Below are 57248 nucleotides of genomic sequence, written 5' to 3' on the forward strand. Positions count from 1 at the left end.
CGCATCCCACCTGCGTTCCTTGCCGCGCTGGCGAGCCAGCTCGTTGCGCCAGCCGTTGATGGCGTTGAGGATGGCGGCCACCGTCTCCTGCTCCGCCTCCCAGGCCGCCTGGATGGCGTGCCAGGCCGCGGCGCGCCGAGACCGCTGCGGGTGAGCCAGCAGGTTGTCCGCCTGGGCCAGCCCCATGGGCTGCCCCTCCACCACCGGCCTGAGCCTTCCGACCAGGCTACCGTAGAGATCCCCCCACCCCTGCAGGCCATCCACGCTCAGCCCCGCGATCAACTGCTCGCTCTCGAGCGACAACCACTGATCCCGCTGGCGCCGGTCGTGGCGAATGGCGTAGGCGAGCTCGAACAGCTCGGGATCCTGCAACAGGGAACGCACCTGCTCCTCGGGGGCACGCACCCAGAACAGGGCCACCGGTTTGCAGAGCTGGGCCAGGCTTGCCTGCAACTGCTGGCCGCGGGAGAGCAGCAGCCGGGCCGCCTCGTCGCGCCCGTCCCGGCTGAGCCGGTTGTAGCCGTAGGTCTGCCAGTTCCACTCCAGCAGGCGTACCTCGCGCCAGCAGGCCCGGATGGCCCGCAGCAGATGGCGCAAGGCATTGATGTCGTTGGTCTTGGGCAGTTCATCCAGCAGGGGTTGCAGGCGCTTCATGGCCTCACGGGCACGCTGGAAGTCGGCGTCGATCGCCAGGCAGTCGGGGGCGGCATAGATGTGATCATCCTGCCAAACGGGTGGTTTCATGACGTTCCTTGTCTGTTTGCATCCATGTGGGTTGACCCCGCCTCTGTGAGCGGGTGTCAACCGGATAGTACGAAAGGAGGCAGGCCCTTGCCTAGCCCCCATCCGAGGCAACAGACGAGACAGTATCTGACGGGATGACCCGCTATCGCGGAAATGCCTACCGACAGTCAGGCCACTCGCACTATTTGGCGGGCTTGAGCTTGCTCACCAGGGTCATGGCCAGCACCAGCACCAGCCCGGCCACCACGCCGGCCACGGCGTTGAGCAGGGTCGGCGTCACCAGTGCGAGGGCGGCGCCGACCGCAGGCAGGGTGGCCACGGCAGCGGCAGCCCCTTCAATCAGGTGGTGCACGAAAGGCCAACCATGCACCAGGATGCCGCCCCCCACCATGAACATGGCGATGGTGCCGACCAGCGCCAGCAGGTGCATCAGCCGTGGCGCCGTCACCAGCAGCCCCTGCCCCACCGCCCGGCGCAGGGCGCCACCATCGGGCTTTTGCAGCAGGTGCAGGCCGATGTCGTCGAGCTTGACGATGAGCCCCACCAGGCCGTAAACCCCCACCGTCATCAATACGGCAATGCCCGCCACCACCGACAGTTGCAGTGCCAGGCTGGCTCCCTGCACGGTGCCGAGGGCGATGACGATGATCTCGGCCGAGAGGATGAAATCGGTGCGAATGGCCCCCTTCACCTTCTGCTGCTCGAAGGCAACCAAATCATCGGGAATGGGTGCGGTATTCGCCTCCCCCTCGCTCGCCTCATGGGGCAGAAACTTGTGGGCCAGCTTCTCGGCCCCCTCGAAACAGAGGTAGGCGCCCCCCAGCATCAGGAGCGGGGTGATGAGCCAGGGCACCAGGGCGCTGATGGCGATGGCAGCAGGCACCAGAATAAGCTTGTTGCGAAACGACCCCTTGGCCACCGCCCACACCACCGGCAGCTCCCGCTCGGCGCGCACCCCGGAGACCTGCTCGGCGTTGAGGGCCAGATCGTCCCCCAACACCCCGGCGGTCTTCTTCGCCGCCACCTTGGTCATCAGCGCCACGTCATCGAGTACGCTCGCAATATCGTCAATCAGGGCCAACAAACTGGTTCCGGCCATATCAGAGAATCCTTATGTCAGTAGAAGAGAGCTTCCCGCGGCACACCACGCCCTTGTTGCCCACGACCTTGGTCATCAGCGCCACGTCATCGAGTACGCTGGCAATATCGTCGAGCAGAGCCAACAAACTGGTTCCGGCCATATCAGAAAATCCTCATCAGGGTAGTCAGGGTCCCACGGTTCACCGGCGGCAACTGCCGATGTCGAGAGCGATGCCGGCCGAAGGGGGATCCCTATTGCGGGAAAAGATGGCACAGTGTAACCAGAAGCCGCCCGTTCGGCAGCAACCACATCAGGGTCATTTGGCCTTGATTCATCCGGTGCCCGCAGGCCCAAGGAGTGTTCCATGCAACCCTGGCAACCGCTGCTCACATTCTGGTTTGGCGAAGAGAGTGACGACGTCACCCGCGCCAAACGCCAAGCCCCCCTCTGGTGGGGCAAAAACAGCGCCACCGACGCCCTGCTCGCCAGCCGCTTCGGTGACCTGGCCGCGGCAGCCGCCGCCGGCGAGCTCGCCCACTGGGCCGAGGCGGCCGAGGGCCGGCTGGCCCTGATCCTGCTGCTGGACCAGCTGCCGCGCAACATCCATCGCGGCACTCCCGCCGCCTTTGCCCAGGATGCCAAGGCGCGGGATCTCTGCCTAAAGGGGCTCTCGCTGGGAGCGGATCTGGCGCTGCCACCGCTGGGGCGGGTCTTTTTCTACCTGCCGCTGGAGCACGCCGAATCCCGCGAGCAGCAGGCCAGAAGCGTGACCCTGTTCGAGGGGCTGGCGGCCGAGCAGGCAGCCGGCCCGGCGCGGGAGACCTTCGCCGGCTTTGCCGACTTTGCCCGCCGCCATCAGGTGATCGTCGAGCGTTTTGGCCGCTTCCCCCATCGCAACACCATTATGGGCCGCGCGAGCACAGAGGAAGAGGCCGCCTTCCTGCTGCAACCGGGTTCAGGTTTCTGACCCATAAAAAAATCCCCGCCATGTGGCGGGGAGCTGACACTCGCGGTGATCACCGGATGCGATAACGAGAGATCTGCTGGTGAATATTCTCGGTGGTCACATTCAATTCTTCCGCCGCAGCCGATGTCTCTTCCGCCGTGCTGCTGGTCTGCTGGACCACCTGGGCAATCTGCTCCACCTGATGGGCAATGGACTCCGCCGCCGAGCTCTGTTCGCGAATCGCAACGGTGATCTCCCCGACCTGATCCATGACGCGATGGGAAGCATGACGGATCTGGGTAATGATCTCCCCGCTTTCAGTGGCCATGGCCACCCCCTGCGCCACTTTCTCCTCCACCTGTACCATCTTGGTCACCGTGAGCTGGGAGCCCTGTTGAATCGCCTCCACCGTTTCCGAGATCTCCCTGGTCGATTGGGCCGTCCGCTCCGCCAGTTTACGCACCTCGTCAGCCACCACGGCAAAACCTCGACCCTGTTCACCGGCTCGCGCGGCTTCAATGGCCGCATTCAACGCCAGCAAGTTGGTCTGCCCCGCCACATCGCTGATCACGTTCACCACGCCACCGATCCGGGAAATGCCATCACCCAATGCCGACACTTCGCTGGAAGCCTGACGAATGGCCTCTGCGATCTCGTTGATGGCTTTCACCGTTCTGTCTATCGTGCTCCCCCCATCGCTGGCGAGCTTGCCGGATTCATTGGTGATGCGGCTGGCCTCCTGGGTTCGCTGGGAAATATCCGTGATGCTCACCGTCATCTCCTCCACCCCGGCGGCAATGAGACTGGTGGCGTCGTTGGCCTGACTCGCCGACGAGGCAAGGTGATGGGCCGCCTGGGAGAGCGACTCGGCAGTGCTCTTTATCTGCAGGCTGCCCACTGAAAACTCGGTAAAGGTTTGCTGCAAGGTGTCCAGCAGACGGTTGACGGCCGAAAGGGTCAGGCCAATCTCATCTTGCTGGGCCACCTTGGCCCGCAAGGTAAAGTTCAAATTGTGCTGAATATCGGAGAGCGTCGCCATCGCCAGCCGCAGTGGATTGGCGACCTGTCTGAACAACCAGATAAACAGCACCAGGGTCAATATTCCGGTACCGCCAGAAATAAACAGCATGGTCTGGAGGCTATTGTCGTAGTTCTTTTCACCCTGCAGTTTGACTGCAGCCCCCAAATCCATGTTGAATTTCACATGTTTATCTATGGCCTTGGAAAACTGCTCGAACAGTGGCATGACATTGCTGGCGATAAAGTCTCTGGCCTCGGTGTTTTTATTATCGCGAGACAATATCAGGACCTTTTCTATCTCCTGATAATATTGCTCAATGATGCGCTGATCATCCGTCGTCAGTTGCCGATCCTCTTCATTGGAGAGCATATCGGCTTGGTATTTTTGCAACAGAGAGCGGATTTCAGTACGAAGGTCTGCGATGCCCGTCTCAATCTGATTCATCTTGCTGTTGTCGGTATTGAGCACATGGGTCTGGATCAAGGCGTGCAATGCGTAAAAATCGGCTTGTACCTGTTTGATGAGGGAGATGCTGGGCACCGTATTGTCGGTGACATAGCCGAGATCAGTGTCGGCAGCAGAGAGTCGGTTGATGCTGAACCAGCTGAGAAAGGTCAGGGCCAGCATAACCAGCAGGGCAATGAGTTGAAGCCGGCGAGCAATGTTCATAAAGGCATACTCCGTTAATAAACTCCATTGCAGTGTAGACGATGGGCAATCTCCGGATGGCCCGTAAAATGTGCGCCTCCTTGCACATCTGTCACTGCTGCCAGCCCTCGCGCTTCACCCGCTGCCGATGGTCAGATCCAGGCCCGAAAATAACCTCGCTGGCTGAATGTGAATGCGAAAAAGACCCGGTTACGACTGCGCCGGCCAGCCAATAAAAAAGAAGGAAGACATGTCGTCTTCCTTCTCGTTATTTATCTTCGCTCGGGATGACCCAGCAGGCCCACAGTTTGGTGGCCGTCGATAAAGGTCACGCCGCCTCCGCCAGCTCCTCTTCTTTTTTCTGGTAAGCCTGCGGCGTGAGCCCCAGCAACTCCTGCACGGTGGAGGCCACCGTAATGGAGGAGATGGTGCCCACCAGAATGCCGGCGAACAGGGTGAAGGAGAAACCGTAGAGGGCGTCGCCACCGAACAGCAGCAGGGCCCCCACCGTGAACAGGGTGGTGCCCGAGGTGATCATGGTGCGGCTGAAGGTAGCCTTGATGGCCACGTCGGAGCAGTCATGGATCCCCATCTGGGTGCGCGAGCTGAGCAGGTCCCGCAAGCGGTCGGAGATGACGATGCTGTCGTTGAGGGAGTAGCCGATCACCGCCATCAGGCCGGCGATGACGTTGAGATCGAACTCGATGTTGAACAGCGCCAGCAGCCCCAGCGCCACCAGACCGTCGTGCAGCACCGACACCAGGATGCCGATGGCTTGGCGCCACTCGAAGCGCACCGCCAGGTAGGCGGAGATGGCCAAGGAGGCCACCAGCACCGCCAGCATCCCCTGCTGGAACAGCTCGGCGCCCACCTGGGGGCCGACGATGGTGGTGCGCAGCAGCTCCACCGGCAGGTTGAGCTGCTGACCCAGCATCACCGCCAGCTCCTCGGCCGGCCAGGGCAGCTCGTGGGGCGGCAGCTTGATCAGCCACTCGCCGGGCACGCCGGCGCCGTGCAGCTCGACCACGCCCGCCAGGGGGGCCGTCAACAGTGCGTTGAGCTCATGGGCCTCCTTCAGGGTCTGGATGCGAAACTCCAGCAGGATGCCGCCGGTGAAGTCGAGGCCGAGGGAGAGGCCGTTGATGGCGAGCACCGCGATGCTCACCACGGTCAGCAGCACGGAGGCCCACAGGCCGATGTAACGCCAGCGGGTCAGCCCCATGGCAATGATCATTCTCAGCATTCTTCTTCCCTCGACAGCAGATGGCTCGGGCTTCCCGCAGGGAAGCGCGTGACGCGGGCGCGGAGCAGGCTCGAACGCGCGGCGCGATGACACAGGTGGTGGTCAGTCATGGTCACACCCTCAGCAGCTTGGCGCTGCTCTTGCCCCACAGGGGGTTGATGATGGCGCGCGTGCCCCAGATGCCGGTCACCATGCTGGAGATGAGGCCCAGGATCAGGGTGATGGAGAAGCCCTGCAGCGGCCCGGAGCCGATGGCATAGAGCACCACGGCGCAGATCAGGGTGGTGATGTTGGCATCGAAGATGGTGCGAAACGCCGAGCGGTAACCGAAGTCGATGGCGTTGGCCAGCGAGCCCCCTTCCCGCAGCCGATCCTTGATCCGCTCAAAAATGAGCACATGGGTATCCACCGCCATGCCGACGGTGAGCACCAGGCCGGCGATCCCCGGCAGGGTCAGCACGGCCCCCGGCAGCACTGCCAGCATACCCACCTGCATCAAGAGGTTGGCAATGAGCGCCGTGATGGCGACCCAACCGAACTTGCGATACCAGGCCATCATGAACAACATCATGCCCGCCATGCCGAACGCCAGCGCGGTGAAGCCCGCCTCTATGTTCTGCAGACCCAGGGTCGGGCCTATGCTGCGCTCTTCCAGGATCTTGAGGGGCGCGGTGAGGGCGCCGGCCCGCAGCAGCATGGCCAGCTCCTGGGCTTCCGGTACGCTGCCAATCCCGGTGATGCGGAACTGGTTGCCAAGGGCGGTCTGGATGGTGGCGACGTTGATCACCTCGCTCTGGGCCCGCAGCTTGCCCTGGGCGTTGGTCTTGTACTCGGTGAAGACGGTGGCCATCGGCTTGCCCACGTGCTGGCGGCTGAACTGGTTCATCTTGCTGCCGCCCAGGCTGTCGAGCACGATGTTGACCTGGGGTTGCCCCATCTCACCCATGTTGGCGCGAGCATCGACGATGTGCTCACCGGTCAGCACCGGCTTGCGAGCCAACCCAATCGCCTGGCCGCTGCGATCCGCCATGAAGAAGCGGCTGTCGGCCTGGGCCTCGTAGAAGGCCAGCGAGGCGGTAGCCCCGATCACCTCTTTCGCCTGCTTGGGATTGTGCACCCCCGGCAGCTCGATGCGGATGCCGTCCTGCCCCTGGCGCTGCACCGAGGCCTCGACGATGCCAAGCTCGTTGATCCGCTTTTTCAGGATCGACAGGTTCTGGGTCACCGCGTTGTTGGCCAGCAGGGTGCGCTCGGCCTCGCTCATCACCAATCGCAGCTCGTTGCCGCTGCGCTTGAGGGTCCACTGATCCTGGCGGGTGCCGGCGGAATCCTTGATGATGGTAAGCCAGGGCGCCTGATCGGCCACCTCAGGCAGGGTCACCCTCACCTCCCCTTCGCTCACCCTGGCTACGTTGGCGCCGCGCAGGCGCGCCTCGCGAAACTGGGTGCGCAGCATGTCCACCAGGTTCTTGGTCTGGTTGTCGATAACGAAGCTCAGATCGACCCCGATCAGCAGCTGGGAGCCACCGCGCAGATCCAGCCCGAGCTTGATGGGGGCAGCGCCGAGCTGGCTGATCCAGCCCGGGGCGTTGGAGTAGAACTCCAGAGTCAGCGCCGAGCTGTCATGGCCCTGCTGCTCCAGCAGCTGCTTGGCGCGCTGCTGTTCGGCCTGGCTGGCAAACACCAGCTCGACCCGCTCGCCCTGTTGCACCTGCTTGAGTGGCTCGATGCGGTTGTCGGCCAGCAGGGTACGCTGCGCCTCGGTCAGGCTGGTCTGGCCGTGCAGACCAAGGGAAGGCTGCTCACCGAAGAAGGTGGGCAGGGAGTAAAACGCAAAGGTGAGCAGCATGAGCAGCAGCAGGGCGTACTGCCACATGTTCATGCGGTTCAAGGTGATACGACTCTTTTTTCTCATGAAATCAGCCTCTGTCAGGAGAAGGCGGCGCACTCGCCACGCCCGGGCGGCGGCACGCAAAAAAACAGGAATGAGACAGTGGCCCGCTCACGCGCGGTGAGCAGGCATCAGGAGGCGATGAGGTGGTATGAAGGACCGGACCCCATCGGGATCAGGCGAGGTAGCTCTGACAGAAACGGTATTGCAGGTGCTGGCGTTGCAACCGGTGCCGATGGATGGTGGCAAACCGATCGCGGAAACTGTGCTTGCGATAGAAGAGGGCGGCATAGAACAACAGGCCGCACAGCAGCAGCAGGATCGCCTGTTGGGACCAGCTGGTGACAAGCTCGTACACCACGCTGCCGGGCTGGTTATCGCTGCGCAGGGAGTGCTCGAGCCGCAGCAGATGATTCTGGTGGGAGCTGACGAACTTGACGATGCCGTCGTCGCTGTCGCTGGCACTGTGGATCACCTGGCCTGCGTCGGACGCCGCCGCGGCGTCATCCATCAACTGACCATGCTGGGCGTGATGCTGGGATACGGGCAGGGAAAAACCCTCCACCGAGAGGGTGGAGAACAACAGAGCGAGGGTGATGAGCAGGGTCATCAGCGCCAGTTTCACTTTGTCGGTCAGGTTCAAAAAGTTAATTCCCGCATAATAGAAAGGGCAAACTACCACAGGGGGCCCGTTGGAACAAGGATGAAGGGGGTCACCAACCCCCTTCCCCACAGGCTGGCCGCAACCATTACCCCTCAGACATCTGCCTGAAATCGCGGGCATATCCCTTGAGCAGGCTGTAGAGATGGGCCCGCTGGGAGATGTCCAGCGACTGGCTGAGATCGCTCAGCCAGTTGACGGTGCGCTGGCGCGACTGATCGGTGTAGCCGGTGAAGCGACCATCCATCAGGCCGTCCCCCTGTTGCAGCAGAGCGGTGAGCTGGGCGCCGAAGTCCTGGCTCTGGCGCTGCTTCATCAGCCGATCCAGCTCCTTGGTCCAGGCGGTCTGAAACTCAAGCCAGGGGGCCTGCAGTTCGTACTGCCACTGGGCCCACTGGGCCACCAGCGGGGCCTGGGCCGGCTTCACCTCGCCAATCCAGAACACCAGCCGCTCGTTCATCTTGTCGCGAAATTCCTTGAGCATCTCCTCCCTGGGCTTGTCGGCAAACTCTTTTTCCCGCTCGGCCTGACGGGTCAGCCTGTCCTTCATGAACATGGCCACCTGCGCCTCGGTCAGGGTACGCGCCAACCGCACCGCCCGCGGCACCGTGTCCTCCAGGGTGCGGGTCAGGCTCTGCTGGGCCGCATCCAGATGGCGGGAGACCTGGGCCGGGGTCATGGGGCTCGCCACCGCCTTGGCCAGCGCATCGAGATCCTTGGCGTAGCGCGGTACCTCATACTGGCGGTGCCAGGCCATCAACCCCTTCACTTCGTTGTCCAGCAGCCGCTTCTGGCTGTGATCCAGCGAGAAGTAGTCGTCCAGCTGCCAGACGATGGCCACGTCGAGCCAGTAATAGACGACCCGGGTGGAGCAGCCGGCCAGCAGCAGACAGAGCAGCAGCAGACTCCAGCTACTGGGCTTGCGCCAGGAAAAGGTGGTCACCATGCAGGGCTCCAATGTTGATGAAACAGGGTTGTCGATACGGATGATTCACAATGCCTGACCCTCTACTCCAGCCGCTGCCGGTTGAGATCGATCAGCGCCTGGTAGTCAGGCCCCGGCTGCTGCTCGGCCATCAGCAGCGCCCACAGCAGCCCTATATAGTCGACCCAGGGCAAAAAGGCCCGGCTCTGAAAGCCGCGCGGGCCGACCGGCTGCCCTGCCCGCTCGCAGTAGGCCTGCTCCAGTGCCTCGCGCTGGGCCTCCTGCCAGTTGTGGGTGCGCTGGATGCTGGCCACCTCGAAACCGGGATGCCCGGCGGCGCCATACTCCCAGTCGATGACCCAGGGCCGGCTCCCCAACAAATTAGCCGGATTGAGATCATGATGGCAAGGGAGCCAGCAATCGGCGGGCTCGCGGCTGGCCAGCAGCCCCCGCTCCAGCGCCGGCAACCAGGTCGGCACTCGGGCCAGCCGGCCACGATAACCGGCGCTGTGGGCCCGCACCGCCATCACCACGGTCGGCACCGGCAACCGGTGCAGTCGCGTCAGCACCCCGGCCAGCAGCGCTGGCTGCAACGCAGCCGGGGGCGGCGCCGCCAGCCAGTTCGGCTCGTCGCACCACTCCAGCAGCATCAGGCCAGTGGCGGGATCGCTGTGATGGCAGGGCAAGGCCAGTCCCTGCCCCACGGCCCCCTGATAGAGCTGCCATTCGGTGGCCCGATCGATGCCAAGACGCACCGGATCTGGGTGGCCCTGGCGCAAAAAGTGACTGCGCCCCGAGGGGAGGCGCAGTCGATAGTTGCAGTTGGTCAGACCGCTGGCCAATGGTTCCAGCCGACCCGAGCGCCAGGGTGGCGGCAGGCGGGCCAGCAGGGCGCGCTCGGCGGCCGCCAGAGAGACCTCGCTCGACTTACCAGCCAAAGGTGGACTTCTTGGCCTGCTTGCGGATCTCTTTCTGATCGGCCCACAGCAGTTCGCCGTTTTGCAGATCCATCAGGTTCATGGTCATCTGGTAGTAGACATCCTTCACCTTGCCGTTGTCCTTGACGATGCTGGCGAGGTTGCCATAGACCATGTAGCGAGCACCGGTCTGCTTGCCCAGGCGCACCATGGAGGCGGGATCCACCATGCCGCTGCTCTGCTGGTATTCAAGCTGCTGCTTGACCGCCGCCACCTTGCTCATGTCGACGAAGCGGAACTTGCCGGCCCGCAGCAGCTTGGTGCGGATGGTGTCGGTGATGGCCTCGGTGTCGATGTGCTCGGAGGTCTTGTTGCGGATGGAGTCCATGAACATCACCGGACGGCCGCCGGCGGTGATCTCGCTGGTGGCCGGCGACGCCAGCATGGAATCCGCCATCTTGTCGGCGATGGCCTGCAGATCGCTTGAACCGTAATCGACGGTCACCGTCTCGGTTTCGGTCGGATCGCCATAGCTGACGGTGGTGCTGGAGCAGCCGCCCAGCAGCAGGGCGCCGGTCAATATCAGCAGGGCATGATTCATTTTCATCAGTAGGATTCCTCAATCACTTCGCGTACGTAAATCCGGTAGCCCCGGGCGGCCGGGCTCGGCGCCAGGGCAGACAGGGTGCGGGTCTGATAGCCGTGCAGCTTGAGCGGCGTCCAGCCGCGGCCATCGCTGGCCACCTCCTGCCCCGCCTCATCATACCAATAGAACAGGTATTGCAGCTTGTTGTCACCGCGCTGGGTGCTGGCCGCCGCCACATTGACCTGCAGCAGGCCGTTCTGTTCGCGCCGGCTGAGCTCGGTCAGGGTGACATTGACGTTTTGATGCTGCTCCGCCACTGGCGCGGCACCCGCCGCCCCATAGAGCGCCACGCCGGAGGTATTGGTGGCACAGCCTGCCAGCAGCAGAACCAGGCCCAGAGCCAACCCGTGTGCTTTCATCTTGTTCTCCTCGCCGGCGGCCAAGGGCCGAACCGGTCACTCATGTGTATTGCCATCGTTCGCCGTCACAGCGGCATCACCCGGGTCGTCAGCCCGGCACCGAGGCGCTGCACCCACACCAGGGTGGTGCGTCCCTGGTGGATGGTGAGCGGCAATTGCCGCTGGGCTGCCCCGGCGCCTATACCGGTACTGAGGGTAAGGTTCACGTCGCCCACCGGCAGCATACCCTGCCAGCTCGATGCCTGCGCCGGCAGCGTCAGCCAGCTGCGGGTGTCGGCCCGCTCCGAGAGGGTATTGAAGATGCCGACCAGAATGTTGCCCACATCGCCCCCCTCCTTGGCCGCAGTGCGCCGCACCTGCTCCTTGGCCACCAGTCGCAGGGCCTGGCGGGTCAGCATGCCGGGCAGCCGCTCCTGCAGATCTTTGGCCGCCAGCGCCTCCAGCCTGACCAGCTCGCTGGTTTGCTCGACCCGCTTGCCCACCGATACCGTGAGCGGCCCGGTGTCGCTGGCCCGATTATCGTAATAGGGGATGGCGACGGTAAAGGTGCGAAAATCGCCGCCGGAGGTGGAGATAGGCAGCGGCAGGAACAGCTCGCGCCGTGCCGGGATCAGCCCATCTTCAAACAGCACCACCAGCTGGCCCTGACTCTTGGCCAGGGGCGGTGCCTTGCGGCCCACCTTTTTCTCGGTCTCACGGATCTCGTCCGCGGCACCACGAAGCACAGCCAGGCGCAGCAAGGCATCCTGCAGGCTCCGGTTGTCCGGTGCTATCTGGTAGCCACGCTGATAGTCGACCCAGGCATCGTTGAGATCGCCGGCCGCCTCATAGAGCACGCCGGAGAAATAGAAGGTGTAGGCGTTTTGAAAACCGTTCTTGACCCGCCCGATCAGCCGGTCGAGCTCGGGGGCGCCGCGCGACATCAGCTGGCGCATCTCCCCTTCAGTTGCGGTATCCGCCTCGGCCTCTTCGCTCTTTTGCTTTGCCTTGCGCACCTCGTCGGCCCGCCGTTTGAGGGCCTGCTCCTGCACCTGGTTGGCGCGGCGCACCTCCACCAGCGCGCCCTCGGCATCCCCGCGCTGCAAGTAGTTGAGAGCCAGATAGTGGTGCAGCATGGTGCGCTCGTAATCGGGCGCCCGGTAGGCCATGGTCTGGTCATTGGTAAGCAGGCTGCCCGCCTGGGCCAGCCCCTGGCTGACCCGGTACTCGGCCTGATTGTCTTCCCACGCCAGCCGGCTGTCGGCGGCGGCAAAGGCCTGCTTGCTGGCGGCATCCTGACTCGCCAGCCAGGCGATGCGCCCCTGCTCCAGCCGGTCCAGCACATAGGTATCGTCCCCCGGCGTGGAGTCACGCACCTCGGGCAACGCCTCGGCGGCATGGCCCAGCAGCAGCTGGTTGCGCAGCGGCACCATCTGATCGGAATAGGAGACGAACATGTCTTGCCAGTGGGAGGCACACCCCTCCAGCAGGGAACCGGCCAGCAGCAGGCCGGCCAGCGGCAGGCGCGGCATCACAGGCTGAGCAGGGGTCCCAGCGGCTGGCCGCCGACCAGATGCAGATGGATGTGGTAGACCTCCTGCCCGCCGTGGCGGTTGCAGTTCATGATGAGGCGATAGCCATCCTCCGCAATGCCCGCCTCGCTGGCCAGCTTGCGGGCCACGGTGAACATCCGGCCCAGCGCCAGCTCGTGATCCGGCTCCACGTCGTTGACGGTGGGGATCAGCACGTTGGGGATGATCAGGATATGGGTCTTGGCCTTGGGCTGGATGTCGCGAAAGGCGGTCACCAGGTCGTCTTGATAAAGGATGTCGGCGGGGATCTCTTTGCGGATGATTTTGCTGAAAATGGTTTCTTGCGCCATGGATAACTCCTTTATATGAAAAAGAAAATTCAATGCCTGTCTCAAGCGGTTCCAACGCCCGTCATCAAGGCCCGGCAAGTGTGACACAAGCCGACATTTGACACAGCCGTTGTCCCATTCTCTTCAGTTATTGTTAAAAATACCGATAGCCGGAAGACGTCTGCCGACGTTGCTCGCCCACAGTGGTAGCAGGGTATCAAATGGACGGGGTATTCAGGCAAGGGACTTTTGCATATACAGCGGGACAATAATGAAACAAACAATGTCAGACCTCTCCATCTTGCAGAGGGTCTATCTTGGCTTTGCCATCCTGGTGGCCGTGATGGCGGCCACCTCGGTACTCACCTTCCGCAGCCAGAGCGAGCTCAATCAGGCGCTGGATCAGGTCACCCGGCAGACCATGCCGCTGGTGATCGCCAGCAGCCAGACCCAGATCAGCCTGCTCAGCGCCAACAAGTGGCTCACCGACGTGCTGACCGAGCAGGATCTCAAGCAGATCCCGGCCGAAGTAGCCGAGCTGCAGCAGGCCAAGGCGCAGGTCGACCAGACCCTCGCCACCCTCGCCCAACAGGCGGCGGAGCACCCGGAGCTGCAGAGTGAGCTCGGCGCGCTCAACCAGCTGGTCAAGGACTACCTGCAGCTGACCGAGACCCTGCCCACCGAACACCAGGCCCTGCTCACCAGGCTCTACAAGGTGAACCAGGCCAAGGGCCAGTTCCAGGTCAGCCTGCCCCAGTTCAAGAAGAACCTCGGCGACATGATGATCACCATCGACGACAGCTTCATCAAGATGCTCTCCGAGACCCTGACCACCAAGCTCTCCGCCATTGAACTCTCCACCATGGATGCCCTCAACCAGAGCATCCCCGCCCCCATCGAGGCGGCGCTCAAGCGCAACAAGATGCAGATCGAGGGCTTCAACAGCACCATCAAGGATCTGCAGGGGGAGCTCAAGGAGTTCGACAACAACATGGGCCACTACGTGCACGGCTTCGTGCGCGACACCACCGCCAGCGACGGCGTGCTGGCCCAGTACCTGGCGCTGATGCAGCAGCAGGAGCGGATGCGCGAGCAGAGCAAGCAGGCCGGCAAGCTCATCGTCAACATCCAGAGCAAGCTCGAGCAGATCACCGCCCAGAGCCAGCAGCTGATGAACAACAGCATCCGCGCCTCCGGCAAGGTGCAGACCCAGAGCACCCTCACCCAGGGGGTGGCGCTGGTCATCGCCATCACCATCGCCATCCTGGTGGCCTACACCCTCGGCAAGGCCATTCGCCGTCCGCTCAAGGAGCTGCTGCGGGTGCTGACCGAGGTGACCCAGGGCGACATGACCCAGCGCATCGGTTTTCGCAGCAACAACGAATTTGGCCGGCTCGGCAGCCAGGTCAACCTGCTGATCGAGCAGATGGGCGAAGTGCTGAGCCAGCTCTCCCAGGCCTCCAACCAGCTCAACAACGCCGCCCATGACAACCGCCACACCACCGAATCGGTGCGGGCGGATCTGGAGAAACAGCGCCAGGAGACCGCCTCGGTCGCCGCCGCCATGACCCAGATGGAGGCCTCGGTGCGCGAGGTGGCCCAGGCCGCCAACCAGACCCTGGAGCGGGTGATGGACGTGGAGAAAGCCTCCGAGACCGGCCGCAAGGTGATGGCCGGCAACATCACCACCACCCACCAGCTGGCGGGCAAGCTGCAGCAGACCGGCAAGGTGATTGGCGACGTGAGCGCCATGAGCGGCCAGATCGGCAACATCCTCGACGTCATTCGCGGCATCGCCGAGCAGACCAACCTGCTGGCCCTCAATGCCGCCATTGAAGCGGCGCGGGCCGGCGAGCAGGGGCGTGGCTTTGCGGTAGTGGCCGACGAGGTGCGCAGCCTGGCCGGGCGCACCGCCCAGTCCACCAGCGAGATCCAGACCATGATCGAGAACCTGCAGCAGGGGGTCGCCAAGGCGGTCACCGTGATGCAGGAGTGCTCCCGCGAGATGGACAGCTGCATGGATCAGAGCTCCCACGCCAACAACGCCATGGAGGAGGTGCAGGGCATAGTGGTGCTCATCAGCGACATGTCGAGCCAGATTGCCTCCGCCGCCGAGCAGCAGCAGGCCACCAGTGCCGACATCGCCACCAACCTCAACCGCATCTCCGACATCTCGGATCTCAACTACCAGGGGATCGAGCGGGTGGCCGAAACCAGCCAGCAGCTCGACTCGCTGGCCGAGCAGCAGGAGAGCCTGGTCAAGCGCTTCCGGCTCAGCGCCTGACGCCCACGCCAACCCCAGCAACGACAAGGCCCCGCAGATGCGGGGCCTTGTTTTTTACTGGCAAGCGGGCGGGATCAGGCGTAGGCGATGGCGCCCTTGCCCACTCCTTCATAGGCCACGATCTTGATGAACTTGTCGCCCACGCTCTTCTTCACCTCGCGGGCGATGTAGTGGGCCAGCAGCTCGATGGTGGTGTCGGTGTCGATCATCTCCACCTCCGCCGCCGGCATGGCCAGCTGGAACAGCCCTTGCGGCGCCACATACTTGAAGCCGACGTAGTGTTCGCCAGCCTCTTGCAGGATGGCCTTGGCCTGCTCGCTCAACGCGAGATCGCCGAGGGCCACCCGATCCTCGTCGGTCCCCAGGTAGATGTCGGCCCAGCGCTCGGCCCAGTTGAGCTCAAGCTCCTGGTCACGCTCGCCGTCCACGTGGATCTCGATGGGAGAGCGGTGGCCGTGGGCGATGCGCTGGCAGTTGCCGTCGTGCTTCTTGAGGCCGTGGCTGTAGTGATAGAAGGCGCCGTCGATGGCCTCCTGGCGCAGGGTCAGCGACAAGTCCTTGATGTTGCCAGGCAGCCGCTTGGCCAGCACCGCCAGCAGATAGCGGGTGACGGACTCCTTGTCCACCTGGGGCGCCGGAATGAAGGCAAAGCCCTGGCTCGGGCAGCGCAGGTGGATGGAACGACCGGGCCGCAGCAGATCGACGGTGCTCTCGTCACCGTCCAGCTGGGCCACCTGCACCAAGGGGCACTCGGTCGGCACCAGCAGCTTGTGATCCACCTCGTCGTCGATGATCGACTTGATCAGTTTCTTGACCCGGCCGAAGTCCAGCAACATGCTCATCTCGTTGAGCTCGCCGCTCATTTCGATGTCCACCAGCCAGCTCTCCCCCACCATACCGCGGCGTTCGCACAGGTAGCTGGAGTCGATCACGGTCAAATCTTTTACAAATAACTTCATCAGTCAGGCCTTGCTACAGAGAAAGGGCGGTTTGCGCTATTATGACCCGCGATTATCGGCAAAGGAACTGGAACCCCCCATGAACAAATTGCTTATCAAGAATGCCACCCTGGTCAACGAAGGCCGCATCTATGCCTCCGACGTGCTGATCGAGGGGGAACGGATCGCCCGCATCGCCCCGGATATCCAGGCGCCCGATGCAGTGGTGATCGATGCCGCGGGCCGTCACCTCATCCCCGGAATGATCGATGATCAGGTCCATTTCCGGGAGCCCGGGCTGACCCACAAGGGGACCATCGCCAGTGAATCCCGGGCCGCCGTGGCCGGTGGCACCACCAGCTTCATGGAAATGCCCAACGTCAATCCCCAGACCACCACCCTCGATGCCCTCGAAGCCAAATACCAGATAGCCGCCAACTCCTCCGCCGCCAACTACAGCTTCTACCTCGGCGCCACCAACGACAACCTGGAAGAGATCAAGAAGCTCGATCCGAAACAGTCCTGCGGCATCAAGATCTTCATGGGTGCCTCTACCGGCAACATGCTGGTGGACAACCAGGAGACCCTGGCCGCCATCTTCCGCGAGAGCCCGGTGATGATCGTCACCCACTGCGAGGACACCCCCACCATCAAGGTGCTGGAAGACGAAGCCCGTGCCAAGTGGGGCGAAGATGTGCCGATGCGCGAGCACGGCCGCATCCGCAGCGCCGACGCCTGCTACAAATCCTCCAGCCTGGCGGTCTCCCTGGCTAAGCAGTACGGCGCCAAGCTGCACGTGCTGCACCTGACCACGGCGAAAGAGCTGTCGCTCTTCACCGCCACCCCGGATCTGAAGGATCTCAAGGACAAGAACATCACCGCCGAGGTGTGCGTTCACCATCTGTTCTTCAACGAGGCGGACTACGACACCCTGGGCAGCCAGATCAAGTGCAACCCGGCGGTGAAGAGCGCCGCCGACCAGCACGCCCTGCTGGATGCGGTGCGCAATGACGTGCTCGACATCATCGCCACCGACCACGCCCCCCACACCTGGGAAGAGAAGCAGAACAGCTACTTCAAAGCGCCGTCCGGCGTGCCGCTGGTGCAGCACTCCCTGCTGGCCCTGCTGGAGCTCTACCACAACGGGGTATTCTCGCTGGAGACCATCGTCAAGAAGACCTCCCACGCGGTAGCCGAGCGCTTCCAGGTGCAGGATCGCGGCTACATCCGCGAGGGTTACTTCGCCGACCTGGTGCTGCTGGATCTGGGCAAGCCCTACGTGGTCAACGACAGCAACCTGCTCTACCTGTGCGGCTGGTCGCCCTTCAACGGCTACCGTTTCCACAGCACGGTGGAGATGACCCTGGTCAACGGCCAGATCGCCTGGCAAAACGGTCAGGTCACCAACGAGGTGCTGGGCAAGCGGCTCACCTTCAACCGCTGATCCCTCCCAATCGGTGCCACCGTCACCATCGCATAACCACAGGCCGTCCACCCGGGCGGCCTGCTTGTTTTAAGCGGTTCTCAACCCCGCGATGGGCGGTTTTTGGGCAAGTGGCGGCACTTTGAGCGCCGATTGTTCGCAAAGCAGGCGAACGCACCGCCGCCGCGGTTTCCTTGTTGACAGGCCGGGTCCATCTCCATAAACTCAGCCCCCGTCAGCTCAGACTGACTTCGTCGGCGTGTAGCGCAGCCAGGTAGCGCACTGTCATGGGGTGTCAGGGGTCGGAGGTTCAAATCCTCTCACGCCGACCATCATTCCCCGAGAAAGGCCTTGTCAAACGACAAGGCCTTTTTTCTTTTGCCCGCGCGCCACCGCAGGAAGCGGCCCCCCGATTGTGCCCCCCATGGCTTTGTGCTGTAGTGAAGCCCTCTGCTGCCAACCGGTGATCGAGATGCCCTCTCCCCGTCCCTCCGTGCCCGTCCTGCTGCTGGCCTGCCTCTGCGCTGCCCTGCTGCTCGGCTGTGCCACCCCCTATCACAGCGAACCCTCGTTATGGAACGGCCAGACCGGCTTCTCCCAGACCCGGCTCGGGCCGGACAAGTGGCAGCTGGAGTTTGTCGGCAACGATCTGGTGAGCCGGGAAACCGCCCGCAAGTACGTGCTGAAACGGGCGGGCGAAATGGCACAAGCCGAAGGATATCAGTGGCTTGAGGTCAACGAGTTGACCCTGCAGCGGGATGCGGTCAGGGTGACCCCGAGCCGCCCCCTGTTCGGGTTCGATGATGACGAACCGGACCCCTTTCTGGATCAGCGCACCGTGGAGCATCGCATCTCGGCGCTGCTGGTCTTCACCCTCACCAAACGGGCAAGAAACGACCAAAGCCTGAAAGCTGATTATCTTGCCAACATCAAAATAAACAGCGATTAATATAGATAAATTGCAAGATCCATATCACATACACCTAATAGCAAGATAAAATTCTGCTACAAGGCGCTGGATTTACCCCCCCGGATTAGGCATGCTGCCAGCACACCGGCTGTCAGGAATCTACGGCTCGGATCACAAAAACGGACTGAAGTGGCGCCCTTGCCGCTTGAAATGCTCTGCACTTATCAAAACTGGGACCCACCCCATGAAAATGAACAAATTGACGGCTGCCATCCTCATCGCAATGCTGGTTGGCATCCTTACCGGTCAGGGCTATCGGATGTTTGCTCCTGACCAGGCCGCCGGCTTTGCCGACGACATTACCCTGCTGACCGACATCTTCCTGCGCCTCATCAAGATGATCATCGCCCCCCTGGTGTTCACCACCCTGGTGGTCGGTATCGCCAAGATGGGCGACACCCGCACCGTGGGCCGCATCGGCGTCAAGACCCTCGGCTGGTTCATGCTCGCCTCCCTGCTGTCACTGACCCTGGGACTGGTGATGGTTCACCTGATGCAGCCTGGGGTGGGGCTCTCCCTCTCCCTGCCCGATGACACCGCCAGCTCCGGCGTGGTCGCCACTGCCATCTCCCTCAAGGACTTCGTCACCCACGCCATCCCGAAAAGCGTGGTCGAGGCGATGGCCACTAACGAGATCCTGCAGATCGTGGTGTTCTCCCTCTTCTTCGGGCTGGCCGCCGCCGCCCTGGGGGACGCCGCCAAGCCAGTGGTGATGCTGATGGCCAGCGGCGCCGAGATCATGCTCAAGGTGACCGGCTACGTGATGAACTTCGCGCCGTTCGCGGTATTTGGCGCCATCGCCGCCATGGTCGCCAAGGAAGGGCTCGGCATCCTCGCTACCTACGGCACCTTCATGGCCCAGTTCTACCTGGCACTGGGCTGCCTCTGGCTGCTGCTGATCGCCATGGGCAGCCTGTTCATCCGCCGCCGCATGCTGACCTTGCTGGCCCTGATCCGCGAGCCCATCCTGCTGGCCTTCTCCACCGCCAGCTCCGAGGCCGCCTATCCCAAGACCCTGGATCGGCTGGAGAAGTTTGGTTGTGACAAGCGCATCGCCAGCTTCGTGCTGCCCATGGGCTACTCCTTCAACCTGGACGGCTCCATGATGTACTGCACCTTCGCAGTGATGTTCATCGCCCAGGCCTACGGCATCGAGCTCTCCATGGCCCAGCAGATCACCATGCTGCTGTTGCTGATGGTCACCTCCAAGGGGATGGCCGGCGTACCGCGTGCCTCCCTGGTGGTGATTGCCGCCACCCTCAACCAGTTCCAGATCCCGGAAGCGGGCATCCTGCTGCTGCTCGGCATCGACCACTTCCTCGACATGGGTCGCTCCGCCACCAACGTGCTGGGCAACGCCATCGCCGCCAGCGTGGTGGCCAAGAGCGAAGACAGCCTGGCTGAAACCGCGCCGCTCGGCGAGGTGGATACCGCCAAGGCGTGATCCCCGCCCTCCCATCAAAACGGCCCGCATCTGCGGGCCGTTTTCTTGTGCCTCATGGCAACAGCACGCTCCCTAGCACCAGCGCCGCACCCGCCGGCAGTAATCGGCATAGGCCTCGCCAAAGCGCCCCTGCAGCGCCCGCTCCTCCGGCACTATCTGCCAGCGGCTGAGCCAGCCCCACAGCAGCAGCGGACCGAGCCACACCAGCAGCCCGCCCAGATAACAGGCCAGCGCCATGGTCCAGCAGAGCAGCCCCAGGTACATGGGGTTGCGGCTGACACGAAAGATCCCCCCGGTGACCAGTGCACTGGCCTGCGCCGGGCGCAGCGGCGTCACCGTGGTGCCCTGGCGGCGAAAGCGCAGCACGCCTCCCAGCCCGAACAGGCTGCCGAGCATGGCCAGCAACAGGGCCGGTAGCGGCCAGCCACCGTTCACGTCACCCGCGCCCCATCCCAGCATGGCCGCCACGATCAGGCCAAACAGCAGCAACGGTGGTACCCGACACTCAAGACTCATCATCTATTGGCTCCCGGAAGGTGCCACGATCGGCACCTTGCGTTACACTCCCCGGCGGGAAAGCGCCGTGGAAAATTGACAAAGTTCATAACGATAACAATGCCTTGGCTACACTTTATCCCATCTGCATGAAAACGGTCACCCGCTGACCGTCATGCACCTCAACCCAAACAATAAAGAAAGAAAGGAACCACCCCATGCACAAGAAGACACTGCTGGCCACCCTGATCCTGGGCCTGCTGGCCGGTCAGGCCGTCGCAGCCCCCTATCTGCCGCTCGCCAGCGATCACCGCAACGGCGAAGTGCAGACCGCCAGCAATGCCTGGCTGGAAGTTGATCTCGGCGCCTTCGAGCACAACATCCAGACCCTCAAGGATCGCCTCGGCGACAAGGGGCCGAAGATCTGCGCCATCATGAAGGCGGACGCCTACGGCCACGGCATCGACCTGCTGGTCCCCTCGGTGGTCAAAGCCGGCATCCCCTGCATCGGCATCGCCAGCAACGAAGAGGCCCGTGTGGCCCGCGAGAAGGGCTTCACCGGCCGCCTGATGCGGGTGCGTGCCGCTACCCCGGATGAGGTTGAGCAGGCCCTGCCCTACAAGATGGAAGAGCTGGTTGGCAGCCTGGTGAGTGCCCAGGGCATCGCCGACATCGCCCAGCGCCACCACACCAATATCCCGGTGCACATCGCGCTGAACTCCGCCGGCATGAGCCGCAACGGCATCGATCTGCGTCTGGCTGATTCCAAGGAAGACGCGCTGGCCATGCTCAAGCTCAAGGGGATCACCCCGGTCGGCATCATGACCCACTTCCCGGTGGAGGAGAAAGAGGACGTCAAGATGGGTCTGGCCCAGTTCAAGCTGGACTCCCAGTGGCTGCTGGAAGCGGGCAAGCTGGATCGCAGCAAGATCACCATCCACGCCGCCAACTCCTTCGCCACCCTGGAAGTGCCGGACGCCTACTTCGACATGGTGCGCCCGGGCGGCCTGCTCTACGGTGACTCCATCCCCTCCTACACCGAGTACAAGCGGGTAATGGCATTCAAGACCCAGGTTGCCTCCGTCAACCACTACCCGGCCGGCAACACCGTCGGTTATGACCGCACCTTCACCCTCAAGCGCGACTCCTGGCTCGCCAACCTGCCGCTGGGGTACTCCGACGGCTATCGCCGGGCGCTGAGCAACAAGGCCTATGTGCTGATCCAGGGCCAGAAGGTGCCTGTGGTGGGCAAGACCTCCATGAACACCATCATGGTGGACGTGACCGATCTCAAGGGGGTCAAACCCGGTGACGAGGTGGTGCTGTTTGGCCGCCAGGGTGAAGCCGAGGTGAAACAGGCGGATCTGGAGGAGTACAACGGTGCCCTGCTGGCGGACATGTACACCATCTGGGGTTACACCAACCCCAAGAAGATCAAGCGCTAAGCCACTCTTTGCCATAAAAAAGGGCTCCCGCGGGAGCCCTTTTGCTTGTTTGCCAATTATGCCGTTTTCTTGCGGGTCACCCAGAGGCTCAGCCCCATGGAAGCCAGCAGGATCAGCGCAACCACACCCAATGCAATTCCGGTGGGGATCTTGAACACATCCAGCAGCAGCATCTTGACCCCGATAAACATCAGGATCAGTGCCAGACCGTATTTCAGCAAGGCGAAGCGCTCGGCCACGCCGGCCAGCAGGAAGTACATGGCACGCAGACCCATGATGGCGAAGATGTTGGAGGTCAGCACGATGAAGGGATCCGTGGTCACCGCGAAGATGGCCGGGATGCTGTCCACCGCGAAGATGAGATCGCTCACCTCCACCAGCACCAGAATGAGCAACAGCGGCGTTGCGTAACGCACGCCATCGCGCCAGACGAAGAAGTTCTCCCCCTCCAGGGTCTCCGTCACCTTGAAGCGGCGGCGCATCCAGCCCAGCAGCGGGTTGTTGGCCAGATCGGGCTCCTTGTCGGCCGCCCACAGCATCTTGACCCCGGTCAGCAGCAGGAAGGCGCCGAACAGGTAGAGGATCCAGTGGAACTGCTCGATGAGCCAGCTGCCGGCGAACACCATACCGGCCCGCATCACGATGGCACCCAGTACCCCGTACAGCAGCACCCGGCGCTGCAGCTCGGCCGGAATGGCAAAGTAGCCGAACAGCATCAACCAGACGAAGACGTTGTCCACCGCCAGCGCCTTCTCGATGAGGTAGCCGGTGAGAAACTCCAGCCCCTTCTGGTTGGCAATTTCACGGCCGGCACTGTGATCCAGCCAGAACCAGATGGCCAGGTTGAAGAGGAGCGCCACGCTGATCCAGATGAGGGACCAGATGCCCGCCTCTTTGAGCGACACCTTGTGCGCCTTGCCGCCACCGACAAAGCGGATATCAATCCATAACAGGACCAGCACTATGCTGAAGAAACCGGCCCACATCCACCATTCACCCATTTTCACTTCTCCCAAAAACGACAAAACCCACGGCCGGGAGGCAGTGGGTTCGCGTCTGGAGCAGATACACCTTGCCTCTCGGCAAGGTCTCACTTACAGCCGATTTTCATCGACTGCCCGGCTGCCGGGTGCACTGCAGGATATGGGTGCACCGTAATGACGACAAACCGGCGAGAAGTTACTCCCCTTGTGCGGCGGATAGTAACAGCGGCAAAAGCGAACGCCAAGGGGCATCTTCATCTCTCTCGCAAAAAAATGGGGCGCCATCTGGGCGCCCCGTTTTTTCGTTGCGACTCATCCATCAGAGCGGATCGGCCTTGAGGCAGGAGACCGCATGGTCAAAGTTGCCCTCAAGCTGGGGCCGGGTCTTGGCGCACTCCGGACCGGCCACCGGGCAGCGGGTACGAAACACGCAGCCTGAGGGCGGATTCATCGGCGATGGCAGCTCCCCTTCCAGGATCTGGATGGTCTTGCTGCGCTCCAGATCCGGATCCGGAATGGGCACCGCCGACATCAGCGCCTTGGTATAGGGGTGCAAGGGGTTGGCGAAGATCTCCTTGCCGGTCCCCAGCTCCACCGCATTGCCCAGATACATCACCAGCACCCGGTCGGAGATATGCTTGACCACCGACAGGTCGTGGGCGATGAAGATGAGCGACAGCCCCATCTCCTTCTGGATGGATTTGAGCAGGTTCACCACCTGGGCCTGGATCGACACATCCAGCGCCGACACCGGCTCGTCACAGATGATCATCTTGGGCTCGAGGATCAGCGCCCGGGCGATGCCGATGCGCTGGCACTGGCCACCGGAGAACTCGTGTGGGTAGCGGTTGACCAGGTTGGGCAAGAGCCCCACCTTGCTCATCATGGCGCGCACCTTCTCTTTCACCTCCTCCTTCGGCAGGGCCGGGTAGAAAGTGATGAGGGGCTCGGCGATGATGTCACCTATGGTCATGCGCGGGTTGAGGGAGGCCAGCGGATCCTGGAAGATCATCTGGATCTCTTTACGCTTCTCGCGCAGCGCCTTCTGGTCGAGCTTGGTCAGATCGTTGCCAAGCCACACCACCTTGCCGTCGGTGGCCGGCACCAGGCCGATCAGCGCCCGGGCAAAGGTGGACTTGCCGCAACCCGACTCCCCCACTACGCCCAGGGTCTCCCCTTCGTACAGGCGCAGAGTCACCCCGTCCACCGCTTTCAGGGCGGAGGGTTTGGCCCAGGGCCAGGCCTTGTCACTCTTGATGCTGAAGTGGACCTTGAGGTCAGACACTTCCAGCAGCAGTTTCTTGTCAGTCCCCATTTAGTTCACTCCCTTGATAATGGCATCCGATACCCAGTGGCAGGCCCGCTCCCGGCCGTCGTTGAACGGCGTCAGAACTGGGGATTGCCGGCCGCAAATCTCGCTCACCCGATGGCAGCGCTCCTGGAAGGGGCAGCCGGTGGGCAAACGCAGCAGGTTGGGAGGGTTGCCCGGGATGGTGGGCAGCACTTCCCCTTCGGTATCGAGGCGGGGAATGGCGCGCAGCAAGCCTTCGGTATAGGGGTGGCTCGGGCGATAGAAGATGTCGTTGACCTTGCCGTACTCCATGGTACGGCCGGCGTACATCACCAGCACCTTGTCGCAGATGCCGGCCACCACGCCAAGGTCATGGGTGATCATGATGATGGCGGTGTTGAACTCGCGCTTGAGCTCGTTCATCAGGGTCATGATCTGGGCCTGTACCGTCACGTCCAGCGCCGTGGTCGGTTCATCGGCGATGAGCAGTTGCGGCCGGCACAACAGCGCCATGGCGATCATCACCCGCTGGCGCATGCCGCCGGAGAACTCGTGCGGATACATCCCCATCCGCTTGCGCGCCTCGGGGATCTTCACCGCATCCAGCATGCGCACCGACTCCTCGAACGCCTCGGCCTTGCTGACCCCCTTGTGCAGCATCAGCACTTCCATCAGCTGATCCTTCACCTTCATGTAGGGATTGAGCGAGGTCATGGGGTCCTGGAAGATCATGGCGATCTTCTCGGAGCGGATCTTGTTGAGCTTGTGCTCCGGCAGGTTGAGGATCTCGTCGCCCTGAAACTTGGCAGACCCTGTGATGATGCCGTTCTTGGCCAGCAGCCCCATGATGGCGAACGCGGTCTGGGACTTGCCCGAACCGGACTCCCCGACGATACCCAGGGTCTCACCGGCAGAGAGGGAGAAGTTGAGGTCGTTGACCGCCACCACATTGCCGTCCGGGGTCTTGAACTCGACCCGCAGATCTTTTACATCCAGTAACTTCATAAAAACTCCTTATCGATCTTTCGTGACGTTTTCCTGTCGATCCGATGCGCTGTCCGCCCGATTGAGCCGCACTGTGCGGCTCTTCGGCGCGTTGTTCCAACGCTCTTTCGCCGCTTTCTCAGCGATCCTTCGGATCGAGGGCGTCACGCAGACCATCCCCGAGGAAGTTGAAGCAAAACAGGGTCACCACCATGAAACCGGCGGGGAACAGGAGTTGCCAGATGGCCACTTCCATCGACTTGGAGCCTTCATCCAGCAGGGCGCCCCAGCTGGTCATGGGCTCTTGCACACCCAGCCCCAGGAAGCTCAGGAAGGATTCGAACATGATCATGCCCGGCACCAGCAGGGTGGCGTAGACCGCCACTATCCCCAGCACGTTCGGCACGATGTGACGGGTGATGATCTTCCACTTGGAGACGCCGCAGACATGGGCCGCCTCGATGAACTCCTTGCTCTTGAGGCTCAGGGTCTGACCACGGACGATCCGCGCCATGTCGAGCCAGCTCACCGCGCCGATGGCGATGAAGATGAGCGCCAGGTTGCGGCCGAAGAAGGTCACCAGCATGATCACGAAGAACATGAAGGGGAAGGCGTTGAGGATCTCCAGTACCCGCATCATCAGGCTGTCGACCCGACCGCCGATGAAACCGGACGCCGCGCCATACAGGGTGCCGATGATGACGGCCACCATGGCCCCCATGATGCCGACCATCAGCGAGATGCGCCCGCCAAGCAGGGTGCGCACGAACAGATCGCGCCCCAGGCTGTCGGTACCGAACCAGTGGCCGGTCTCCATGTCGGGGCCGGTCTGCATGGCGCCCCAGTCAGGATCGTCAAAGGTGTACTGGGACAGATGGGGCCCCACGATCACTGCCAAGCCGATGATGGAGAGAATGATAAGGCTGGTGAGGGCCGCCTTGTTGCGCAGGAAACGGCGACGGGCATCCTTCCACAGGGAGCGTCCTTCCACCACTTCCACTTTCTGGGCGAACGCCTCGATGGCTTCGCGTTTTTCAGTTGTGACAACCATGATGTACTCCCGGCTTAGTAACGGATCTTGGGATCGATAAAGGCATAGAGAATATCGACCACGGCGTTAAAGGTGATGGTGAGGGCACCGACCAGAATGGTCAGACCGAGCACCATGGAGTAATCACGGTTGAGGGCACCGTTGACGAACAGCTGGCCAATCCCCGGCAGGCCGAAGATGGTCTCGATCACCACGGAACCCGTGATGATGCCGACGAAGGCCGGGCCCAGGTAGGAGACCACCGGCAGCATGGCCGGGCGCAGCGCGTGTTTCAGGATGATGTGGCGCAGCGGCAGTCCCTTGGCACGGGCGGTACGGATGAAGTTGGAGTTCATGGTCTCGATCATGCTGCCCCGCATGATCCGCGAGATGGCGGAGATGTAATACATCATCATGCCGAACACCGGCAGCACCATGAACTGCACGCCACCACCCTGCCAGCCACCGGCCGGGAACCAGCCCAGATGGATACTGAAAAACAGCACCAGCAGGGGCGCCAGCACAAAGCCCGGGATCACCACCCCGGCCATGGCCGACGACATCAACAGGTAGTCGATGACGGTATTCTGTTTGAGGGCGGCAATGGTGCCGAAGGTGACCCCCAGCGTCACCGCAAACAGAAAGGCGAAGGAGCCTATCTTGGCGGAAACCGGCAGTGCCTGGCTCACCAGATCATTGACGGTGAAGTCCTTGTACTTGAAGGAAGGACCGAGATCCCCCTGCACCAGGTTGCCCAGATAGGTGAGATATTGCACCCCGATCGGCTTGTCGAGGCCATATTTGGCTTCGATGTTGGCCATCACTTCGGGTGGCAGGGTGCGTTCGCTGCTGAAGGGGTTACCCGGCGCGAAACGCATCATGAAGAAGGAGACGGTGATCAAGACCAGCAGAGTCGGGATCGCTTCCAGTAGACGTTTAAAAATGAATTTCAACATAGACAATTCCTGTCCTGTACTGCTTCCAAAGGGTCGCGGTTGTAATAAAGGCCCGCCGTCTGGCGGGCCCTGCTTGTTATGCGACTTGTAACGAAAATCAGTGGGCGATGATGTACATGTCTTTGCTGTACAGGTTGTCCAGCGGGTTGGCCGGATAGCCGCCCACGTAGGGCTTGACCATACGGGAAGTCACGTACTGATAGATGGGGGCGATCGGCATGTCCTTGGCCAGGATCTCTTCAGCCTGGACGTAGAGCTTGTTGCGCGCCTCGGCATCCACCTGGTTGCGCGACTCGTTCATCAACTTGTCGAACGCCAGGTTGGAGTATTTGCCGTCGTTGTTGCCGTGGGTGGTCTGCATCAGATCCAGCATGGAGGAGGCTTCGTTGTAGTCGGCGATCCAGCCGGCACGGCCCACGTCAAACTGACCCTGTTTCTTGGTCTCCAGATAGGTTTTCCACTCCTGGTTGACCAGGCTTACCTGCACGCCCAGCTTCTTCCACATGGAGGCCACGGCAACCGCCACCTTCTTGTGGTTGTCGTCGGTGTTGTAGAGCAGCTCGAACTTGAGCGGCTTGCCCGGGCCGAAACCGGCTTCGGTCAGCAGCTCTTTCGCCTTGGCATCGCGCTCTGCCTGGGTCAGCTTGGACCAGGCCGGCGCCACCGGCTTGAAGCCATCCACGAAATCAGGGACCAGGGTGTAGCCCGGAGTTTCCCCCTTGCCCATCACCTTGTCGGCGATCACGTTGCGGTCGATGGCATAGGAGAGCGCGGTACGCACCCGCACGTCATCAAACGGCTTCTTCTTGAAGTTGTACTGGTAGTAGTAGGTACCGACGTAGCCGCTCACCTTCACCTCGTTCGGCAGATCCTTCTTCATCTGCTTGAAACGCTCGATGGGCATGTTGTAGGTGAGATCCACTTCGCCAGCCAGATAGCGGTTCAGCTCGGCGTTGGTGGACTGGATCGGCAGATAGGTCACCTTGTTGATGACGGTCTTGGCGTCGTTCCAGTAGTTTTTGTTGCGCTCTACGTCGACGCGCTCGTTGACCACCCAATCCTTCAGCACATAGGCGCCGTTGGATACCATGTTGCCGGGCTGGGTCCACTTGTCACCGAACTTCTCGATCACCTTCTTCGGCACCGGGTAGGTGGTGGTATGGGAGAGCATGCTGACAAAGTAAGGCACCGCCTTCTCCAGCTGCACCTCGAAGGTGTAGTCGTCCACCGCCTTCACGCCCAGCGTATCTGACGGCTTTTTGCCAGCAATGATGTCGGAGGCGTTGACGATGGTCGGGATCTCCAGATACCAGGAGTAGGGAGAGGCGGTTTTCGGATCGACGGCCCGTTTGAAGGCATATTCGAAGTCGTGGGCAGTGACCGGATCCCCGTTGGACCACTTGGCGTTTTTACGCAGGTGGAAGACGAAGTGTTTGTTGTCCTTGGTTTCCCAGGACTCGGCCATGGCGGGGAGCACTTCCCCCTTGGGGCCGGAGGAGACGAGACCTTCGAACAGGTCACGCAGAATATTGGATTCAACCGTTCCTTCGGTTTTGTGCGGGTCGAGGGTTGCGGGCTCGGAGCCGTTGCCTTTCACCAGCTGCTGAACCTCAGCCAGCTTGGTACCTGCGGGCACATCGGCGGCTTGTGCCGCGTTGACACCACCAAACAGAGCTGCCACCAATAGGGTATTAATCATTGTTTTTTTATGAGTCATTTCCATACTCCACAAGAACATTCCATGCATTTTTCCATCAACGAGATAAGTACCCCGCTGCCAGCATAATTCCCTGACATTTCTGATAATGCAATAGATATCGTCAGGCAGGACTGGACTTCATGGTCAAAAAAGCAGCTTTTGACCAATTATTCAGAATTTAAATATCCCGTAATGGACGTTTTTTATACAAACCCGCTCGATTCTAGGAAATGACCAACAAAAAAGAAACAATAAAAAGCCGGTCACAAGGACCGGCTCCAACAAAACAGACCTGAATCACATCAATCCGGGGAAGACCCCCTTGATCCCCGCCACCATGATCTCGATACCCAGCGACATCATGATGAGACCCATGATCCGGGTCACCACGTTGATGCCGGTGTTACCCATCACCTTGAACAGCAGGGGGGCGGCGCGGAAGATGAGCCAGGAGCAGAAGGCAAACACCATCACCACCAGCGACATGCCCAGCATCTGGGACCAGGTGCTCTGACTGGCGTAGACGATGGAGGAGGAGATGGCACCTGGGCCCGCCATCAACGGCAGCGCCAGCGGCACCACAGCGACAGATTCCCGCGCGGCCAGTTCCCCTTTCTCCTGTTTGTTGTGCTTCACCTCCCCCAGCTTGCCCTGCAGCATGGACCAGGCGATCAGGGTGATGAGCGAGCCGCCGGCGATGCGAAAGGAGGCCAGCGAGATGCCAAACCCGTCCAGGATCAGTTGCCCCATGGACATGGAGACCAGCAGGATGATCATCACCGCAATGTTGGCGGTGGTGTTAGTCTTCATCCGCTCTTCCGGCGTCTGATGGCTGGTCAGGCTGACGAACACAGGCAGCAAGCCGAGCGGGTTGATGATCGCAAACAAACCGATGAAAAACTTCAGATATAAAGAGACGTCAATCGCTGCCATAGGCGCCATCCAGAAGTAGTACGAGGCCCTGTGGGCCACCCCGATAAACCGAGCGTAAATTTACATCATGCCCGAAACCTTCACCAATCAAATAATCTCACCCTTTCCGTGGCTTTTCAGTTAGTTCCTCTAATGCATCGACAAAATTCGACAGATTGAATTGTTAATAAAGATTGTCGCGATTTAACACTCTGATAAAATCGCTTCGAGTTTTATCCGGCCATGGAGTTTGGCCGCAACATTTCATCTCAGCAAACAAGGATTTCGTGATGATTGATACGGACATCAAGTTGCAGTGGCACCTGGATGCACTGCCCGCAGGCACCCTGACCCCATTGCAGGGCTTCTTCGGGCGACTGCCGGTTGATCCCTACATTCAGGGCAGCTTTCGCCAGCGCCGCTACGGCCGGGTGGAGAAAGAAGGCTCCCGCTTTCAGCCTCTCGACAACGGCGTCTTCTTTCAGGCGGCCGCCATCAACAAGTTTCTGGGGGATGTGCCCAGAACCTATGCCGAGCTGGAGCCTGCCTTCGTCGCTCACCCCTCCTTTATACAACTGCTGAAACTGTTCGCCCGCCACACCCGGCTGGAAGACGGTCAGGCCATCGGCATTCACCAGATGCGCATCGTCACCGGCGAAGGGGAGAGCGTCCCACCCGCGCCGGAGGGGGTGCATCAGGATGGCTTTGACTTCATCGGGGTCTTCTTCTGTGGCAGTGAAGGGGTCAGCGGCGGCGCCTTGCAGCTCTATCATGGATTAAAAGAACAACCATTTTTCCAACAACAATTAAACGTCGGTGAGTATCTGATCCTGGATGATCGCCGTTTCTATCACAATGCCGCCCCCATTCTGCCCCTGGGCACGGACCGGGGACATTGGGACGTGATCGTGCTAACTGCTTGAAAAATGGCGCGTGAGCCCCTGTTCACGCACCATTCATCCCGCCTCTGGCTCACTAAACAACTGCGCAACATCTGGCAAACATGTATTGTGAAACAAAATTTCTTTTGTTCTTTTGTTACACATGATCCAGATCAAGTTTTTCTGAGTCAGCCCCGCTCTATAATCGACTCAGAAAGCGATTTAGTAAGGCATGTAAATACCCCGTTGTGGTGATTCTGTTCTTGACAGGGCATCTATAATTGCCGGGCATTGCCAAGGTCTTACTAAACAGTTTTCAAATCATCAGGAGATAAACATGGCAGTAACCAATTTGGCTGAACTGGATGCACTGGTTGCCCGCGTCAAAGAAGCGCAGCGTGAATTCGCCAGCTTCTCGCAAGAGCAGGTAGACAAGATCTTCCGTGCCGCCGCCCTGGCCGCCAACAACGCCCGTATCCCCCTGGCCCAGATGGCCGTGGAAGAGTCCGGTATGGGTATCATCGAAGACAAGGTTATCAAGAACCACTTCGCCTCCGAATACATCTACAACAAGTACAAAGAAGAGAAGACCTGCGGCATCCTCAGCGAAGATGACGAGATGGGTACCATCACCATCGCCGAGCCGGTAGGCATCATCTGCGGTATCGTACCGACCACCAACCCGACCTCCACCGCGATCTTCAAGTCCCTGATCTCTCTGAAGACCCGCAACGCCATCATTTTCTCCCCGCACCCCCGCGCCAAGAACTCCACCAATACCGCTGCCAAGCTGGTACTGGATGCAGCCATTGCCGCCGGTGCCCCGAAAGACATCATCGGCTGGATTGACCAACCCTCTGTTGAGCTCTCCAACGCCCTGATGAAACACAACGACATCAACCTGATCCTGGCCACCGGTGGCCCGGGCATGGTGAAGGCCGCCTACTCCTCCGGCAAACCCGCCATCGGCGTAGGTGCCGGTAACGTACCGGTCGTCATCGACGAAACCGCCGATGTGAAGCGTGCCGTCGCCTCCATCCTGATGTCCAAGACCTTCGACAACGGCGTGGTCTGTGCCTCCGAGCAAGCCGCCATCGTGGTCGACTCCGTCTACGACCAGGTGAAAGAGCGTTTCGCCACTCACAATGGTTATGTGCTGTCCAAGGAAGAAGCCGACAAGGTCCGCAAGGTCATCCTGATCAACGGCGCCATGAACGCCAACATCGTGGGCCAGCCTGCGGTCAAGATCGCTGAAATGTCTGGCGTCACCGTGCCTGCCAACACCAAGATCCTGATCGGTGAAGGCGTGAAGATCTGTGAAGAGGAAGAGTTCGCTCACGAGAAGCTCTCCCCGACCCTGGGTCTGTTCCGTGCCAAGAACTTCGAAGAAGCCGTCGAGATGGCCTGCGACATGGTCAACCTGGGTGGTATCGGCCACACCTCCGGTCTCTATACCGACCAGGATCGCAACGCCGACCGCATCAAGTACTTCGGCGACAAGATGAAGACTGCCCGTATTCTGATCAACACCCCGACCACTCAGGGTGGTATCGGTGACCTGTACAACTTCGCGATGGCACCGTCTCTGACGCTGGGCTGCGGCTCCTGGGGTGGCAACTCCATCTCCGAAAACGTGGGTCCCAAGCACCTGATCAACAAGAAGACAGTCGCAAAACGGGCAGAAAACATGCTGTGGCACAAACTTCCGAAATCCATCTACTTCCGTCGTGGCTCCCTGCCGATCGCCCTGGGCGACCTGGAAGGTAAGAAACGCGCCATGATCGTGACCGACCGCTTCCTGTTCAACAACGGCTACGCCGACGAAGTGGTTCGTCTGCTCAAGGGCCTGAAGATGGAAGTGGAAGTGTTCTACGAAGTCGAAGCCGACCCGACCCTGTCCGTGGTGCGCAAGGGTGCCGAAATGGCCAACTCCTTCAAGCCGGACGTGATCGTCGCCCTGGGCGGTGGTTCACCGATGGATGCGGCCAAGATCATGTGGGTGATGTACGAGCACCCGAACACCGCGTTCGAAGATCTGGCCATGCGCTTCATGGACATCCGCAAGCGTATCTACAAGTTCCCGAAAATGGGCGTGAAGGCCGAACTGGTCTGCATCACCACCACGTCCGGTACCGGTTCTGAAGTGACCCCGTTTGCGGTCGTGACCGACGACGCCACCGGCGTGAAATACCCGCTGGCCGACTACGAGCTGACCCCGAACATGGCCATCGTCGACGCCAACCTGGTGATGGGCATGCCCAAGTCCCTGTGCGCCTTCGGTGGTATCGATGCCGTGACCCACGCCATGGAAGCCTATGTTTCCGTGCTGGCCAACGAGTACTCCGACGGTCAGGCACTGCAAGCCCTGAAACTGCTGAAGGACTACCTGCCCTCCAGCTACCTGAACGGTGCCAACGACCCGATCGCTCGTGAGAAGGTACACAACGCGGCCACCATCGCCGGTATCGCGTTCGCCAACGCCTTCCTGGGTGTGTGCCACTCCATGGCCCACAAGCTGGGTGCCGAGTTCCACATCCCGCACGGCCTGGCCAACGCCCTGCTGATCAGCAACGTCATCCGCTACAACGCGAACGACAACCCAACCAAGCAGACCGCGTTCTCCCAGTACGACCGTCCGCAGGCTCGTCGTCGCTACGCCGAAGTGGCCGACCACCTGGGTCTGACCGCCGCCGGTGACCGTACCGCCGCCAAGATCGAGAAGCTGCTGGTATGGCTGGACGAGCTGAAGGCGACCCTGGGTATCCCGGCCTCCATCCGTGAAGCCGGCGTCGCCGAGGCCGACTTCCTGGCCAAGGTTGACCAGCTGGCCGTGGAAGCCTTCGATGACCAGTGCACCGGCGCCAACCCGCGCTACCCGCTGATCAGCGAGCTGAAAGCCATCCTGCTGGACACCTACTACGGCCGTCCGTTCACCGAGGAGGCCCAGGTTGCCGCCAAGGTTGATGCCAAAGTAGAAGGCAAGAAGAAGTCCAAAGCCTGATAAGCTGAGTCGACTCGAGAGCCCGCGCACATGCGCGGGCTTTTTTGTTTGTCTATCTGCTTAATTTTGCTAGCTTGTTCATAGGCATTCATGAAATGCGAGCGAGCGTATGGCGCTGATACAGGCATCCATAGAACAGTTGCGGGTCGGTCACTATATCCATCTTCCCACGGGATGGACCAATCACCCTTTTATGTTCAATGCCTTCAAGATCAAGGATCAACAGCAACTCGACATCATCCGCCACCTTGACCTCAATCTGCTGATGGTCGACCCCGACAAGAGCGACCTCCCTCTCGAGCCCCTGTTGCGTGGCGATATTCCGAGCCCAGGCCCCGATCTCTCCGTTGTCGAAGAGCCGGAGGATAGCGGCCCTCCCCCGTTTGACGAGAAGGCATTTCGCCGCTCCCTGCGCGCCGCCGACAAGGCCTTCGGCCAGTCCATGTCCGAGCTGCGCGATGCCCTGGGCGCCCTCAACCTCAAGCCGGACGAAGGGCTTGCCAACACGGCGCAGATAGTGCGCAACGCCGCCGCCCGCATCAGCGCCCACGAGGGCCCCCTCGGGCTGCACCTCATTCGCAGCCCCCATACCGACATCCTGCTGCAGCACAGCCTGAACGTGGCCTTCATCGCCATGTTGATGGCACGGGAGCTGGGCATGACTCCCATCGAGATCGAGGAGACCGGCCTGGCCGGGCTGGTGCACGACATTGGCGAGCTGAAGATCCCGACCCAGATCACCCAGAAGCGGGGGGAACTCAACAAGTCGGAGCAGAACTTCCTCAAGATGCACCCCCAGTACGGACTGGAGATGCTGACCCAGTTGCAGGCCTTCGAGCCCAAGATCCGTCAGGTGGCCCACCTGCATCACGAGCGGCTCGACGGCAGTGGCTTTCCCCTTGGCATCAAGGGGGGGGAGATCCCGCCGCTGGCACGGATCATCGGGTTGGTGGATTACTATGACGAGCTGCTGCACCCGCGCAACAGCGCGACACCGGCGGCGCCGAGCCAGGCCATCAGCCAGCTCTACAAGCTGTCGCAAAAGAAATTCGACCAGGATCTGGTCAAGCTGCTGATCAAGGTACTGGGGGTCTATCCGCCGGGCTCGTTGGTGCTGCTCTCCGACGACTCGGTGGCCCTGGTGCTCTCCACCGAACCCACCATGCCCCTCAAGCCCAAGGTGTTGCCCTACATCAAGGCACAACGACCGGAAGGGGTGGCCATGGTCGACCTGCGGGAGGATGAGCGCACCATCAAATCCTTTCTCAAGCAGGAAGATCTGGACGAAGGGCAGCGTCTGTTTTTCAACCTGACCCGACGCTTCTGTTACTATTTTGCATTCTGAGTTATCCCCAGAAGCTGGGGATAACTCATTGGACAAACCTGAATAATTGCCCGATTACCCTCAAAATGGTTTGCCACGTCCCCTGGATAAAAAACGCCCGACCTGCTGGTCGGGCGGAGCATGCCACCTCCGTGTGGCGTATCCAACGGATACATTCATGCTCAATTCAGCAATATCAATCCTTGGGCAATTACACAAATATCAATTTAACATGCTGATTTGATATGGTTTTATTCCGCGTTTCTGGCACACTTCGCCGGCGTTATGGCCAGAATGGCCCACAGAACAAGATCCTGATCACATTTATTCAAGACTGCCGCTTTTTTCGGCACGGACTCTGAGGAACGTTTTTTATGCAGTTGGTCCTCTCCCTGCTTCAACAGATGAGCGTCAGTCTGGTCATCGCCTACCTCTTTTCCAAGAGTCCGCTGCTGCGCCCACTGACCAACTATTCGGTCAGGCTGCCCCACAAGGTGCTGATTTACCTCATCTTCTCCTGCTTCTGCATTCTGGGTACCTATGTGGGGCTGGATATCGACGATGCCATCGCCAATACCCGCGCCGTGGGCGCCGTGCTGGGGGGACTGCTGGGAGGCCCGCTGGTGGGATTTCTGGTGGGACTGACCGGCGGGATACACCGTTATACCCTGGGGGGGTTCACCGATCTCGCCTGCGCCATCTCCACCACCTGCGAAGGCTTGCTGGGCGGACTGGTGCACTGGCGACTGATGCGGGCAGGCAAGATGGATGCGTTGTTCGAGCCGCGCATCGCCTTCTTCATCACCCTCTACGCCGAGATCATGCAGATGGTGATCATCCTGCTGGTAGCCAGCCCGTTCGACAAATCCCTGCTGCTGGTGCGCACCATCGCCACCCCCATGATCCTCGCCAACTCCTGCGGTGCGGCCCTCTTCATCAGCATGATCCGCGACCAGCAGCGGATGTACGAGAAGTTCTCCCGGGTTTTTTCCGCCAAGGCGCTCACCATCGCCAACCGCACCGTGGGGATCATGAGCCAGGGGTTTACCCCCGAGGCCAGCACCCGCATCGCCCAGATAGTGCAGGAGGAGACCGGGGTCGGTGCGGTCGCCATCACGGATACCGACAAGATCCTCGCCTTCATCGGCATCGGCGAGGATCACCACAAGCCGGGTACCCCCATCACCTCCGCCATCACCATGCAGGCCATCGCCCAGAACAAGGTGCTGTTTGCCGACGGTAACAGCCAGCCCTACCGCTGCAGCATCTCGCCTCAGTGCCAGCTCGGCTCTGTGCTGGTGATCCCGCTGCACGGCGACGAGGGGGTGATCGGCACCATCAAGCTCTATGAACCCAAGAAGCGGCTGTTTCTCAAGATCAACCACACCCTGGGGGAAGGGATCGCCAACCTGCTCTCCCAGCAGCTGCTGACCGGCCGGCTGGAACAGCAGCAGCGACTGCTGGTGCAGTCCGAACTCAAGCTGGTGCAGGCCCAGATCAACCCCCATTTTCTGTTCAACACCCTCAACACCATCAGTGCCATCACCCGGAGCGAGCCCGAGCGGGCGCGCCAGCTGCTGCTCCACCTCTCCCTGTTCTTTCGCAAGAACCTCAAGCGCCAGAGCGGGCTGGCCACCCTGCAGGAGGAGCAGGAGCACTGCCAATCCTATCTGGAGATCGAGCTGGCCCGCTTTGGCGACCGGCTGACGGTGCAAAACGACATTCCACCCGACCTCGCCGGCCTCAAGCTGCCGAGCTTCACCCTGCAGCCACTGATTGAAAATGCCATCAAGCACGGCATCTCCACCCTGCTGGAGCAGGGGCGCATTCGCCTCTACACCGAGCAGACGGCGGATCGGGTTACCATTCACGTCGAAGACAATGCCGGCACCTGGCAGGAGAAACCGGCCGGTGACGGGCTCGGCATGACCCTGGTGGATCGGCGCCTCAAGAGCGCTTTTGGCAACCGCTACGGCCTGAGCGTCAGCTGCGAGCCCGACTGCTGGACCCGGGTTTCCGTCACCCTGCCCAGGGAGGCGCCATGATCCGGCCGTCACACCACGCCAGTTTTGCCCCCCAGCCACGCAGGAGAACCCCATGATCCGCACCCTCATCGTCGATGACGAGCCGTATGCCCGCGAGGAGCTGATGCAGCAGCTGGCCGCCGAGCCCGATATCGAGCTGCTGGGGACGGCCACCAACGCCATCGAGGCGCTGCCGCTCATTCAGCGGCTCAGACCCGACGTGGTGTTTCTCGACATCCAGATGCCCAAGCTGAGCGGCATGGAGCTGGTGGCCATGCTCGATCCCCTGCCCCGCATCGTGTTCGTCACCGCGTTTGACGACTACGCCATCCAGGCGTTCGAGGAGAACGCCTTCGACTACCTGCTCAAGCCGGTGGAGCCGGCCCGCCTCGCCAAGACGCTGGCGCGGTTGAGACAGGATCTCAGCCCGCAGCCCATGACGGCGATCGCCCCCGCCATTCGCCATATTCCGGGCTACCTGCACAACCGGGTGCGGCTGCTGCCCATCGAACAGGTGGAGTACGCCTTCTCCGATCTCGGCGGCGTGCACGTCGCCAGCCAGGGCGGGCTGTTTCACACCCAGCTCACCCTCAAATCGCTGGAAGAGAAGACCCCGCTGCTGCGCTGCCACCGCCAGTATCTGGTGGCCCCGACCGCCATCTTTGAAATCCGGCTGCTGGAGAATCAGCTGGCGGAGATAGTGACCCCGAGCGGTGCCCAGGTACCGGTCAGCCGCCGCTACCTGAAGGAGTTGAAGGAACAGCTCGGGCTGGAGTGAGCCGCGCGGTGTGAGCCGGATCACGAGCGCCAACCGCTCGGGTCGCCATACGGCCGCTCGCCCCTTTTTACCTGCCGTTAACAGTGCAAGCCCCTACACTGGCCGCGCACACCAAAAAATAACAAAGCAGGAGCGTAGCAATGATCTGGTTCTTCCTCTGTGTCGGCTTGTTGATAGCCGGCTACTTCGTATACGGCAAATTCATCGAGCGGATATTCGGGCCAAAACCCGAGCTGAAAACCCCCGCCATCACCATGGCGGACGGGGTGGACTATGTCCCCATGTCGGACAAGAAGGTCTACCTGGTGCAGCTGCTCAACATCGCCGGCGTCGGCCCCATCTTCGGCCCCATCCTGGGTGCCCTCTACGGCCCGGTCGCCATGCTGTGGATCGTGTTCGGCTGCATCTTCGCCGGCGCGGTTCACGACTACTTCTCCGGCATGCTGTCGGTACGCGCCAAGGGCGCCTCTGTGCCGACCGTGGTCGGTGAGCACCTGGGCACCGCCGCCAAGCACTTCATGAACCTCTTTGCCGTGGTGCTGTTGATGCTGGTGGGCGTGGTGTTCGTGCTGAGCCCGGCGGGCCTCTTGGCCAACCTCACCTCCACCGACCTGGTCTACTGGATTGTGGCCATCTTCGCTTACTACATCCTGGCGACCATAGTCCCCATCGACAAGATCATCGGCCGCTTCTACCCCATCTTCGGCGCCCTGCTGGTGTTCATGTCGGTCGGCCTCATCATCGGCCTCATCGTCTCCGGCAAAGGCTTCTATAACACCGGGATGGACTTCTCCAACCTGCACCCGACCGAGCTGCCGCTCTGGCCGCTGCTGTTCATCACCATCGCCTGCGGCGCCGTGTCCGGCTTTCACGCCACCCAGTCCCCGCTGATGGCGCGCTGCATGCAGAACGAGAAATCCGGCCGCTTCATCTTCTACGGGGCCATGATCGGTGAAGGGATCATCGCCCTCATCTGGTGCACCCTGGGGCTCTCCTTCTACGACAGCACAGAAGCGCTCAACGCCACCCTGGCCAGCGGCGGCCCCTCTGCCGTGGTGCACGAGGTCTCCACCAGCCTGCTCGGCACCGTCGGTGGCATCCTGGCCATCCTGGGCGTGGTGATCCTGCCCATCACCTCCGGTGATACCGCGTTTCGCAGTGCCCGCCTCATCGTGGCGGACTTCCTGAACCTGACCCAGAAGCCGATGGCCAAGCGACTGCTGATCGCCATCCCCATGTTCATCCTCGGTTTCATCATCTCCAAGGCCGAATTCGGGGTGATCTGGCGCTACTTCGGCTGGGCCAACCAGACCACCGCCGTGATGATGCTGTGGGCCGCCGCCGCCTACCTCGCCAAAGAGGGCAAGCTGCACTGGGTCTGCACCCTGCCGGCCATGTTCATGACCGCCGTGGTGTTCACCTATCTGGCCAACGCCCCCATCGGGTTTGGACTGGAGATGGGCGTCTCCACCCTCATCGGTCTGGCCAGCACTCTGGTGGTGACCGTCGCCTTCCTGATGAAGTTCAGACCCGCCCTGATCGGCAAGGCCAGCGAAAGCTGATCCACGCCAAACATGTCAGAAAAGGAGCCATAAAGGCTCCTTTTTTTGCTGCTAATTTCCCCTCACTGATGCCATACTCCCTGCGTAAGTCCTTGTCATGGATACGACTTTATGGACTCGCCCCAATAATACCGTCATCTATCTTGACGATTTCGAAGCCACTTAAGCTTCAGTACAACAAGATTGCTTAAGATTTCGGGCCCAACAGGATGGAAACCCGGTTGCTGGTTGTGTTGCAGAACCCGGGCTCCAATGACAATGCTGTGCGTCACGCCGGTGGAGGCATAAATGACACTCGATTATTTTGCTCTTGGTCTGCTTTTTTTTGTGGGTTTGGTCATCTTTTACGGGGTCATCGTCATTCACGACATTCCCTATGAAATAGCCAAGCATCGTCAGCATCCCCATCAGGATGCCATTCACGTGGCCGGCTGGGTCAGCCTGTTTACCCTGCACGTGCTGTGGCCCTTCCTCTGGATCTGGGCGACCCTCTACCGGGAGGATCGGGGCTGGGGCTTTACCCAGCGTATCGAGCGCGACGAGAAGCATCTCGCCGAGCTCAAGGATGAGGTCGCCGCCCTGCGCAGCCGCCTCGATCAGCTGACCCAAGAGAAGGAGTGATCATGGATCTCTTGCTGGTACTCACCTACACCGCCATCTGTGTAGCTGTCTTCAAAATCTTCCGCATCCCGCTCAACAAGTGGACCGTGCCCACCGCCGTGCTCGGCGGCGTGCTGCTCATCGGCACCCTCATCATGCTGATGAACTACAACCACCCCTACTCCGAGATGGCGCGCAACTACTACGTCTCCACCCCCATCGTTCCCTTGGTCAAGGGCCGGGTCAGCGAGGTCGCGGTCAAGCCGGACCAGAAGGTGAAGAAGGGTGACGTGCTGTTTCGTATCGACGACGAGCCGTTCCGCCAGCGCGCCGCGAGCCTGGAGGCCAGGGTCAGCTCCAACGAGGAGCACCTCAAATCCATCGAGGCGCGCATGCGCTCGGCCAAGCTCGACCGGGATCGCGCCGCCGAGCTGATGCGCCGCGGCATCGGCAAGCAGCGCGATCTGGACGTGACCCAGGCCAATGTCGACGATCTGGTCGCCCAGCTCGATCAGCAACAAGCCACCCTGGACGATGTACGGGCCCAGCTGCGCGAAGCCAAGTATCAGCTCGACCAGACCGTGGTCTATGCCCCGAGCGACGGCCATGTGGTACAGCTGGCCCTGCGCCCGGGCATGATCGCCACTCCCTTCATGTATCGCCCTGTGATGACCTTCATCCACGAGGACGACAATGCCTACGTCGGCTGGTTCTGGCAAAACAGCATGCAGCGCCTGGCGGTAGGGGACGAGGCCGAAGTGGTGATCGACGGCATCCCCGGCAAGATCTTCAAGGGTGAAGTAGAAGCAGTGATCCCCGCCATCGCCTCGGGCAACGTGCAGGCCAATGCCGCACTGATCGACCAGAGTTCGGCGGTGATCCCCGGCCGCCTGCCGGTGCGCATCAAGATCACCGACCCGCGCTGGCAGGAGTATCAGGTGATAGCCGGCTCCAGCGGTCAGGCTGCCATCTACACCAAGCATTTCCATCACGTGGCCATCATGCGCAAGGTACTGCTGCGCATGGCCAGCTGGATGAACTACATCTTCCCCTTCCACTAAGCCGCAACGACGCAGCCAGCGGGCCGGCACCATGCCGGCCCGCTGTTTTTTGGCGCCAAGTCCCCTATAATGGCGCCACCCTGCTCCGCCCCTCGTCGACGTACCCAGCCCGCATGTTCGTTCTCAGACCCTACCAGACCGACGCCGTCAACGCCGTCATCAGCCACTTTCGCAAACACCCGGATCCCGCCGTGGTGGTGCTGCCCACCGGGGCCGGCAAGAGTCTGGTGATCGCCGAGCTGGCCCGCAAGGCGCGCGGCCGGGTACTGGTGCTGGCTCACGTCAAGGAGCTGGTGGAGCAGAACCACGCCAAGTACGAAGCCTGGGGCCTCCAGGCCGACATCTTCGCCGCCGGCCTCAATCGCAAGGAGGCCCGCGCCCAGGTGGTGTTCGGCTCGGTGCAGTCGGTGGCGCGCAATCTGGAGGCCTTCGACGGCGCTTTTTCGCTACTCATCATCGACGAGTGCCACCGGGTCTCACTCGATGATGACAGCCAGTACCATCAGGTGTTAGGCCACCTCAAGGCCGCCAATCCGGCCCTCAAGATCCTCGGCCTCACCGCCACCCCCTATCGGCTCGGTCTGGGCTGGATCTACCGGCGCCACTACCACGGCATGGTCAAGAGCCACGGCGAGCGGCTGTTCGGCGACTGCGTGTTCGAGCTGCCGCTGCGCTTCATGGTCAAAAACGGCTACCTGACGCCGCCGCGCATGGTGGATGCCCCCATCGTTCACTACGACTTCAGCAAGCTGGTGGCGCGGGAGAATGGCCTGTTCAGCGAGGCGGATCTCAACGGCGAGCTCAAGCGTCAGGAGCGGGTCACCCCCCATATCCTGAGCCAGGTACTGGAGTATGCCCGCGAGCGGCAGGGGGTGATGATCTTCGCCGCCACCGTCGAGCATGCTCGGGAAATTCACGGCCTGCTGGATGCCAGAGGGGAGCCGGCGGCCCTCATCACAGGTGACACCTCGGGGCCGGAGCGCGACGCCCTCATCAGCGCCTTCAAGGCGCGCGAGCTCAAGTTTCTGGTCAACGTGGCGGTGCTCACCACCGGCTTCGACGCCCCCCACGTCGACCTCATCGTGATGCTGCGCCCCACCGAGTCGGTCTCGCTCTACCAGCAGATCGTGGGCAGGGGCCTGCGCCTGTCGCCCGGCAAGACTGATTGTCTGGTGCTCGACTACGCCGGCAACAACTTCAACCTGTTTGCTCCCGAAGTGGGGGAGCCCAGACCCCATGCCGGCACCGAGCCGGTGCAGGTGCCCTGCCCCGCCTGCGGCTTTGCCAACACCTTCTGGGGCAAGACCGACGAGGATGGCAAGGTGATCGAACACTACGGTCGCCGCTGTCAGGGGCTGTTTGAAGATGATGAGGGCAACCGCGAGGAGTGCGACTACCGCTTTCGCGCCAAGATCTGCCCCGTCTGCGGCAGTGAAAACGACATCGCAGCCCGCCGTTGTCAGAGCTGCGATCAACTGCTGGTGGACCCTGACGACAAGCTCAAGGAGGCGCTCAATCTCAAGGATTGCATGGTGATCCGCTGCGCGGGGCTGACCTTGGCGGCCGGGCGCGGCAAACAGGGGGAGCGGCTGGAGGTTGTCTATCACGACGAGGATGGCCTCACCCTCAATGAGTACTTCGGATTTCACTCGGCAGGCGCACGGCGCTTGTTTCAACAGCACTTTGTGCGTCATCATTGGCCCGCCCCGGGGCTGGAGCCCGAATTTGCCACCCTGGCGAGCGTGCTGGCGGTGGAACATCAGTTTCGCCACCCCGATTTTGTCATCGCCCGCAAGTCAGGGCGCTTCTGGCAGATCAAAGAGAAGATTTTTGATTATGACGGCCGCTATCGCACCGCCAATTCACTGGCGTGATGGCCACTGGCGACCGGCATAAGGCGTATGAACTGCTTTGCCACGGTCGATCCCGTATCGGCGGGTGAAACAAGGTTGAATTGTCAGGGCCGGCACCACTGCCGGCCCCTTCGTCACGTTTAGAGGATGTTATGCAGCGGCTGTTGATTGGTTTTTGTGCTCTCTTTTCCCTGGCGGCCCAGGCCGCCCCGCTGACGCCCCCCCAGGGGGGCCAGTACGCCATCGTGGTGCAGGGCAACAACGGCATCGAGTTTGCCCGCCATGCGGATCAGATGATCGCCCCCGCCTCCACCATGAAGGTGCTCACCGCGCTGGCGGCCCGTCTCGAGCTCGGCGCCGACTTCCGCTTCGCCACCGACATCCAGGCCCAGCCTGGCGCCAAGCAGGGCAACGTCATCAACGGCGATATCTGGATCAACTTCGTCGGTGACCCCACCCTGTCACGGATGGATCTGCTGGCCCTGTTCAAGCAGCTCGGGGTCAACCAGATCAAGGGCAACGTCTACGTCAACACCGGCGCCTACAACGGCTACGAGCGCGGCAACGGCTGGTCCTGGGGGGATCAGACCCTCTGCTTCGCCGCCCCCGTCTCCTCGGTCATCATCGACAAGAACTGCGCCTACGCCACCATCACCGCCACCCAGATCGGCAAGCCGGCGGTGGGCAACGTGGCCACCGGGGTCCCCATCGGGGTCGGTGCCGACAACGTGGAAGTGATGAGCTATGGCGACATGGCGCGCCAGTTCTGTGCGCTGGAAGTGGACATGGCCAAGGGCAACTTCTACGAGCTCAAGGGCTGCATCACCCCGAACAAGGAGCCCCAGGGGCTGCGTTTCGCCATCCACGACGTGGAAGCCTGGGGCTGGGACAACATCCGCTGGGCCATGGACCGGGCCGGCATCAAGCATGACGGCCTGCTGCGCGTTACCCACAGATCGCCGGACAATGCCGAGACCCTGGGTACCCACTACTCGGTCTCCCTGCCGGTGATGCTGGCCAAGATGTTGAAGAAATCGGACAACCTCTACGCCGATACCTTCCTCAAGACCGTCGGCCGCCACTACTACAACAAGCCGGGCAGCTATCGCAGCGGCACCATGGCGGTGCGCGCCATCCTGACCAAGAACGGCATCGATCTGGGCAACGCCACCCTGGCCGACGGCTCGGGCCTCTCCGCCCACAACCTCATCAGTGCCCGCCAGATGCTGTCGGTGCTGAACTTCATCCAGAAAAATGACGCGGAGCTCGGTCTCATCAAGCTGCTGCCAAGCTCCCAGGTGGACGGCACCCTGGCCTGGCGGCGCAGCGTTACCGCCCCCATGATGAAGAACAAGGTGCACGCCAAGACCGGCACCATCACCGGCACCTCCAACCTGGTGGGCTTCATCGACACCGCCGGCGGCCAGCGCAAGGCGTTCGTGATGTTCCAGCGCGGCCTGTCGCAGGATCCGGCCACCCACGAGCGTTACCGCGCCAGCAAGGCCCCCTGGCCCTGGACCGTGTTCGAGAAAGGGGTGCTGGAGAGCATCTACCAGCAGCAGCCGATCCAGATCGCCGATGAGGGTTGATCCGCTGCGAGGTGAGTGACGATGACGGCCGGCGCAGTGCGCCTTATCGAAGATGGCGAACGGCCGTATCGACAATTTCCACTTTGACTAGTCACGAGGCGGGGCTATCCTGTGCCCAGCCTCAAATGAATGGAGAGAGAACATGTTTGCAGTGATTTTTGGTCGTCCCGGTTGCCCCTATTGTGTCCGTGCCAAGCAGATTGCCGAGCAACTGGTCGAACAGCGTGACGATTTCAAATTCCGCTACGTGGACATCCACGCCGAGGGCATCACCAAGGAAGATCTGGCCAAAAGCGCCGGCAAGCCGGTCAATACCGTGCCGCAAATCTTCCTGGACGAGCAGCACATCGGTGGCTGCACCGATTTCGAAGCCTATGCCAAAGAGAACCTGGGTCTCTACCAGTAAGTTCACGTTGTAAAAAAGGCGCCATCAGGCGCCTTTTTTCATGGTCGTTCCCCGGCGTCACTCCGCCACCGGGCTGAAGCGGCTCACCACCTGACCCTGATGCTCGATCCACTCCATGAACATGACCACGGGACGGGCATAGACGGCGCCATCCTGCTCCGATTGATAGACCACCAGCTGCTCCCCGGTCTCGGTGTGCAAGGCCAGGGTCAGCACCTGATAATAACCACCCTTGAAGTGACGATAACGACCGGCGGCGGGGGCTTGCATGATGACTTCTCCATGGTGTGGGTACGGGGCCCGGACAAACCTGACAGCACGCGTCAGCTCCTGTTTTTGGCCGCCGTGGGCAAAAAGAACGGCATTTTTCACGCAAGCCAATCGTGCCAGCGAGCGTGAATATTTCAACACAGTCGGGTAGCTTTGTTAATGAGCCCCTCATCTTTCACTGGATAACCTTGGTTCACACAAACGATCGTGCTGAATTTAACGTTTTGGCAACCCGGTTTCAGGGCTAAAAATCAGGGAATTCTACTAAAAAGAGGATTGTTCTAGCATTCAATTCTGTGAAGAATAGGGGAAAAGAAATTTGATACTAAAAACCGCCTTTTTCGCCAACGCGTCCCCATGGGGAAGGAATCACAGTCACCATGTTCACAATCGACAAGTCGCACAAGCTCGACGATGTCTGCTATGACATCCGCGGCCCGGTGCATAAAGAAGCTCGCCGTCTCGAAGACGAAGGCCACCGCATCATCAAGCTCAACATCGGCAACCCGGCTCCGTTCGGCTTCGAAGCGCCGGAAGAGATCATCAAGGATGTGATCCTCAACATGCCCCAGAGCCAGGGCTACTGCGACTCCAAGGGGCTCTTCTCCGCCCGCAAGGCGGTGATGCAGTACTACCAGCAGAAGGGAATGCGCAAGGTCGACATCGACGACATCTACATCGGCAACGGCGCCAGCGAGCTCATCGTGATGGCGATGCAGGCACTGCTCAACAACGGCGACGAGATGCTGGTGCCCTCCCCTGACTACCCGCTCTGGACCGCGGCAGTGACCCTCTCCGGTGGCCATGCGGTGCACTACCGCTGCGACGAAGGGGCCGACTGGTATCCGGATCTCGACGACATCCGCGCCCGCATCACCCCGCGCACCCGCGGCCTGGTGCTGATCAACCCCAACAACCCGACCGGCGCCGTCTACGGCAGTGAGTTTTTGCTGGAGGTGATCGAGATCGCCCGCCAGCACAACCTCATCATCTTCGCCGACGAAATTTACGACAAGATCCTCTACGACGACATCTCCCACACCAGCGTCTGCACCCTGTGCGACGATGTGATGGTGGTGACCTTCAACGGCCTCTCCAAGGCCTACCGCGCCTGCGGCTTCCGCCAGGGCTGGATGGTCATCACCGGACCCAAGGGCCGTGCCAAAGGCTATATCGAAGGGCTTGAAATGCTGGCCTCCATGCGGCTATGTGCCAACGTGCCCATGCAGCACGCCATCCAGACCGCCCTCGGCGGCTACCAGAGCATCAACGAGCTGATCCTGCCGGGCGGGCGCCTGCGCCGCCAGCGTGACAAGGCCTGGGAGCTTTTGAACGAGATCCCCGGGGTCTCCTGCGTCAAGCCCAAGGGGGCGCTCTACATGTTCCCGCGCCTCGATCCCAAGGTGTATGACATTCGCGACGACCAGAAGATGGTGTTCGACCTGCTGCAGCAGGAGAAGCTCTTGCTGGTGCAGGGCACCGGCTTCAACTGGCCGGCCCCGGATCACTTCCGACTGGTGTTCCTGCCCCGGGAAGAGGAGCTGGAAGAGGCCATCGGCCGCCTCGCCCGCTTCCTCAAAGGCTACAAGCAGTAACCGGAACGCGGCGTCTGCCCCGGCCTGCGGCTCGCCAGCAGCAGGCCGACCATAAAAAATCCGAAGCGGTCTGCACCGCTTCGGATTTTTTTATGGCGAGAGAGTCCCGTCGCAAGGCCCGCGTTGCGGGCTATTTCTCCCCGGTGGCCACTTCGACAGGCGGCACGGCGGGGGCCTGATACCACTGCTCGCGGGGCACCAGCACCGCCTGCTCCGGCTGAGCCACGAAATTGGGGGACATGATCTGCACCCCGAACTCGTTGAACACATCCTGGATATGGCCGTGCAGCTCGGTTCTGACCGGGCCGGGCAACAGCCCCTCTTTCATCCGTACCTGCAGCTCGTACTCCACGTACCAGTCCTGCAGATTGAGCTGACGCACCAGCGGGGCCTGCTCCTGATTGATCAGCTGGCAGCGCCTGGCCGCCAGCTCCAGCATGGCGTGCACCTGACGCCAGGGGGTGTCATAGCCGATGGTGACCTTGGTGAGCAGGGCAATGCCCTTGTCGCTTGCCAGCCGGCTCAGGTTGGTCACCTTGCCCCCCACCACCACGGCGTTGGGCAGGGTCACCTCGTGATCGTGGCGCGTCACCAGCTTGGTCGAGAGGGCGCTCAGCTCGGTGACGACCCCCTCCACCTCCCCTATCTGCACCAGATCCCCCGGCCGCAGGGCCCGCGAGTAGATCAGCACCAGGCCGCTCATGGCATGGTTCATGATCCCGGCCGAGCCCAGGGTCACCATCAGACCGAAGAAGACGCTCACCCCCTTGAAGGCGTCCGAATCGGCCCCCGGCAGATAGGGATAGGCGACGGTCAGGGCAAACAGCCAGATCACCACCGAGAGCAGACGGCGGGTCGCCCCTATCGTCTCGGAGTGCAGCCCCTGCACCCGGAAATGGCCGCGCTCGATGCGCGCGAAGATGACCGCCAGCATGCGGATGAACAGCTTGGTCAGCACAAAGATGACCAGCACGGTCGCCAGCCCCGGCATGGCGGCGACGATCCCGCCCAGGATGTTGCTGCACAGCTCCAGCAGGGAGGAGCCCAGCTGATCGCTCCAGATCCGGGTATGCGGGAACAGCCCCAGCACATAGGTGAGCCAGCCATAGGTGAGCAGCAGGATCACCAGCCAGGTGAGCACGCCGATGACGCGGATCTCCAGGTTGCCGAGCACCTGGCGCCATTGATGGGGGATCAGCCCCTTCTGTTGCAGCAGGTTGTTGGCGAACCAGCGACGTGCCCGCTGGTGCCCCCGCCGCAGCAGCTGCACCACCATCAGAAACAGCAGGGTCACCAGCAGCGTCTTGCCCGCCGCCTTGAGCAGGTAGGTGTTGGAGTGCAGCTCCAGCACCTTGACCCGCACATTTTCCAGCCGCAGCCGCACCCGCTCTGCGGCCTGATCCAGGGTCAGCTCATCGAGCCACTCCAGATCTTTTTCCAGCAACACCAGCAGGTGCTTGTCATTGAGCCTGAACTCCCTGGCCTCCTGACCGAGGCGGGTCGAGCTGACCACGGTCACCGGATGGGTCAGATCCTCGGGCTGCAGCTGTCTTACCCGCTCCTTGACGATCCGCACCCGGGCCGCCCCGTCCAGGCGACCGAATTTCGCCTGCAGCATCACTATGGGTTCGTGAAACAGGGTCAGGGTCTGGGCCTGCTCCTGCTCGGTCGGCTCCAGTCTCGGCTCCGCCGCCCACCCGCTATCGACCATGAGCAGGGCCAGCAGCATCCCTGCCAGCCTGATGATCCCTCTGTGCCCCATAACCTCTCCCTCGTGACCGTCCGGTTTCATCATGATGACCACGTTCGGCAACGGACGGGGCAACGGCCCCCTATCCCTCTCCTGGCGTCATCCATGACACATAGGGCTCATCGCCCTCGCTTGCAAAAAAATCGAGTCATAACAAAGATCACCAGCAGTAATAGCACTGCAGTCGCGGCGGCGAAAGGGGCAGCACTGCATTGTGCCACTGTGCTCACTTCGCCTGTCTGGCGCCTCAGTCAGGACTCATATTGATATGCTGCCAGAGGCACGCATAAAAATGAACGCCATGGCGTCCCCTTCCTGATCCATCGCGCGTCAAGGTGGCGAGCCAGCGGCGGCCTTTCACCCTGCTCTGCGCGACATGAATAAACAACAGGGCCGCTCAACCCCGGCTGAGCGGCCCTGTTTCATCGAGACGGCGGTCTGCTTATCACCCCTGCAGCAGGGCCCCTGCCACCAGCACCGCCATGGTGATGAGGGCCACTCCTATGATGAAGGGCAACACCCAGCGCACGAAGCGATCGTAGGGGATCCTGGCGAGCGCCAGCCCCGCCACCAGGTGGGCGGCGGTGGGGGCAAACAGGTTGATCCAGCCGGAGGCGGACTGGTAGGCGGTGATCACCAGATCCCGGGAGATGCCGGAGAAGTCAGCCAGCGGCCCCATCAGCGGCATGGAGACAGTCGCCAGCCCCGAGGTGGAGGGGATGAAGAAGCTCAGGATGATGTGCACCAGATAGGCCATCAGGATGAAGACCGACGAGGAGAGCCCGCTCACCAGCCCCTCGGCCCAGTGCAAGATGGTGTCGATGATGACCCCGTGCTCCATCACCACATAGATGCCGCGCGCCACCGCCACCACCAGCGCCACCCCGATGAGATCCCGCGCCCCGTTCAGGAAGGTTGCCACATAGTTGGACTCCGGCATCCGGTTGATCAGCGCGATCAGGATGGAGGCGCTGAAGAAGAGGGTGGAGAGCTCGTCAAACCACCAACCCAGGGTGGGCAGCAGATCGATCCCCAAATCCGACCAGGGCACCACCGCATAGATCATCAGCAGGAAGGTGCCGAAGAAGACCAGCATGGTGAGCTTCTGCTTGCCGCTGAAGGCGAGGTTGCCGCTCTTCATCTGGGAGAACTCGTCGTCATAGGCGATGTCGGCCAGCACGGAGCGGGACTTGTCCTGCTGCACCTGCCTGGCGTAGCGCATCACGAACCAGGAGGCGAAGATCACCAGCAGCAGCCACTGGATGACCCGCAACCCAATCCCCTCACCGATGGGGATACCGGCAAAACCGGAGGCGATGCCGGTGGCAAATGGGTTGACGGTGGAGGCGAGCACCCCGACCCCGGAGCCGAGCAGGATGATCCCCGCCGCCACCATGCGATCGAAGCCCGCCGCCATCATCACCGGCACGATCAGCGCCCAGAAGGCCACCGTCTCCTCCGCCATGCCGAAGGTGGAGCCACCGAGGGCAAACAGGGCGATGAGCACCGGAATGAGCAGCCGCTCGCGCCCGGCAAAGGCACGGACGATGGCCCCCACCCCGGCATCGAGCGCCCCGCTCTGCATGGTCACCGCCAGAAAGCCGCCGATGATGAGTACGAACAGCGCCACGTCCGCCGCCTTGTGAAAGCCCTGAATGGGTGCCTTGAGCACATCGAATAGCCCCTGCGGCTGGGAGGGGAGCTCGGTGTAGCTGCCTGGCACTGGCAACAGCCGCTCATCGCCGCTGTAGTCGGCCACGGCCGCCGCCGCCACCGGCTGCTGGCTTTTGGCAGTCACATAGTTGTATTTGCCCGCCGGCAGCACCCAGGTGAGGGCCGCCATCAAGGCGATGATGATGAAAAGCAGGGTGTAAACCGTGGGGAGTTGGCGCTTCTTGGGCGCGTCATTTGGAGTGGTCATAGCTTCCGTACCTCGGCAATGCCGTCATGTGATCCGATCACCGCCAGACTAGCGGGTTTGATATGGGAAAAAGGTGATCGCGGATAATAAAATTTCGCAACCTAGCGGGATTTTTGCCAAAAAAACAGGGCCCCGCGGGGCCCCGTTTTCACTTGGGTCAGACTCAGAGTTCGACCACGTCGAACTGCACGTCCGGATTCACGTCCGCGTCGTAATCCACCTCGTCCAGCCCGAAACCGAACAGGCGCAGGAACTCCTGCTTGTAGCCGGTGTAGTCGGTCAGATCCGAGAGGTTCTCGCTGGTGATGGACGGCCACAGGTCGCGGCAGGTCTGCTGCACGTCTTCGCGCAGCTCCCAGTCATCCATGCGGATGCGGGCCTGCTCGTCCAGCGCCAGATCGGCACCGTACAGACGGGTGCGCATCATGCGATCCACCTGCTCCATGCAGCCCTCGTGAATGCCCTTCTCCTTCATGATCTTGAACGCCATGGAGATGTAGAGCGGCATCACCGGAATGGCGCTTGATGCCTGGGTCACCACGGATTTGAGCACGGCCACGTGTGCGGTGCCGCCCTTGGCGGCCAGATCGCCACGGATGGCGGCGGCGGCGCGGTCCAGATCTTCCTTGGCGCGGCCCAGGGTGCCATGCCAGTAGATGGGCCAGGTCAGATCGGTACCGATGTAGGAGTAGGCCACGGACTTGGCGCCGTCGGCCAGCACGCCCGCATCGCGCAGGGCCGCCATCCACAGCTCCCAGTCCTGACCGCCCATGACGGTGATGGTGTTCTGGATCTCTTCCTCATTCGCCGGCTCGACGGTGGCGGTGATGATCTGATCCTTGTTGGTGTCGATGGCGGTGGTGGTGTAGACCTCGCCGATGGGTTTGAGGGCGGAGCGCACCACTTCACCGGTTTCCGGCATCTTGCGCACCGGCGAGGCCAGGGAGTAGACCACCAGATCAATCTGACCCAGATCCTGCTTGATGAGCTCGATCACCTTGGCGCGGCATTCGTTGGAGAAGGCATCGCCGTTGACGCTTTTCGCGTACAGACCTGCCTCTTTGGCGGCCTTGTCGAAGGCGGCGGAGTTGTACCAGCCGGCGGTACCGGTCTTGGTTTCGCTGCCCGCTTTTTCAAAGAAGACGCCGAGGGTGGCGGCGCCGGAGCCGAAGGCGGCGGCAATGCGAGACGCCAGGCCATAACCTGTGGAGGCACCGATCACCAGCACCTTCTTGGGACCATTCTCGATGGTGCCCTTGGCCTGGGTATAGGCAATCTGACGACGAACATTGGCTTCGCAACCGACCGGGTGAGTGGTGGTGCAGATAAAGCCGCGAACCTTGGGTTTGATGATCATGTGTTGTCTCTTATCCGTTTGATGGATGAAATCGGGGCATAAGATACCTCATCTTGCCGCGATAAGGTGCTCTGATGTGTTGAATCGCAGGGAAAATGAGCAAATGGAGGGACAAAAACCACCGTCGCCCCTCCTACCGTCACGCCCTCAGGCGGACTTGCTCCGTTCCCCCTGTTGCCGCTCACCCGCATGGAACAATAAATAATGACAAAACAAGCAGTTCCCCCCAATGGCCACGGCGATGGCCAAAGAACCTGTACTAGTATTCAGACGGTCGGTTATTGTCATGAAGAGCCTCACAGGGGTCTTAACAAGGAGCTCCGCCATGTTTTGGAATCGCACGGGAAATCACGACAAGAGTGAACAAGCGGCAAAGATCGCAGCACTCGGCGCCTTTGAGCAGGCCATCCAGTCACGGCTGCCCTATATCGAATTCACCCCGGAGGGGGTCATCACCTTCGTCAACGATCGCTTTCTCGCCATCGTGGGTTACGGCCGGGAGGAGGTGATCGGCAAGCACCACAGCTCCCTCTGCTTCCCCGATGATGTCAATACCCGGGAATACGAGCAGCTGTGGCAGGAGCTGCGGCGGGGAGAGTCGCGCAGCGGCCGCTTCATCCGTCAGGCCAAATCGGGCAAGGCGGTCTGGCTCGAAGCCAGTTACTTCCCGATCCTCCTCGATGGCAAGGTGAGCAAGGTGGCCAAGGTGGCCTCCAACGTCAGCGAGCAACAATCCACCCTGGAGCGCACCCAGGCGCTGCTGACAGCACTGGACAAGTCCCTGGCCGTCATCGACTTCCAGCCCGATGGCACCGTCATCACCGCCAACCAGAACTTCCTGCACTGTTTTGGCTACCGGCTGGACGAGGTGGTGGGTCAGCCCCACCGCATGTTCTGCGACGAGGAGTTTTATCAGCAGAATCCCAACTTCTGGCGGGATCTCGGATCCGGCGCCATCCAGTCCGGGCTCTTCATGCGCCGCGGCCGCCACGGCGAGAAGATCTGGCTGGAGGCCACCTACAACCCCATCTTCAACCACGAGCGCAAGGTGGTGAAGATCATCAAGCTGGCGAGCGACATCAGCGAGCGGGTGGAGAAATCCATCTCGGTGCGCGAGGCGGCCCAGAAAGCCTGCGCCATCGCCGGTGAGACCGTTTCGAGCGCCGCCAAAGGGCGGGAGGTGATCGACAAGGTGCTGGAAACCTCGGCCCACATCAACAGTTCGGTCAGCGAGGTCACCCGGCAGATAGAGAACCTCAACCAGCAGTCGAGAAGCATAGAGTCCATCATCTCGACCATCAGCAGCATCGCGGATCAGACCAACCTGCTGGCGCTCAACGCCGCCATCGAGGCGGCCCGCGCCGGCGAGCAGGGGCGCGGATTTGCGGTGGTGGCCGATGAAGTGCGCCAGCTGGCGGCCAGAACCTCCACCTCCACCGGCGAGATTGTCTCCGTCATCCGGCTTAACTCTGACATCACCTCCAGGATCACCCAGACCGTCTCTGTGGTATCGGACAAGGCGATGGCAGGTCAGGCCCAGGCCGACATCATCGCCGGCGTCATTCAGGAGATCATCGAGGACGCCAACTCCGTCTCGGAGACGGTCAAAGGGCTCTCCATCTAGCCATTTCGCCCACAACAGACAGGCGACGCCGGTGCGTCGCCTGTTTGCTTTGTCTCCTGTGTTACCCGCCTGCATTTGATGGGGTGCTCCGCCCGTTACCCCTCGGCGGTAACGGCCTGCGCCCCCTTGCGCCTGGCCGGCAGTTGCCCCAGCGCGATGCCCAGCAGCACGGCGCCGCAGGCCACCCATTGCAGGGCATTGAGGGTCTCCCCCAACAGCAGGTAGGCCAGCAGCAGGGTAAACACCGGGATGAGATTGACGTAGGCTGCCGCCAGCGTCACCTTCACCTGGGTCACCGACCAGTTGTAGAGCAGGTAGGCCCCGAGCGTCACGCAGGCACCGAGAAAGACGATGACCGCCATATCCTGCCAGGCCCAGCCTGCAGGCCAGGGCTCGCTGAGGGCGAAGGGGGCAAAAAAGAGGGTGCCGACAAAGGCCTGCAGGGCGGTCAGGGTCAGCACGCTGTAGCGGCTGCAGAGCTTCTTGAACACCACCGAGTAGGTGGCGGCGCAGAACATGGCCGCCATCTCCAGGCTGTTGCCAAGCAGGGCGTTGGGGGCAAACTCATCGGCTCCGCTGCCAAAACCGAGCAGGGCAATGCCGAAGATAGCCACGGCAAAGCCGAGCAGTTGGCGGCGGCTCACCCGCTCCCCGATCAGCAAAAAGGCGACCAGGGCCACCACCAGCGGCAGCAGGGCGCAGACCATGCCCGCCTGGCCGGCGCTGGTGTAGCGCAGGGCGTTGACCTCCAGCAGAAAATAGAGACAAGGCTCCAGTGCCCCCATCAAGGCCAGCCAGCGCCAATCCCCTGGCTGGTAGCGAAAATTGCCGAGATAGCGGTAGCAGCACAGCCAGCAAAGGGCCGCCACGCTCATGCGCATGAAGAGCACCTGACCGAAGCCCCAGACCCCCAGCACATGCTTGAGCGCGATGAAGGAGCTGGACCAGAGCAGCATCGCCAGAGTCAGGGTAAAAATGGGTAAAGGGCGCACGTTTCCTCCATGAAATTGGCTATTTGAATAATAACCATGCGGCCTTGCGGTTGTTAAAAGGCACCTAAAATCAGATAATACCGCCGCCTTCAAACCGGATAACCAACCTGCAATGACTGAGTACCTGCTTTTACTGGTCGGCACCGTGCTGATCAACAACTTCGTGCTGGTGAAGTTTCTTGGCCTGTGCCCCTTCATGGGCGTCTCCGGCAAGCTGGAAACCGCCATCGGCATGGGGTTGGCGACCACCTTCGTGATGACCTTGGCCAGCGCCTGTTCCTATCTGATGGAACACTATATCCTGATCCCGCTGAACATCGCCTACCTGCGCACGCTCGCCTTCATTCTTGTGATCGCTGTCGTGGTTCAGTTTACCGAGATGGTTATCCGCAAGAGCAGCCCCACCCTCTACCGTCTGCTTGGCATCTTCCTGCCGCTCATCACCACCAACTGTGCCGTGCTGGGGGTGGCGCTGCTCAGCATCAACGAGCACCACAACTTCATCCAGAGCATCATCTACGGCTTTGGTGCCGCCACCGGCTTCTCGCTGGTACTGATCCTGTTTGCCGCCATGCGTGAGCGCCTGGTGGCCGCCGATGTTCCCACCCCGTTTCGCGGCGTCTCCATCGCCATGATCACCGCCGGCCTGATGTCGCTGGCCTTTATGGGCTTTACCGGCCTCATCAAGATATAGCGCTATGATTCACATTCTTTTTGCCGTTCTGGTGTTGGCTCTGCTGGCCCTGGCTTTCGGCATCATTCTGGGCTTTGCCGCCGTCAAGTTTCATGTGGAAGCCGATCCCATCGTCGATCAGCTCGACGCCCTGCTGCCGCAAACCCAGTGCGGCCAGTGCGGCTACCCTGGCTGCAAACCCTACGCCGAGGCACTGGCCAACGGCGATCAGATCAACAAGTGCGTGCCCGGTGGCGATGCCACCATGCGCAAGATTGCCGATCTGATGGGGGTCGAACCCCAGCCGCTGGGCGGCGCAGAAGCCGCCGTACCGGTCAAGAAAGTCGCCTTCATCCATGAAGATCAGTGCATCGGCTGCACCAAGTGCATCCAGGCCTGCCCGGTCGATGCCATCGTCGGTGCCACCAAGGCGATGCACACCGTGATCAAGGACGAGTGCACCGGCTGCGATCTCTGCGTCGATCCCTGCCCGACCGACTGTATCGAGATGATCCCGGTGCCCACCACGGTCGACAACTGGAAGTGGGATCTCAACAACGTCACCATTCCGGTCAAGATAGTGGAGTAACCATGCAGTCCTTACTCGAACGCATCAAAGCCGGCACCCTGTGGGATTTTCACGGCGGCATTCATCCTCCCGAGAACAAGGAGCAGTCCAGCCTCACCCCGGTGGTGGACGCGGGCCTGCCGCCCCAGCTCATCATTCCGGTACGCCAGCACGCGGGCCCGGCCGGCGATCTGCTGGTGCGGGTCGGCGACCGGGTCAAGAAGGGTCAGCCACTCACCCGTCATGAGAAGGGGCGGATCGTGCCGGTGCACGCCTCCACCTCCGGCACCATCACCGCCATCGGCCACCATACGGTGGCCCACCCCTCCGGTCTCGACGATCTCTGCATCACCCTCACCCCGGATGGCGAAGATGCCTGGGGCGAGCGCAAGGGCCAAGCCGACTACTGGAATCTGGAGCGGGGCGAGCTGCTCGAGCGCATTCAGCAGGCCGGTATCGCTGGCCTCGGCGGCGCCGTGTTCCCGACCCACAGCAAGCTTGATGGCCGCGGTCAGCTCACCGAGATCCTGATCGTCAACGGGCTGGAGTGCGAACCCTACATCACCACCGATGACCGGCTGATGCAGGAGTACGCCGACGAAATCATGGACGGCATCCGGGTGCTCAAGCACCTGCTCAAACCCAAGCTGACCCTGATCGGGGTGGAAGACAACAAGCCGGCCGCCATCGGCGAGCTGACCCGTCACGCCACCGACGAAGACGTACTGGTCAAGACGGTACCCACCAAGTACCCCTCGGGCGGCGCCAAGCAGACCATAGAGCTGCTCACCGGTCGTCAGGTACCCAAGGGAGGCCGTGCGGTAGACATGGGCATCATGGTGCTCAACGTGGCCACCGTGTTTGCCATCAAGCGCGCCATCATCGACGGCGAACCGCTCATCTCCCGCATCGTCACCCTCACCGGCGATGCCTTCAAGAAGCCGGGCAACGCCTGGGTGCTGCTGGGCACGCCGGTGCGCTGGTTGCTGCAGCGCTTCGAGCTGCAGCCCGAGGCGGATCAGCGGGTGATCATGGGGGGCCCCATGATGGGCTTCACCCTGCCCCACGCCATGGTACCCGTGGTCAAGGCCACCAACTGCCTGCTCTCCCCCACCCGGGCCGAGCTGCCGCCGCCCGGTCCGGAGCAGGCCTGCATTCGCTGCAGCGCCTGTGCCGATGCCTGTCCGGCCAACCTGCTGCCCCAGGAGCTCTACTGGTACAGCCGGGCCAAGGAGTACGACAAGGCAGAAGGGCTCAACCTGTTCGACTGCATCGAATGTGGCGCCTGCGCCTGGGTCTGCCCGAGCGAGATCCCGCTGGTGCAGTACTACAAGATTGCCAAGGATGATATCCGCGAGGCCCGCTCCGAGGCCGAGAAGGCCGAGCGCGCCAAGCAGCGCTTCGAGGCCAAGCAGGCCCGCTTCGAGCGGGAGAAAGCCGCTCGCGAAGCCCGCCATGCCGAGGCGGCAGCCCAGCGGCGCCAGGCTATGACGGCGGCCGGCGGAGAAGATCCGGTAGCCGCGGCCCTGGCCCGTCTCAAGGCCAAGCAGGAGGCTCCCGTCACGGCCGTTGCCGCCACTGCCGAAGGTGTGCCCGACAACAGCGCGGTGATCGCCGCCCGTGAGGCCCGCAAGCGGGAGGCG

At 61.6% G+C, this 57248-nt stretch carries 49 protein-coding genes and 1 tRNA gene (2 of these 50 cut by a window edge); 23 read left to right on the forward strand and 27 right to left on the reverse strand.

Annotated elements, in window-relative coordinates; all coding sequences use genetic code 11:
- From AB5Y98_RS09040 to AB5Y98_RS09050, 3 genes are all read right to left on the reverse strand, one after another.
- On the reverse strand, nucleotides 1-744 hold the 5' portion of the coding sequence (locus AB5Y98_RS09040; RefSeq protein ID WP_368231776.1) for a M3 family oligoendopeptidase. 1035 nt of this gene lie to the left of the window's left edge; the window shows 744 of its 1779 coding nt (coding positions 1-744); it begins with the start codon at nucleotides 742-744; its stop codon lies off the left edge, out of view.
- Between the two features lie 181 nt (nucleotides 745-925).
- Nucleotides 926-1843, reverse strand: coding sequence for a DUF808 domain-containing protein (locus tag AB5Y98_RS09045; RefSeq protein ID WP_206220273.1), 918 nt, complete (start codon nucleotides 1841-1843; stop codon nucleotides 926-928).
- Between the two features lies 1 nt (nucleotide 1844).
- Nucleotides 1845-1985, reverse strand: a complete 141-nt coding sequence (locus tag AB5Y98_RS09050) for a hypothetical protein (protein ID WP_167385347.1) — start codon at nucleotides 1983-1985, stop codon at nucleotides 1845-1847.
- Between the two features lie 204 nt (nucleotides 1986-2189).
- Here AB5Y98_RS09050 and AB5Y98_RS09055 point away from each other — a divergent pair, with 204 nt between their 5' ends.
- Nucleotides 2190-2792 (forward strand): DUF924 family protein, encoded by a 603-nt coding sequence (locus AB5Y98_RS09055; RefSeq protein ID WP_368231777.1) that lies wholly within the window; start codon nucleotides 2190-2192, stop codon nucleotides 2790-2792.
- A 49-nt stretch (nucleotides 2793-2841) separates the two neighbouring features.
- On the opposite strand, the gene AB5Y98_RS09060 is transcribed toward AB5Y98_RS09055, so the two are convergent.
- From AB5Y98_RS09060 to hinT, 10 genes are all read right to left on the reverse strand, one after another.
- Nucleotides 2842-4461, reverse strand: coding sequence for a methyl-accepting chemotaxis protein (locus AB5Y98_RS09060; protein ID WP_368231778.1), 1620 nt, complete (start codon nucleotides 4459-4461; stop codon nucleotides 2842-2844).
- Between the two features lie 307 nt (nucleotides 4462-4768).
- Complete coding sequence (secF, locus tag AB5Y98_RS09065; RefSeq protein ID WP_279461587.1) at nucleotides 4769-5683, reverse strand: protein translocase subunit SecF; 915 nt, start codon at nucleotides 5681-5683, stop codon at nucleotides 4769-4771.
- A 112-nt stretch (nucleotides 5684-5795) separates the two neighbouring features.
- A complete protein-coding gene (gene secD, locus AB5Y98_RS09070; RefSeq protein WP_368231779.1) occupies nucleotides 5796-7598 on the reverse strand; it encodes a protein translocase subunit SecD in 1803 nt (600 codons plus the stop codon).
- A 151-nt stretch (nucleotides 7599-7749) separates the two neighbouring features.
- A complete protein-coding gene (locus AB5Y98_RS09075; protein WP_139430534.1) occupies nucleotides 7750-8256 on the reverse strand; it encodes a hypothetical protein in 507 nt (168 codons plus the stop codon).
- A 67-nt stretch (nucleotides 8257-8323) separates the two neighbouring features.
- Nucleotides 8324-9181, reverse strand: a complete 858-nt coding sequence (locus tag AB5Y98_RS09080) for a DUF6279 family lipoprotein (protein ID WP_368231780.1) — start codon at nucleotides 9179-9181, stop codon at nucleotides 8324-8326.
- Between the two features lie 62 nt (nucleotides 9182-9243).
- The gene (locus AB5Y98_RS09085; protein WP_368231781.1) at nucleotides 9244-10098 is read right to left on the reverse strand and encodes a phosphotransferase; all 855 of its coding nucleotides are present in this window, start codon (nucleotides 10096-10098) and stop codon (nucleotides 9244-9246) included.
- Nucleotides 10088-10684: a penicillin-binding protein activator LpoB gene (gene lpoB, locus AB5Y98_RS09090; protein WP_005302153.1), complete on the reverse strand. Its 597-nt coding sequence runs from the start codon at nucleotides 10682-10684 to the stop codon at nucleotides 10088-10090. The genes AB5Y98_RS09085 and lpoB overlap by 11 nt, the downstream gene beginning before the upstream one ends.
- A complete protein-coding gene (locus AB5Y98_RS09095; protein WP_010633660.1) occupies nucleotides 10684-11082 on the reverse strand; it encodes a YcfL family protein in 399 nt (132 codons plus the stop codon). The genes lpoB and AB5Y98_RS09095 overlap by 1 nt, the downstream gene beginning before the upstream one ends.
- Before the next feature lie 65 nt (nucleotides 11083-11147).
- Nucleotides 11148-12593: a COG3014 family protein gene (locus AB5Y98_RS09100; protein WP_368231782.1), complete on the reverse strand. Its 1446-nt coding sequence runs from the start codon at nucleotides 12591-12593 to the stop codon at nucleotides 11148-11150.
- Entirely contained in the window at nucleotides 12593-12943 is a 351-nt protein-coding gene (hinT, locus tag AB5Y98_RS09105; protein WP_010633658.1) for a purine nucleoside phosphoramidase, read from the reverse strand. Before hinT ends, AB5Y98_RS09100 begins: the two co-directional genes overlap by 1 nt.
- Nucleotides 12944-13205: 262 nt before the next feature.
- Here hinT and AB5Y98_RS09110 point away from each other — a divergent pair, with 262 nt between their 5' ends.
- A complete protein-coding gene (locus AB5Y98_RS09110) occupies nucleotides 13206-15206 on the forward strand; it encodes a methyl-accepting chemotaxis protein (protein WP_240035968.1) in 2001 nt (666 codons plus the stop codon).
- 74 nt (nucleotides 15207-15280) lie between these two features.
- On the opposite strand, the gene AB5Y98_RS09115 is transcribed toward AB5Y98_RS09110, so the two are convergent.
- Entirely contained in the window at nucleotides 15281-16165 is an 885-nt protein-coding gene (locus AB5Y98_RS09115; RefSeq protein WP_029302773.1) for a 6-carboxytetrahydropterin synthase, read from the reverse strand.
- A 79-nt stretch (nucleotides 16166-16244) separates the two neighbouring features.
- Here AB5Y98_RS09115 and AB5Y98_RS09120 point away from each other — a divergent pair, with 79 nt between their 5' ends.
- The 4 genes from AB5Y98_RS09120 to AB5Y98_RS09135 all read left to right on the forward strand — a co-directional run bounded on the left by AB5Y98_RS09120 (nucleotide 16245) and on the right by AB5Y98_RS09135 (nucleotide 19981).
- Nucleotides 16245-17588 carry a dihydroorotase gene (locus AB5Y98_RS09120; protein ID WP_017764225.1) on the forward strand — a complete coding sequence of 448 codons (1344 nt, stop codon included), beginning with the start codon at nucleotides 16245-16247 and terminating at the stop codon, nucleotides 17586-17588.
- 234 nt (nucleotides 17589-17822) lie between these two features.
- Nucleotides 17823-17899: transfer RNA gene (locus tag AB5Y98_RS09125), tRNA-Pro, on the forward strand.
- A 140-nt stretch (nucleotides 17900-18039) separates the two neighbouring features.
- Nucleotides 18040-18516, forward strand: coding sequence for a hypothetical protein (locus AB5Y98_RS09130; protein WP_368231822.1), 477 nt, complete (start codon nucleotides 18040-18042; stop codon nucleotides 18514-18516).
- Nucleotides 18517-18721: 205 nt separating this feature from the next.
- Nucleotides 18722-19981: a dicarboxylate/amino acid:cation symporter gene (locus tag AB5Y98_RS09135; RefSeq protein WP_368231783.1), complete on the forward strand. Its 1260-nt coding sequence runs from the start codon at nucleotides 18722-18724 to the stop codon at nucleotides 19979-19981.
- Between the two features lie 72 nt (nucleotides 19982-20053).
- Here the strand turns inward: AB5Y98_RS09135 and AB5Y98_RS09140 are convergent, their stop codons facing one another.
- Complete coding sequence (locus tag AB5Y98_RS09140; RefSeq protein WP_213343588.1) at nucleotides 20054-20500, reverse strand: isoprenylcysteine carboxylmethyltransferase family protein; 447 nt, start codon at nucleotides 20498-20500, stop codon at nucleotides 20054-20056.
- Between the two features lie 194 nt (nucleotides 20501-20694).
- Between AB5Y98_RS09140 and alr the strand changes: the two genes are divergently transcribed.
- Entirely contained in the window at nucleotides 20695-21921 is a 1227-nt protein-coding gene (gene alr / locus AB5Y98_RS09145; RefSeq protein WP_005302179.1) for an alanine racemase, read from the forward strand.
- Between the two features lie 56 nt (nucleotides 21922-21977).
- Here the strand turns inward: alr and AB5Y98_RS09150 are convergent, their stop codons facing one another.
- The 7 genes from AB5Y98_RS09150 to AB5Y98_RS09180 form a co-directional block, all read right to left on the reverse strand.
- The gene (locus tag AB5Y98_RS09150; protein ID WP_017784054.1) at nucleotides 21978-22922 is read right to left on the reverse strand and encodes a TerC family protein; all 945 of its coding nucleotides are present in this window, start codon (nucleotides 22920-22922) and stop codon (nucleotides 21978-21980) included.
- A 301-nt stretch (nucleotides 22923-23223) separates the two neighbouring features.
- A complete protein-coding gene (gene oppF, locus AB5Y98_RS09155; RefSeq protein WP_005302185.1) occupies nucleotides 23224-24219 on the reverse strand; it encodes a murein tripeptide/oligopeptide ABC transporter ATP binding protein OppF in 996 nt (331 codons plus the stop codon).
- Nucleotides 24220-25200: an ABC transporter ATP-binding protein gene (locus AB5Y98_RS09160; protein WP_005302188.1), complete on the reverse strand. Its 981-nt coding sequence runs from the start codon at nucleotides 25198-25200 to the stop codon at nucleotides 24220-24222.
- A 118-nt stretch (nucleotides 25201-25318) separates the two neighbouring features.
- Complete coding sequence (gene oppC / locus AB5Y98_RS09165; RefSeq protein WP_005302192.1) at nucleotides 25319-26230, reverse strand: oligopeptide ABC transporter permease OppC; 912 nt, start codon at nucleotides 26228-26230, stop codon at nucleotides 25319-25321.
- Nucleotides 26231-26244: 14 nt separating this feature from the next.
- A complete protein-coding gene (oppB, locus tag AB5Y98_RS09170) occupies nucleotides 26245-27165 on the reverse strand; it encodes an oligopeptide ABC transporter permease OppB (protein ID WP_005302198.1) in 921 nt (306 codons plus the stop codon).
- 97 nt (nucleotides 27166-27262) lie between these two features.
- Nucleotides 27263-28882, reverse strand: coding sequence for an ABC transporter substrate-binding protein (locus AB5Y98_RS09175; RefSeq protein ID WP_017764221.1), 1620 nt, complete (start codon nucleotides 28880-28882; stop codon nucleotides 27263-27265).
- Nucleotides 28883-29161: 279 nt separating this feature from the next.
- Entirely contained in the window at nucleotides 29162-29797 is a 636-nt protein-coding gene (locus tag AB5Y98_RS09180; protein ID WP_005302204.1) for a YchE family NAAT transporter, read from the reverse strand.
- Nucleotides 29798-30066: 269 nt separating this feature from the next.
- On the opposite strand from AB5Y98_RS09180, the gene AB5Y98_RS09185 reads away from it, so the two are divergent.
- From AB5Y98_RS09185 to AB5Y98_RS09235, 11 genes are all read left to right on the forward strand, one after another.
- Nucleotides 30067-30699 (forward strand): 2OG-Fe dioxygenase family protein, encoded by a 633-nt coding sequence (locus AB5Y98_RS09185; RefSeq protein WP_005302208.1) that lies wholly within the window; start codon nucleotides 30067-30069, stop codon nucleotides 30697-30699.
- Between the two features lie 295 nt (nucleotides 30700-30994).
- Nucleotides 30995-33658 carry a bifunctional acetaldehyde-CoA/alcohol dehydrogenase gene (gene adhE, locus AB5Y98_RS09190; RefSeq protein ID WP_005302211.1) on the forward strand — a complete coding sequence of 888 codons (2664 nt, stop codon included), beginning with the start codon at nucleotides 30995-30997 and terminating at the stop codon, nucleotides 33656-33658.
- A 109-nt stretch (nucleotides 33659-33767) separates the two neighbouring features.
- The gene (locus AB5Y98_RS09195) at nucleotides 33768-35003 is read left to right on the forward strand and encodes an HD-GYP domain-containing protein (protein ID WP_005302214.1); all 1236 of its coding nucleotides are present in this window, start codon (nucleotides 33768-33770) and stop codon (nucleotides 35001-35003) included.
- A 353-nt stretch (nucleotides 35004-35356) separates the two neighbouring features.
- Nucleotides 35357-37027, forward strand: a complete 1671-nt coding sequence (locus tag AB5Y98_RS09200) for a LytS/YhcK type 5TM receptor domain-containing protein (protein ID WP_368231784.1) — start codon at nucleotides 35357-35359, stop codon at nucleotides 37025-37027.
- 52 nt (nucleotides 37028-37079) lie between these two features.
- On the forward strand, nucleotides 37080-37784 hold the full coding sequence (btsR, locus tag AB5Y98_RS09205) for a two-component system response regulator BtsR (RefSeq protein WP_279972454.1): 705 nt from the start codon (nucleotides 37080-37082) through the stop codon (nucleotides 37782-37784).
- Nucleotides 37785-37924: 140 nt separating this feature from the next.
- Nucleotides 37925-39346 carry a carbon starvation protein A gene (locus AB5Y98_RS09210; RefSeq protein ID WP_010633644.1) on the forward strand — a complete coding sequence of 474 codons (1422 nt, stop codon included), beginning with the start codon at nucleotides 37925-37927 and terminating at the stop codon, nucleotides 39344-39346.
- 288 nt (nucleotides 39347-39634) lie between these two features.
- The gene (locus AB5Y98_RS09215) at nucleotides 39635-39967 is read left to right on the forward strand and encodes a DUF3302 domain-containing protein (protein ID WP_005302225.1); all 333 of its coding nucleotides are present in this window, start codon (nucleotides 39635-39637) and stop codon (nucleotides 39965-39967) included.
- A gap of 2 nt (nucleotides 39968-39969) precedes the next feature.
- The gene (locus tag AB5Y98_RS09220; protein ID WP_005302227.1) at nucleotides 39970-41007 is read left to right on the forward strand and encodes an HlyD family secretion protein; all 1038 of its coding nucleotides are present in this window, start codon (nucleotides 39970-39972) and stop codon (nucleotides 41005-41007) included.
- Nucleotides 41008-41120: 113 nt separating this feature from the next.
- Nucleotides 41121-42881, forward strand: a complete 1761-nt coding sequence (locus AB5Y98_RS09225; protein WP_368231785.1) for a DEAD/DEAH box helicase — start codon at nucleotides 41121-41123, stop codon at nucleotides 42879-42881.
- 131 nt (nucleotides 42882-43012) lie between these two features.
- Nucleotides 43013-44449, forward strand: a complete 1437-nt coding sequence (dacB, locus tag AB5Y98_RS09230) for a D-alanyl-D-alanine carboxypeptidase/D-alanyl-D-alanine-endopeptidase (RefSeq protein WP_005302233.1) — start codon at nucleotides 43013-43015, stop codon at nucleotides 44447-44449.
- A 142-nt stretch (nucleotides 44450-44591) separates the two neighbouring features.
- Nucleotides 44592-44855 (forward strand): GrxA family glutaredoxin, encoded by a 264-nt coding sequence (locus AB5Y98_RS09235; RefSeq protein ID WP_010633640.1) that lies wholly within the window; start codon nucleotides 44592-44594, stop codon nucleotides 44853-44855.
- 57 nt (nucleotides 44856-44912) lie between these two features.
- Here the strand turns inward: AB5Y98_RS09235 and AB5Y98_RS09240 are convergent, their stop codons facing one another.
- Complete coding sequence (locus AB5Y98_RS09240; RefSeq protein ID WP_010633639.1) at nucleotides 44913-45125, reverse strand: DUF1653 domain-containing protein; 213 nt, start codon at nucleotides 45123-45125, stop codon at nucleotides 44913-44915.
- A 380-nt stretch (nucleotides 45126-45505) separates the two neighbouring features.
- On the opposite strand from AB5Y98_RS09240, the gene AB5Y98_RS09245 reads away from it, so the two are divergent.
- Complete coding sequence (locus AB5Y98_RS09245; protein ID WP_005302243.1) at nucleotides 45506-46720, forward strand: pyridoxal phosphate-dependent aminotransferase; 1215 nt, start codon at nucleotides 45506-45508, stop codon at nucleotides 46718-46720.
- Between the two features lie 130 nt (nucleotides 46721-46850).
- On the opposite strand, the gene AB5Y98_RS09250 is transcribed toward AB5Y98_RS09245, so the two are convergent.
- From AB5Y98_RS09250 to fabV, 3 genes are all read right to left on the reverse strand, one after another.
- Nucleotides 46851-48482 (reverse strand): mechanosensitive ion channel family protein, encoded by a 1632-nt coding sequence (locus tag AB5Y98_RS09250; RefSeq protein ID WP_123246393.1) that lies wholly within the window; start codon nucleotides 48480-48482, stop codon nucleotides 46851-46853.
- A 433-nt stretch (nucleotides 48483-48915) separates the two neighbouring features.
- On the reverse strand, nucleotides 48916-50391 hold the full coding sequence (locus AB5Y98_RS09255) for a YfcC family protein (RefSeq protein WP_017782977.1): 1476 nt from the start codon (nucleotides 50389-50391) through the stop codon (nucleotides 48916-48918).
- 163 nt (nucleotides 50392-50554) lie between these two features.
- Nucleotides 50555-51748, reverse strand: a complete 1194-nt coding sequence (gene fabV, locus AB5Y98_RS09260) for an enoyl-ACP reductase FabV (RefSeq protein WP_017764212.1) — start codon at nucleotides 51746-51748, stop codon at nucleotides 50555-50557.
- A 325-nt stretch (nucleotides 51749-52073) separates the two neighbouring features.
- Between fabV and AB5Y98_RS09265 the strand changes: the two genes are divergently transcribed.
- A complete protein-coding gene (locus AB5Y98_RS09265; protein ID WP_005302254.1) occupies nucleotides 52074-53372 on the forward strand; it encodes a PAS domain-containing methyl-accepting chemotaxis protein in 1299 nt (432 codons plus the stop codon).
- 95 nt (nucleotides 53373-53467) lie between these two features.
- Here AB5Y98_RS09265 and AB5Y98_RS09270 read toward each other — a convergent pair whose 3' ends face one another.
- On the reverse strand, nucleotides 53468-54364 hold the full coding sequence (locus AB5Y98_RS09270) for a DMT family transporter (protein WP_368231786.1): 897 nt from the start codon (nucleotides 54362-54364) through the stop codon (nucleotides 53468-53470).
- A gap of 112 nt (nucleotides 54365-54476) precedes the next feature.
- Here AB5Y98_RS09270 and rsxA point away from each other — a divergent pair, with 112 nt between their 5' ends.
- The 3 genes in view from rsxA to rsxC are tightly spaced (at most 4 nt apart) and all read left to right on the forward strand, a layout consistent with a single transcriptional unit that may run on beyond the window.
- Nucleotides 54477-55058, forward strand: coding sequence for an electron transport complex subunit RsxA (gene rsxA, locus AB5Y98_RS09275; RefSeq protein ID WP_005302262.1), 582 nt, complete (start codon nucleotides 54477-54479; stop codon nucleotides 55056-55058).
- A 4-nt stretch (nucleotides 55059-55062) separates the two neighbouring features.
- On the forward strand, nucleotides 55063-55626 hold the full coding sequence (gene rsxB, locus AB5Y98_RS09280; RefSeq protein ID WP_005302265.1) for an electron transport complex subunit RsxB: 564 nt from the start codon (nucleotides 55063-55065) through the stop codon (nucleotides 55624-55626).
- Nucleotides 55627-55628: 2 nt separating this feature from the next.
- Nucleotides 55629-57248, forward strand: the 5' portion of a protein-coding gene (gene rsxC / locus AB5Y98_RS09285; protein WP_368231787.1) for an electron transport complex subunit RsxC. The gene runs 1116 nt beyond the window's last position; the window shows 1620 of its 2736 coding nt (coding positions 1-1620); its start codon is at nucleotides 55629-55631; its stop codon lies beyond the right edge, outside the window.

The organism is Aeromonas sp. s3 (genome assembly GCF_040907805.1).
Taxonomy (GTDB): Bacteria; Pseudomonadota; Gammaproteobacteria; order Enterobacterales; family Aeromonadaceae; genus Aeromonas; species Aeromonas dhakensis.

What these genes read in the sequence shown, in the direction of transcription:
- AB5Y98_RS09080 (WP_368231780.1), bottom strand. Translation starts at nt 9,181, where the DNA reads ATGGTGACCACCTTTTCCTGGCGCAAGCCCAGTAGCTGGAGTCTGCTG.
- AB5Y98_RS09215 (WP_005302225.1), top strand. Translation starts at nt 39,635, where the DNA reads ATGACACTCGATTATTTTGCTCTTGGTCTGCTTTTTTTTGTGGGTTTG.
- AB5Y98_RS09055 (WP_368231777.1), top strand. Translation starts at nt 2,190, where the DNA reads ATGCAACCCTGGCAACCGCTGCTCACATTCTGGTTTGGCGAAGAGAGT.
- AB5Y98_RS09050 (WP_167385347.1), bottom strand. Translation starts at nt 1,985, where the DNA reads ATGGCCGGAACCAGTTTGTTGGCTCTGCTCGACGATATTGCCAGCGTA.
- AB5Y98_RS09210 (WP_010633644.1), top strand. Translation starts at nt 37,925, where the DNA reads ATGATCTGGTTCTTCCTCTGTGTCGGCTTGTTGATAGCCGGCTACTTC.
- AB5Y98_RS09245 (WP_005302243.1), top strand. Translation starts at nt 45,506, where the DNA reads ATGTTCACAATCGACAAGTCGCACAAGCTCGACGATGTCTGCTATGAC.
- AB5Y98_RS09235 (WP_010633640.1), top strand. Translation starts at nt 44,592, where the DNA reads ATGTTTGCAGTGATTTTTGGTCGTCCCGGTTGCCCCTATTGTGTCCGT.
- AB5Y98_RS09115 (WP_029302773.1), bottom strand. Translation starts at nt 16,165, where the DNA reads ATGAAGTTATTTGTAAAAGATTTGACCGTGATCGACTCCAGCTACCTG.
- oppC (WP_005302192.1), bottom strand. Translation starts at nt 26,230, where the DNA reads ATGGTTGTCACAACTGAAAAACGCGAAGCCATCGAGGCGTTCGCCCAG.
- AB5Y98_RS09130 (WP_368231822.1), top strand. Translation starts at nt 18,040, where the DNA reads ATGCCCTCTCCCCGTCCCTCCGTGCCCGTCCTGCTGCTGGCCTGCCTC.
- AB5Y98_RS09200 (WP_368231784.1), top strand. Translation starts at nt 35,357, where the DNA reads ATGCAGTTGGTCCTCTCCCTGCTTCAACAGATGAGCGTCAGTCTGGTC.
- secF (WP_279461587.1), bottom strand. Translation starts at nt 5,683, where the DNA reads ATGCTGAGAATGATCATTGCCATGGGGCTGACCCGCTGGCGTTACATC.
- AB5Y98_RS09175 (WP_017764221.1), bottom strand. Translation starts at nt 28,882, where the DNA reads ATGACTCATAAAAAAACAATGATTAATACCCTATTGGTGGCAGCTCTG.
- AB5Y98_RS09160 (WP_005302188.1), bottom strand. Translation starts at nt 25,200, where the DNA reads ATGAAGTTACTGGATGTAAAAGATCTGCGGGTCGAGTTCAAGACCCCG.
- rsxA (WP_005302262.1), top strand. Translation starts at nt 54,477, where the DNA reads ATGACTGAGTACCTGCTTTTACTGGTCGGCACCGTGCTGATCAACAAC.
- oppF (WP_005302185.1), bottom strand. Translation starts at nt 24,219, where the DNA reads ATGGGGACTGACAAGAAACTGCTGCTGGAAGTGTCTGACCTCAAGGTC.
- AB5Y98_RS09220 (WP_005302227.1), top strand. Translation starts at nt 39,970, where the DNA reads ATGGATCTCTTGCTGGTACTCACCTACACCGCCATCTGTGTAGCTGTC.
- AB5Y98_RS09265 (WP_005302254.1), top strand. Translation starts at nt 52,074, where the DNA reads ATGTTTTGGAATCGCACGGGAAATCACGACAAGAGTGAACAAGCGGCA.
- lpoB (WP_005302153.1), bottom strand. Translation starts at nt 10,684, where the DNA reads ATGAAAATGAATCATGCCCTGCTGATATTGACCGGCGCCCTGCTGCTG.
- AB5Y98_RS09195 (WP_005302214.1), top strand. Translation starts at nt 33,768, where the DNA reads ATGGCGCTGATACAGGCATCCATAGAACAGTTGCGGGTCGGTCACTAT.
- AB5Y98_RS09185 (WP_005302208.1), top strand. Translation starts at nt 30,067, where the DNA reads ATGATTGATACGGACATCAAGTTGCAGTGGCACCTGGATGCACTGCCC.
- alr (WP_005302179.1), top strand. Translation starts at nt 20,695, where the DNA reads ATGCACAAGAAGACACTGCTGGCCACCCTGATCCTGGGCCTGCTGGCC.
- AB5Y98_RS09100 (WP_368231782.1), bottom strand. Translation starts at nt 12,593, where the DNA reads ATGCCGCGCCTGCCGCTGGCCGGCCTGCTGCTGGCCGGTTCCCTGCTG.
- AB5Y98_RS09240 (WP_010633639.1), bottom strand. Translation starts at nt 45,125, where the DNA reads ATGCAAGCCCCCGCCGCCGGTCGTTATCGTCACTTCAAGGGTGGTTAT.
- AB5Y98_RS09180 (WP_005302204.1), bottom strand. Translation starts at nt 29,797, where the DNA reads ATGGCAGCGATTGACGTCTCTTTATATCTGAAGTTTTTCATCGGTTTG.
- AB5Y98_RS09095 (WP_010633660.1), bottom strand. Translation starts at nt 11,082, where the DNA reads ATGAAAGCACACGGGTTGGCTCTGGGCCTGGTTCTGCTGCTGGCAGGC.
- AB5Y98_RS09045 (WP_206220273.1), bottom strand. Translation starts at nt 1,843, where the DNA reads ATGGCCGGAACCAGTTTGTTGGCCCTGATTGACGATATTGCGAGCGTA.
- AB5Y98_RS09250 (WP_123246393.1), bottom strand. Translation starts at nt 48,482, where the DNA reads ATGGGGCACAGAGGGATCATCAGGCTGGCAGGGATGCTGCTGGCCCTG.
- secD (WP_368231779.1), bottom strand. Translation starts at nt 7,598, where the DNA reads ATGAGAAAAAAGAGTCGTATCACCTTGAACCGCATGAACATGTGGCAG.
- AB5Y98_RS09225 (WP_368231785.1), top strand. Translation starts at nt 41,121, where the DNA reads ATGTTCGTTCTCAGACCCTACCAGACCGACGCCGTCAACGCCGTCATC.
- AB5Y98_RS09120 (WP_017764225.1), top strand. Translation starts at nt 16,245, where the DNA reads ATGAACAAATTGCTTATCAAGAATGCCACCCTGGTCAACGAAGGCCGC.
- AB5Y98_RS09060 (WP_368231778.1), bottom strand. Translation starts at nt 4,461, where the DNA reads ATGAACATTGCTCGCCGGCTTCAACTCATTGCCCTGCTGGTTATGCTG.
- AB5Y98_RS09255 (WP_017782977.1), bottom strand. Translation starts at nt 50,391, where the DNA reads ATGACCACTCCAAATGACGCGCCCAAGAAGCGCCAACTCCCCACGGTT.
- AB5Y98_RS09135 (WP_368231783.1), top strand. Translation starts at nt 18,722, where the DNA reads ATGAAAATGAACAAATTGACGGCTGCCATCCTCATCGCAATGCTGGTT.
- btsR (WP_279972454.1), top strand. Translation starts at nt 37,080, where the DNA reads ATGATCCGCACCCTCATCGTCGATGACGAGCCGTATGCCCGCGAGGAG.
- hinT (WP_010633658.1), bottom strand. Translation starts at nt 12,943, where the DNA reads ATGGCGCAAGAAACCATTTTCAGCAAAATCATCCGCAAAGAGATCCCC.
- dacB (WP_005302233.1), top strand. Translation starts at nt 43,013, where the DNA reads ATGCAGCGGCTGTTGATTGGTTTTTGTGCTCTCTTTTCCCTGGCGGCC.
- rsxB (WP_005302265.1), top strand. Translation starts at nt 55,063, where the DNA reads ATGATTCACATTCTTTTTGCCGTTCTGGTGTTGGCTCTGCTGGCCCTG.
- AB5Y98_RS09150 (WP_017784054.1), bottom strand. Translation starts at nt 22,922, where the DNA reads ATGGGTGAATGGTGGATGTGGGCCGGTTTCTTCAGCATAGTGCTGGTC.
- oppB (WP_005302198.1), bottom strand. Translation starts at nt 27,165, where the DNA reads ATGTTGAAATTCATTTTTAAACGTCTACTGGAAGCGATCCCGACTCTG.
- AB5Y98_RS09110 (WP_240035968.1), top strand. Translation starts at nt 13,206, where the DNA reads ATGTCAGACCTCTCCATCTTGCAGAGGGTCTATCTTGGCTTTGCCATC.
- AB5Y98_RS09140 (WP_213343588.1), bottom strand. Translation starts at nt 20,500, where the DNA reads ATGATGAGTCTTGAGTGTCGGGTACCACCGTTGCTGCTGTTTGGCCTG.
- adhE (WP_005302211.1), top strand. Translation starts at nt 30,995, where the DNA reads ATGGCAGTAACCAATTTGGCTGAACTGGATGCACTGGTTGCCCGCGTC.
- fabV (WP_017764212.1), bottom strand. Translation starts at nt 51,748, where the DNA reads ATGATCATCAAACCCAAGGTTCGCGGCTTTATCTGCACCACCACTCAC.